39 protein-coding genes, 1 pseudogene and 1 riboswitch are annotated in these 44,945 nt (G+C 77.5%); of the genes and pseudogenes, 20 read left to right on the plus strand and 20 right to left on the minus strand.

Annotated features, from left to right (window positions below):
• From VER05_RS15805 to VER05_RS15815, 3 genes are all read left to right on the plus strand, one after another.
• On the plus strand, nt 1–738 hold a 738-nt coding region (locus tag VER05_RS15805; RefSeq protein ID WP_324846273.1), incomplete at its 5' end, for a M24 family metallopeptidase.
• Between the two features lie 12 nt (nt 739–750).
• Nucleotides 751–2,118: a dipeptidase gene (locus VER05_RS15810; RefSeq protein ID WP_324846274.1), complete on the plus strand. Its 1,368-nt coding sequence runs from the start codon at nt 751–753 to the stop codon at nt 2,116–2,118.
• Between the two features lie 169 nt (nt 2,119–2,287).
• Nucleotides 2,288–4,132, plus strand: coding sequence for an Ig-like domain-containing protein (locus tag VER05_RS15815; protein ID WP_324846275.1), 1,845 nt, complete (start codon nt 2,288–2,290; stop codon nt 4,130–4,132).
• A gap of 13 nt (nt 4,133–4,145) precedes the next feature.
• On the opposite strand, the gene VER05_RS15820 is transcribed toward VER05_RS15815, so the two are convergent.
• Nucleotides 4,146–4,805 (minus strand): response regulator transcription factor, encoded by a 660-nt coding sequence (locus VER05_RS15820; RefSeq protein WP_324846276.1) that lies wholly within the window; start codon nt 4,803–4,805, stop codon nt 4,146–4,148.
• Nucleotides 4,802–6,310, minus strand: coding sequence for a sensor histidine kinase (locus tag VER05_RS15825; RefSeq protein WP_324846277.1), 1,509 nt, complete (start codon nt 6,308–6,310; stop codon nt 4,802–4,804). The genes VER05_RS15820 and VER05_RS15825 overlap by 4 nt, the downstream gene beginning before the upstream one ends.
• Before the next feature lie 193 nt (nt 6,311–6,503).
• Between VER05_RS15825 and VER05_RS15830 the strand changes: the two genes are divergently transcribed.
• The 3 genes from VER05_RS15830 to VER05_RS15840 all read left to right on the plus strand — a co-directional run bounded on the left by VER05_RS15830 (nt 6,504) and on the right by VER05_RS15840 (nt 8,231).
• Complete coding sequence (locus VER05_RS15830; protein WP_324846278.1) at nt 6,504–7,226, plus strand: DUF4352 domain-containing protein; 723 nt, start codon at nt 6,504–6,506, stop codon at nt 7,224–7,226.
• A gap of 87 nt (nt 7,227–7,313) precedes the next feature.
• Complete coding sequence (locus VER05_RS15835; protein ID WP_324846279.1) at nt 7,314–7,991, plus strand: winged helix-turn-helix domain-containing protein; 678 nt, start codon at nt 7,314–7,316, stop codon at nt 7,989–7,991.
• A gap of 3 nt (nt 7,992–7,994) precedes the next feature.
• Nucleotides 7,995–8,231 carry a hypothetical protein gene (locus tag VER05_RS15840; RefSeq protein WP_324846280.1) on the plus strand — a complete coding sequence of 79 codons (237 nt, stop codon included), beginning with the start codon at nt 7,995–7,997 and terminating at the stop codon, nt 8,229–8,231.
• A 138-nt stretch (nt 8,232–8,369) separates the two neighbouring features.
• On the opposite strand, the gene VER05_RS15845 is transcribed toward VER05_RS15840, so the two are convergent.
• The 3 genes from VER05_RS15845 to VER05_RS15855 all read right to left on the minus strand — a co-directional run bounded on the left by VER05_RS15845 (nt 8,370) and on the right by VER05_RS15855 (nt 11,595).
• Nucleotides 8,370–9,062 (minus strand): response regulator transcription factor, encoded by a 693-nt coding sequence (locus VER05_RS15845; protein ID WP_324846281.1) that lies wholly within the window; start codon nt 9,060–9,062, stop codon nt 8,370–8,372.
• Entirely contained in the window at nt 9,050–10,297 is a 1,248-nt protein-coding gene (locus tag VER05_RS15850) for a sensor histidine kinase (RefSeq protein ID WP_324846282.1), read from the minus strand. The genes VER05_RS15845 and VER05_RS15850 overlap by 13 nt, the downstream gene beginning before the upstream one ends.
• Nucleotides 10,298–10,377: 80 nt before the next feature.
• The gene (locus VER05_RS15855; protein WP_324846283.1) at nt 10,378–11,595 is read right to left on the minus strand and encodes a sensor domain-containing phosphodiesterase; all 1,218 of its coding nucleotides are present in this window, start codon (nt 11,593–11,595) and stop codon (nt 10,378–10,380) included.
• A 222-nt stretch (nt 11,596–11,817) separates the two neighbouring features.
• Between VER05_RS15855 and VER05_RS15860 the strand changes: the two genes are divergently transcribed.
• Both VER05_RS15860 and VER05_RS15865 read left to right on the plus strand, forming a co-directional pair.
• Nucleotides 11,818–12,297, plus strand: a complete 480-nt coding sequence (locus VER05_RS15860) for an OsmC family protein (RefSeq protein ID WP_324846284.1) — start codon at nt 11,818–11,820, stop codon at nt 12,295–12,297.
• Nucleotides 12,297–13,037, plus strand: coding sequence for a hypothetical protein (locus VER05_RS15865; protein WP_324846285.1), 741 nt, complete (start codon nt 12,297–12,299; stop codon nt 13,035–13,037). Before VER05_RS15860 ends, VER05_RS15865 begins: the two co-directional genes overlap by 1 nt.
• A gap of 123 nt (nt 13,038–13,160) precedes the next feature.
• On the opposite strand, the gene VER05_RS15870 is transcribed toward VER05_RS15865, so the two are convergent.
• The gene (locus VER05_RS15870; RefSeq protein WP_324846286.1) at nt 13,161–14,153 is read right to left on the minus strand and encodes an aldo/keto reductase; all 993 of its coding nucleotides are present in this window, start codon (nt 14,151–14,153) and stop codon (nt 13,161–13,163) included.
• Nucleotides 14,154–14,344: 191 nt separating this feature from the next.
• Here VER05_RS15870 and VER05_RS15875 point away from each other — a divergent pair, with 191 nt between their 5' ends.
• The 3 genes from VER05_RS15875 (at nt 14,345) to rocD (ending at nt 17,188) form a co-directional block, all read left to right on the plus strand.
• Nucleotides 14,345–14,893, plus strand: a complete 549-nt coding sequence (locus VER05_RS15875) for a hypothetical protein (RefSeq protein ID WP_324846287.1) — start codon at nt 14,345–14,347, stop codon at nt 14,891–14,893.
• Nucleotides 14,894–15,040: 147 nt separating this feature from the next.
• The gene (gene ddaH / locus VER05_RS15880; RefSeq protein ID WP_217617044.1) at nt 15,041–15,871 is read left to right on the plus strand and encodes a dimethylargininase; all 831 of its coding nucleotides are present in this window, start codon (nt 15,041–15,043) and stop codon (nt 15,869–15,871) included.
• A 57-nt stretch (nt 15,872–15,928) separates the two neighbouring features.
• Entirely contained in the window at nt 15,929–17,188 is a 1,260-nt protein-coding gene (gene rocD / locus VER05_RS15885; protein ID WP_324846288.1) for an ornithine--oxo-acid transaminase, read from the plus strand.
• Between the two features lie 117 nt (nt 17,189–17,305).
• Here the strand turns inward: rocD and VER05_RS15890 are convergent, their stop codons facing one another.
• Nucleotides 17,306–18,808: a CAP domain-containing protein gene (locus VER05_RS15890; RefSeq protein WP_324846289.1), complete on the minus strand. Its 1,503-nt coding sequence runs from the start codon at nt 18,806–18,808 to the stop codon at nt 17,306–17,308.
• Nucleotides 18,809–19,253: 445 nt separating this feature from the next.
• Here VER05_RS15890 and VER05_RS15895 point away from each other — a divergent pair, with 445 nt between their 5' ends.
• The gene (locus VER05_RS15895; RefSeq protein ID WP_324846290.1) at nt 19,254–19,730 is read left to right on the plus strand and encodes an Lrp/AsnC family transcriptional regulator; all 477 of its coding nucleotides are present in this window, start codon (nt 19,254–19,256) and stop codon (nt 19,728–19,730) included.
• Between the two features lie 22 nt (nt 19,731–19,752).
• Here the strand turns inward: VER05_RS15895 and VER05_RS15900 are convergent, their stop codons facing one another.
• The 4 genes from VER05_RS15900 to VER05_RS15915 form a co-directional block, all read right to left on the minus strand.
• Nucleotides 19,753–20,724, minus strand: a complete 972-nt coding sequence (locus VER05_RS15900) for a universal stress protein (RefSeq protein WP_324846291.1) — start codon at nt 20,722–20,724, stop codon at nt 19,753–19,755.
• Nucleotides 20,725–20,866: 142 nt separating this feature from the next.
• Nucleotides 20,867–21,376, minus strand: coding sequence for an HNH endonuclease (locus VER05_RS15905; protein ID WP_324846292.1), 510 nt, complete (start codon nt 21,374–21,376; stop codon nt 20,867–20,869).
• A gap of 230 nt (nt 21,377–21,606) precedes the next feature.
• The gene (locus tag VER05_RS15910; RefSeq protein WP_324846293.1) at nt 21,607–22,392 is read right to left on the minus strand and encodes a C40 family peptidase; all 786 of its coding nucleotides are present in this window, start codon (nt 22,390–22,392) and stop codon (nt 21,607–21,609) included.
• Nucleotides 22,393–22,394: 2 nt separating this feature from the next.
• A riboswitch (cyclic di-AMP (ydaO/yuaA leader) is annotated at nt 22,395–22,558 on the minus strand.
• A 227-nt stretch (nt 22,559–22,785) separates the two neighbouring features.
• Complete coding sequence (locus VER05_RS15915) at nt 22,786–23,484, minus strand: metal-dependent transcriptional regulator (protein WP_324846294.1); 699 nt, start codon at nt 23,482–23,484, stop codon at nt 22,786–22,788.
• Nucleotides 23,485–23,572: 88 nt separating this feature from the next.
• Here VER05_RS15915 and serC point away from each other — a divergent pair, with 88 nt between their 5' ends.
• Nucleotides 23,573–24,712 carry a phosphoserine transaminase gene (gene serC / locus VER05_RS15920; protein ID WP_324846295.1) on the plus strand — a complete coding sequence of 380 codons (1,140 nt, stop codon included), beginning with the start codon at nt 23,573–23,575 and terminating at the stop codon, nt 24,710–24,712.
• Between the two features lie 81 nt (nt 24,713–24,793).
• Here serC and VER05_RS15925 read toward each other — a convergent pair whose 3' ends face one another.
• The 4 genes from VER05_RS15925 to VER05_RS15940 all read right to left on the minus strand — a co-directional run bounded on the left by VER05_RS15925 (nt 24,794) and on the right by VER05_RS15940 (nt 29,489).
• A complete protein-coding gene (locus VER05_RS15925) occupies nt 24,794–25,561 on the minus strand; it encodes an LPXTG cell wall anchor domain-containing protein (protein WP_324846296.1) in 768 nt (255 codons plus the stop codon).
• Between the two features lie 267 nt (nt 25,562–25,828).
• Nucleotides 25,829–27,610, minus strand: coding sequence for a DUF4012 domain-containing protein (locus tag VER05_RS15930; RefSeq protein WP_324846297.1), 1,782 nt, complete (start codon nt 27,608–27,610; stop codon nt 25,829–25,831).
• A 93-nt stretch (nt 27,611–27,703) separates the two neighbouring features.
• Entirely contained in the window at nt 27,704–29,026 is a 1,323-nt protein-coding gene (locus tag VER05_RS15935) for an MFS transporter (protein WP_324846298.1), read from the minus strand.
• A 10-nt stretch (nt 29,027–29,036) separates the two neighbouring features.
• On the minus strand, nt 29,037–29,489 hold the full coding sequence (locus tag VER05_RS15940) for a MarR family transcriptional regulator (RefSeq protein WP_324846299.1): 453 nt from the start codon (nt 29,487–29,489) through the stop codon (nt 29,037–29,039).
• A 281-nt stretch (nt 29,490–29,770) separates the two neighbouring features.
• Between VER05_RS15940 and VER05_RS15945 the strand changes: the two genes are divergently transcribed.
• Nucleotides 29,771–30,685 (plus strand): endonuclease domain-containing protein, encoded by a 915-nt coding sequence (locus VER05_RS15945; protein ID WP_324846300.1) that lies wholly within the window; start codon nt 29,771–29,773, stop codon nt 30,683–30,685.
• Nucleotides 30,686–30,799: 114 nt separating this feature from the next.
• On the opposite strand, the gene VER05_RS15950 is transcribed toward VER05_RS15945, so the two are convergent.
• Both VER05_RS15950 and VER05_RS15955 read right to left on the minus strand, forming a co-directional pair.
• Nucleotides 30,800–32,125, minus strand: a complete 1,326-nt coding sequence (locus VER05_RS15950; RefSeq protein WP_324846301.1) for a UDP-glucose/GDP-mannose dehydrogenase family protein — start codon at nt 32,123–32,125, stop codon at nt 30,800–30,802.
• Nucleotides 32,126–32,252: 127 nt separating this feature from the next.
• The gene (locus VER05_RS15955) at nt 32,253–33,737 is read right to left on the minus strand and encodes an NCS2 family permease (RefSeq protein WP_324846302.1); all 1,485 of its coding nucleotides are present in this window, start codon (nt 33,735–33,737) and stop codon (nt 32,253–32,255) included.
• A gap of 186 nt (nt 33,738–33,923) precedes the next feature.
• On the opposite strand from VER05_RS15955, the gene VER05_RS15960 reads away from it, so the two are divergent.
• The 6 genes from VER05_RS15960 (at nt 33,924) to VER05_RS15985 (ending at nt 41,246) form a co-directional block, all read left to right on the plus strand.
• Nucleotides 33,924–35,252 carry a glycosyltransferase family 4 protein gene (locus VER05_RS15960; protein WP_324846303.1) on the plus strand — a complete coding sequence of 443 codons (1,329 nt, stop codon included), beginning with the start codon at nt 33,924–33,926 and terminating at the stop codon, nt 35,250–35,252.
• The gene (locus tag VER05_RS15965) at nt 35,249–37,126 is read left to right on the plus strand and encodes a glycosyltransferase family 4 protein (protein WP_324846304.1); all 1,878 of its coding nucleotides are present in this window, start codon (nt 35,249–35,251) and stop codon (nt 37,124–37,126) included. Before VER05_RS15960 ends, VER05_RS15965 begins: the two co-directional genes overlap by 4 nt.
• On the plus strand, nt 37,123–38,139 hold the full coding sequence (locus VER05_RS15970; RefSeq protein ID WP_324846305.1) for an ABC transporter permease: 1,017 nt from the start codon (nt 37,123–37,125) through the stop codon (nt 38,137–38,139). The genes VER05_RS15965 and VER05_RS15970 overlap by 4 nt, the downstream gene beginning before the upstream one ends.
• A complete protein-coding gene (locus tag VER05_RS15975) occupies nt 38,126–39,013 on the plus strand; it encodes an ABC transporter ATP-binding protein (protein ID WP_324846306.1) in 888 nt (295 codons plus the stop codon). The genes VER05_RS15970 and VER05_RS15975 overlap by 14 nt, the downstream gene beginning before the upstream one ends.
• 80 nt (nt 39,014–39,093) lie before the next feature.
• Nucleotides 39,094–40,224 carry a non-hydrolyzing UDP-N-acetylglucosamine 2-epimerase gene (wecB, locus tag VER05_RS15980; protein WP_324846307.1) on the plus strand — a complete coding sequence of 377 codons (1,131 nt, stop codon included), beginning with the start codon at nt 39,094–39,096 and terminating at the stop codon, nt 40,222–40,224.
• Nucleotides 40,221–41,246, plus strand: a complete 1,026-nt coding sequence (locus tag VER05_RS15985) for a DUF6270 domain-containing protein (protein WP_324846308.1) — start codon at nt 40,221–40,223, stop codon at nt 41,244–41,246. Before wecB ends, VER05_RS15985 begins: the two co-directional genes overlap by 4 nt.
• Here the strand turns inward: VER05_RS15985 and VER05_RS15990 are convergent.
• From VER05_RS15990 to VER05_RS16000, 3 genes and pseudogenes are all read right to left on the minus strand, one after another.
• Nucleotides 41,233–43,455, minus strand: a complete 2,223-nt coding sequence (locus VER05_RS15990; RefSeq protein WP_324846309.1) for a glycosyltransferase — start codon at nt 43,453–43,455, stop codon at nt 41,233–41,235. The genes VER05_RS15985 and VER05_RS15990 overlap by 14 nt on opposite strands.
• A complete protein-coding gene (gene wecC / locus VER05_RS15995) occupies nt 43,452–44,714 on the minus strand; it encodes a UDP-N-acetyl-D-mannosamine dehydrogenase (protein ID WP_324846310.1) in 1,263 nt (420 codons plus the stop codon). The genes VER05_RS15990 and wecC overlap by 4 nt, the downstream gene beginning before the upstream one ends.
• A gap of 33 nt (nt 44,715–44,747) precedes the next feature.
• A pseudogene (locus VER05_RS16000) lies at nt 44,748–44,945 on the minus strand (glycosyltransferase); the annotation flags it as partial.

A 44,945-nucleotide genomic window follows, 5' to 3' on the forward strand; every position in this document is an offset into this window, starting at 1 on the left:
CTGCCCGGCACCGGGTTCCACGCCGTCACCGACCGGCTGCCCATGCTGCGCGCGGTCAAGGACGACGACGAGCTCGCGCGCCTCGCCGCCGCCGGGGCCGCCGCGGACGCCACCTACGAGGAGATCGTGCACGTGCGGTTCGCGGGCCGCCGGGAGACGGACGTCGCCGCCGACCTCGCCGACCTGCTGCGGCAGCACGGGCACGAGCAGGTCGACTTCACGGTCGTCGGCTGCGGGCCCAACGGGGCGAACCCGCACCACGAGGCCGGGTCGCGGGTCATCGAGGAGGGCGACTGCGTGGTGCTGGACTTCGGCGGGCTGCTCGCCGGCTACGGCTCGGACACCAGCCGGACCGTGAGCGTCGGCGAGCCCTCCGCGGAGGTCCGCGAGGTGCACGAGCTGGTGCGGCTCGCGCAACAGGCCGGGGTCGACGCGGTGCGGCCGGGGGTCGCGTGCCAGGAGGTCGACCGGGCGGCGCGCGCCGTGATCGACGACGCCGGGTACGGGGAGCGGTTCATCCACCGCACCGGGCACGGCATCGGGGTCACGACGCACGAGCCGCCGTACCTGGTCGAGGGCGAGGAGCTGCCGCTCGTCCCGGGGATGTGCTTCTCGGTCGAGCCCGGGGTGTACCTGCCGGGCCGGTTCGGGGTGCGGATCGAGGACATCGTGACCGTCACCGCCGACGGGGTGCGGCGGCTGAACACGACGACGCGCGAGCTGCGCGTCGTGGGCTGAGGGGAGCACGTCGTGGACCTGAGCGAGCGGGTGGCCGGGCGGGTCGCCGAGCGGGTGGCCGGGCAGATGCCGCGCGTCCGGGAGGAGCTCGCCGCGCTGGTGGCGATCCCCTCGGTCGCCGACCCGCGGCAGTTCCCGCCCGAGGCGTGCGCGGAGGCGGCGCGGTGGGTGGCGGACGCGTTCCGCGAGGTCGGGTTCGCCGACGTCGCCCTGCACCGCACCGCCGACGGCAGTGACGCGGTGGTCGGCTCGCGGCCCGCGGCGGACCCGGGCGCGCCGACGGTGCTGCTGTACGCGCACTACGACGTGCAGCCGCCGCTGGACGACGCGGCCTGGCGGACGCCGCCGTTCGAGCTGACCGAGGTCGACGGGCGCTGGTACGGCCGTGGCGCCGCGGACTGCAAGGGCAACATCCTCATGCACCTGGCCGCGCTGCGGGCGCTCGGCGACGACGTGCCGGTGAACCTGCGGCTGGTGGTCGAGGGCTCCGAGGAGCAGGGCACGGGCGGGCTCGAGGACTTCGTGCCGAAGAACGCCGACCTGCTGCGCGCCGACGCCGTGCTGGTCTGCGACACCGGGAACGCCGCCGTCGGGGTGCCCGCCGTGACGGTCAGCCTGCGCGGCATGGTCAACGTGGTGGTGCGGGTCGACGCGCTGCCGACCGAGCTGCACTCCGGCATGTTCGGCGGGCCCGCGCCGGACGCGCTGGCGGCGCTGGTCGCGATCCTCGCGTCCCTGCGGTCCGCCGAGGGCGACACCACGGTGCGCGGGCTCGACCACGCGCAGGCCTGGGAGGGCGCGCCCTACGACCCCGACATCTTCCGGGCCGACGCGCAGGTCCGCGAGGGCGAGGCGCTGCTCGGCTCCGGGACCGTCTCGGACATGCTCTGGGCCCGGCCCGCGCTGACCGTGCTCGGGATCGACTGCCCGCCGGTGGTGGGGTCGACGGCGGCGATCGTGCCGCGCACCGCGGCCCGGCTGAACCTGCGCATCCCGCCGGGGACCGCGCCGGCCGACGCCCTGGCGGCGCTCACCGCGCACGTCACCGGCGCGGCGCCGTGGGGCGTCGAGGTGGCGGTCGACGTCGAGGCGACCGGGTCGCCGTTCCGGGCCGCGACCGACGGGCCGGCCTACGGGGCGATGCGGTCGGCGATGACGGAGGCGTTCGGGCGGGAGATGGTGCTGCTCGGGCAGGGCGGGTCGATCCCGCTGTGCACCGTGTTCGCGGAGACCTACCCCGAGGCCGAGATCCTGCTGATGGGGGTCGAGGAGCCGCAGGCGCTGATCCACGCGCCGAACGAGAGCGTCGACCCGGCGGAGATCGAGCGGCTGGCGACGGCGGAGGCGCTGTTCCTGCAGCGGTACGCGGGGCGGGGCTGATCGCGGGACGCGACCGAGGTCCCTGGCGCGGGCCGCCTGCGTCCGATAGGGGGACGCCTCTGCTCACGGGGGCACCGGCGGCAGTACCGTGACCGCACTCCCGCACGCCGCCGCGACCCGCCCGGGTCGGACCCCGCGGCCTGCGACGACCCCGAACGGGACCCGCCGCATGCGCCGCACCCCCGCCGCCGTGACCCTCGCGCTCGCCCTCGCGGCCGCGCCCGTCCTCGCCGCCTCGCCCGCCGCGGCCGCGGCGCCGACCGCCACGATCACGGTCCGGGAGCCGTGGATCGCGATCGGCGGCACGTCGTTGGTGACGTTCACGTTCTCCGAGGCGGTCACGGGCCTCACCGCGGCGGACGTCACGGCGACCGCCGGCGCGCTCTCCGAGCCGATGACCTCGGACGGCGGCCGGGAGTGGACCGCGGTGTTCACCCCCGATCCCGGGATCACGGACTACGCGGCCCGGCTCGTGCTCGACAACGCCGGGGTGGTGGCGTGGGCCGACGGCACCCCGGGGACCGGTACGACCGCGTCGAACACGTTCTCCGTCGACACGGAGCGGCCCACCGCCACCGTCGCCGTCTCCCAGCCGCGGCTCCGCGCCGGGACCACGTCGACCGTCACCCTGGCGTTCTCCGAGGCGGTCATCGGCGTCGACACCGCGGACCTCACGGTCGGCGCCGGCACCGTGTCCGGCCTCTCCAGCTCCGACGGCGGCCTCACCTGGACCGCGACGCTCACCCCCGCCGTCGACACCGAGGCCCCCGGGGCCGTGGTGACGCTCGACCTGACCGGCGTCCAGGACCTCGCGGGCAACGTCGGCGCGGGGAGCGCCGGATCGCCCGCCTACGCGGTCGACACCCTGCGTCCGACCGGGGTCGTCACCGCCGACCGCGCGGTCGTGCGCGCCGGCGAGACCGCCACGGTGACCCTCACGTTCTCCGAGCCCGTGTCCGGGGCGGGCGGGGGCGCCCCGGGGCTGGCGCTCGCCGCGGGCGGCGGCACCCTCACGACGCCGACCTCGGCCGACGGCGGCCGGACCTGGACGGCGACGTTCACCCCCGACCCGGACTCGCGCCGCACCGCCGACCTCGTCCTCGACCTGTCGACGGTCGCCGACGGGGCCGGCAACGTCGGAGCCGGGACCACCGTCCCCGTGTCGCTGCAGGTCAGCACCGTTCGCCCGACCGCGACCGTCGCCGTCTCCGAGCCGGTCCTGACCACCGGCGTCGACGCCGTCCTCACCCTGACGTTCTCCGAGCCGGTCACCGTCGGCCTGTGGCGGGCCCTCAGCACCCCCGGCGCCTCCGTGCCCGGGCTGACCTCGTCCGACGGCGGGGTCACCTGGACCGGCACCCTGACGCCCGCGGCCGGCACCGAGTCCGGCCCCGCGGTGGTCACGCTCGACCTCGCGCAGGTGCGCAACGTCGACGGCAACGCCGGCGTGGGCACCGCCACCTCGGGCACGTACGCCGTGGACACCGTCCGACCGACGGCGACGCTCGCGCTCGCGGCGGCCCGCGTCACCGGTCCGACGACGCTGACGATCACGTTCTCCGAGCCCGTGGCGTCCCTCGCGCTGACCGACCTGGTCGCCGAGGCGGGCACGCTGTCCGGCCTGGCGACCGCCGACGGCGGCCTGACCTGGACCGCGACGTACACGCCGGACGCCGGCGCCCGGGTCGGCGCGGCGACGATCCGCCTGGCGCTGGCGGGGGTCACGGACCTGGCCGGCAACGCCGGGGTCGCGGCGGCGCTGTCGGTGCCGTTCGCGGTCGAGGCGCCCGCGGCGCCCGGGGGCGTGGTGCCCGGGGTCCCGGTCGTCGTCGCGCCGGTCGCGGTGCCCGCCGCTGCTCCCGTCGCCGCCGCGCCGTCGACCCCGTCGGCGACGCTGCCCCGCACGGGGTCCGAGGCCGGGCCGGCCCTGGTCCTCGCGGCGGGGCTGCTGCTCGCGGGCGCCGCCGGGGTCGGTGCGCGGGGCGCCGCACGGGCGCGCCGCGGGCGGGCGTAGCGCGGCGGCAGGCTCAGGACGCGCCCGGCTCCAGGCCCGCGCGGTCCACGATCACCGCGAGCTGCGACCGGTTCGCCACCCCGAGCTTCGCCATCGCCCGGCTGAGGTGCGCCTTCACGGTCGAGCCCGAGCGGTAGGTCAGCTCGCCGATCGCGTCGTTCGACAGGCCGGCGGGCACGTAGGCCGCGACCTCGAGCTCGGCCTCGGTGAGCACCGCGAGCTGGCGCCGGGCCGCGTCGCGCCGGCCGCGGTCCGGGTCGCCGGCGACGTGCCGGGTCAGGCTGCCGGCGGCCGCGTGGTCGAGCGCGCCGTCGCCGGCCGCGACCCGGCGCACGGCGTCCGCGATCGCCCCGGGGTCGGCGTCCTTGGCCAGGAAGCCCGAGGCGCCCGCGCGGACCGCGGCCAGGACCGTGTCGTCGGTGCCGAACGAGGTCAGGGCGATGACGCCCGGCGGCTCCGGCAGGGCGCCGAGCGCGGCGATGGCGTCGAGCCCCGGGACGCGCGGCATGTGCAGGTCCATCAGGACGACGTCCGGCCGGTGGGCCTGCACCGCCGCCACCACCTCGTCGCCGTCGGTGGCGTGACCGACGACGTGGAGGTCCTGCGCGGTGAGGATGCTGGTCAGCAGGGTGCGCACCATGGCGTCGTCGTCGACGACCAGGACCCGGATCACACGGACGAGGGTACGACCTCGCCGCCGCCCGCAGGGCCGTCCCCGCCGTCCGAGGACCAGGGCAGGTGGGCCTCCAGCACGTGCCAGCCCTGCTCGACCCGGACCTCGACCGTGCCGCCGACCAGCGCCGCCCGCTCGCGCATCCCGACCAGGCCGGACCCGGTGCCGTCGACCGCCGGCGGCACGCCCGGCACCAGCGGGTTCAGGACGCGCACGTCGACGCCCGAGCCGGCCGACGCGCGCACCGACACCTCGACCGGGCGCCCCGGGGCGTGCTTGAGCGCGTTCGTCAGCGCCTCCTGCACGATCCGGAACGTCGCGCGGGTCAGCGCCGGCGACGCGTCCCGGGCGTCGCTGACGAACACCGTGCTCGTCACCCACCGCCCCTGCCGGCGGGCGCCGTCGAGCAGGCCCGCCAGGTCGTCCAGCGTCGCACCCGCCGCCCCGGGCGCGAGCGCGTCGTCGCCGGCGCGCAGCGTCGAGATGAGGCCGCGCATCTCCGCGATCGCCTGCTGCGCCGACGACCGCACCTGCTGCGCGGCGGCGCGGACCTGCTGCTCGTCGGCGCCGCGCTGCACCTCGAGCGCCGACGCCTGCAGCGAGATCAGCGAGATGTGATGGGCCACCGTGTCGTGCACCTCGCGCGCGATGAGCTCGCGCTCCTCCTGGCGGGTCATCCGGTCGTGCAGCGTGTCCGCGCGGGCGGCCTGCGCCTCGGTGTCGGCGACCGCGCGCGCGGTCTGCGCCCGGGACGCGCGCACCAGCCCCGCCGCCACCGCGGCGCCGACGCACGACACACCGAGGACGACGAGGGCGACCGGCGACGCCACCAGCACCTCGCCGGTCGCCTGGTCGGTCAGCGACAGGATCATGTGCGGCGGCGGCCGGGACGCGTCCCGCCACAGCGCGACCGCCGTCGCCCCGGCGACCACGACCGTGCACGCCCACGCGATCCGCCGGGACGCGGCGGCGAACACCCACGGCAGCGCGATCAGGGCCGTCACCGAGTCGAGCGGGAGCAGGAGCGTCGCGACGCTGCTCGCCAGCACGATCGGCACCGCCCACCGGCGGCGCGCGACCAGGAAGCCGGCCCCGGTGAGACCGACGACCAGCGCGAGCGCGTCGACGGCCGTGGCGCCGGTGCCGCGGGCGTTCGACGCGAAGGACATCGCCGACAGCGCCGCGAACGCCGCGAGCGCCACCGCGCCCACCGTGCCGGCGGAGGACCACCACGGGCGGCGCACCCGCGGCGGGCGCGGGGGCGGGGCCGGGCGGCCGTACGGCGCGGGACCGCCCCGGCCGACCACGGGCCGGGCCCCGTGCGCGGGGTGCGGGCCGTAGCCGGGGCGGTACGGGGACGGGCCGCCGTGCGGCGGGGCGGCGGCCCGCGGCGGGGCGGCTCCGGAGGGCGGCACCGGGACGACCGGGCCGCGCGCGCCGGGCGGCGGCACCGGGCCCCGCGCCGGCGGCGGCGTCGCCGGACCCGGCGCGGAGGGGAAGGACATGGCGCCAGCGTACGGACGAGCGGACCGCTCCTCGTCGGCCGTTCGGGCAGTCCGGCGCGCCGCGACGTGCCCGATCGGGCACCCCGGTCCTGACCGCACGGCGGACGACCCGGACCCCGGCCGCTCGGCATCGTTCTGGCTCGTCAGGGCGCCACGACCGGCGCCCGCCCCGCCGCACCCCGAGGAGCACGCCATGTCGCAGGTCCCCCCGCCGCCCGCCCAGCCCTACCCGGGCACCCCGCCGGCCGGCGCGTACCCCGGCCCGGTGCCCGGACCGCCCGCACCGCAGCCGACGCGGTCGTGGTTCGCCCGGCACAAGGTGCTCACGACGCTCGGGGCGCTCGTGGTCCTCGTCGTGGTCGTCGGCGTGGCCACCGGGGGCGGCTCGGACGAGCCGGACGCCCCCGAGGCCGCGCCGACCATGGCCGAGGCGCCGGCCGACGGCGCGGGCGGTGCCGCCGGCGAGCAGCCCGCACCGGCCGAGGAGCCCGCGGCGGAGCCCGCCGCCGAGGCCCCCGCCGCCGCCGGCCTCGGCACCCCGGTCCGCGACGGCAAGTTCGAGTTCACCGTCACGTCCGTCGAGCCCGGCGTCGCCCGCGTCGGCAACGACCTGATCGGCACGGAGGCGCAGGGCCAGTACGTGCTGGTGCACCTGACCGTCGCCAACATCGGCACCGAGGCGCAGTACTTCTCGGACGGCGCGCAGAAGGCGTTCGACGCCCAGGGGCGGGAGTTCTCGGCGGACAGCGCGGCCGGGGTCTACCTCGAGGGCAACGACACGCTCCTGAACCAGATCAACCCGGGCAACACCGTCACCGGCACCGTGGTGTTCGACGTGCCGGCCGACGCGGCGCTGACGCGGCTCGAGCTGCACGACTCGCTGTTCTCGGGCGGCGTCGAGGTGGCGGTCGGCTGACCCCCGCCGCCACGCCCGTCGTCACGCGCAACGGTTCTTTCGCAACAGGTCTTGCGAAAGAACCGTTGCGCGTCTAGCGTTGCCCCCATGACCACCGCCGAGCACGACGCCGCAGCCGCCGACGGAGCCGCCCCGGCCCCCGGCACCCGGCCCGACACCCTGCGGGTCACCGACCCGACCCGGGTCCGGGCCCTCGCCCACCCGGTGCGGATGGACCTGCTGTCGTTCCTCGACGACGTCGGCGAGGCCACCGCGACGGACTGTGCCGCGCACCTCGGCCAGACCGTCGCCAACTGCTCGTTCCACCTCCGGACGCTCGCCAAGGCCGGCTACATCGAGCCTGCCGAGCCCCGGGGCCGCGAGCGCCCGTGGCGCGTCGTCGCCCGCGAGCGCAACATCACGCCCGACCCGCTCGACCCGGCGTCCCGGCGCGCGGTCCTCGAGCTGGGCGAGATCTCGGTCCGCCGCGAGGCCGAGCGGTACATCGACCACCTGCGGCACGTCGACCACGACGGCGTCGTCGACCCCGGGCTCATCCCGCTGACCCAGCTCACCACGTCGGCGTTCTGGGCCACCCCGGAGGAGACGGTCGAGCTGATCGAGGGCCTGCACGAGCTCATGAAGCGATTCGACGGCCGCACCGTCGACCCCGCGATCCGACCCGGTGGCGCCCGCATGATGCGGCTGTTCACCGCGATCAACCCCGACATGGCCTTCGAGCCCACCGCCGAGGCCGCCCCGCCCGCACCGCAGCAGGAGGACTGAGCCATGACCACGGTGACCTTCGACGTCAGCTACGGCACCCGCGCGGTGCCGCTCCGCCTCCCGTACCTGTCGGTGCGCCGGCACCGGGCCGCGGCGGCCGCCGTCGCGCGGGCGGTGCCGGGGCCGGGCGCTCGCGACCCGCGGGCCGCCGACCGTGCCCGGTCGACCGCGCGGGCGCTCGCCGACCGCGAGGCCGCGGTGGACCGCGCGCTGGCGGTCCGCGCCGGCATCGGCGTCTGACGCCGCGGGGCGCAGCGTCCGCCGGCGCGGCGTCCCTCCCGCGAGTGGACACCGAACGGGTCGAGCGCCTATCCCGCGGATAGGCACTCGACCCGTTCCTTGTGCACTCGATGCAGCACCGACGCCGGCGCCCCGGGGTCAGCCCAGGCCGGCGTCGTGCACCAGGCGCGCGATCTGCACCCGGTTCGCCACCCCGAGCTTCGCGAACAGGTGCGCCACGTGCGTCTTCACCGTCGCCAGGCCGAGGAACAGCCGCTCCGCGATCTCCTGGTTCGACAGCCCCTCGGCCACGGCGACCGCCACGTCCCGCTCCCGGGGGGTCAGCACCTCGAGCGCCCCGAGCGCGTCCGCCCGCCGCTCGGCGTCCTCGGGCTTCGCCACGGACGCGATGAGCTGGGCGGTGACGGTCGGCGACAGGATCGGCTCCCCCGCCGCCACCCGGTGGATCCCGTCCACGAGCTGCGCCGGCGGCGTGTCCTTCAGGAGGAACCCGGCGGCGCCCTCGCGCAGGGCCCGCAGCACGAGCTCGTCGGCGTCGAACGTCGTCAGCACGATGACCCGGGCGGTCGACCCGGCGGCGGCGAGCGAGCGCAGCGCCGTCAGCCCGTCGACCCGCGGCATCCGGACGTCCATCAGCACGACGTCCGGGCGCAGCCGCTGCACCACGGTCACGGCCTCGGCGCCGTCGGCGCACTCCGCCACCACCTCGAGGCGCGGGTCGCCCCCGAGGATCATCCGCAGGCTCGCGCGGACCAGCGCGTCGTCGTCGACGACCACCACGCGCACGGCCTCGTCGGGGGCGCCGGCGGGGGTCGGGGTCAGCTCGGCCACGGCAGCCACACTCTCACGGCGAACCGCCCGTCCGGCCCGAGCCCGTGCTCGAGCGACCCGCCCAGCAGCTCGGCGCGCTCGGCGGCGCCGATCAGCCCGAGGCCGGCGCCGGGCGCGGGCGACCCGGCGGCCGCCCCGACCGGCACGGCGTTCCGCGCCTCGACCAGCAGCCGCTCCCCGGGGGCGCCGGCCAGCCGCACCCGGACCTCCTGGCCCGGCGCGTGCTTGCGCGCGTTGGTCAGCGCCTCCTGCAGGACCCGGAACGCCGTGCGGGACGCGGTCTCGGGCAGGGCCGCGAGTGCCGACCGGTCGCCGCCGGGCAGCCCGGACAGGTCCAGCCGCGCGGCGGTGCCGGCCTCGTCGGCGTCGGCGAGCAGGGCCGGCAGCTCGGCGAGCGTCGGCTGCGGGGCCTCGCGCTCGGTGGGCACCACCGCGTCGTCGTCGGCCCGGAGCACGCCCAGCACCTCGCGGAGCTCGCCCAGCGCCCGGTGCGCGCTGTCCCGGATCGTCTCGGCGGACGCGGTGATCTGCGCGCGGGTCAGGTCCTCCCGGTAGGCGAGGCCGCCGGCCTGCATGGCGACCAGGGAGATCCGGTGCGCCAGCACGTCGTGCATCTCGCGGGCGATCCGGGTGCGCTCCGCCTGCCGCGCCTCCGCGGCCCGCGACTCCTGGGCCCGCTCGGCGGCCTCCGCGCGCAGCCGCAGGGTCTGCAGCAGCTCCCGGCGGGCGCCGATGTAGAACCCGGTGGCGACGAGCAGCCCGAGGAACAGCAGGCTGAGGCCGATGGCGAGCAGCAGCAGCGGCACCCCCAGGTCCTCCGACGCCGAGGTGCCCTGGTAGGTGAGCTCGTACGCCACCGTGGCGACCGCCCACACCGCACCGGCGACCGCGACCTCGCGCCATCGCCGGCGGGTGGCGAGCGAGACCAGCGCGAGCATGCCGGCGCCGACCGCGAACGACGACACCGAGGTCAGCGCCGCGATGAGGACCGCGGTCAGCAGCGGGCGCCGGCGCCGCAGCGGGAGCAGCCCGACGGCGACGAGCCCGAGCACGAGGTCCAGCAGCACCAGCGCGCCGGCCACGTCCTCGTCGGCGACCGGCGCCCCGGTGACGTCGGAGGCGACGAACAGCCAGATCACCAGGCCGGCGCCGACCGCCACGAGGTAGCGCCAGGTCCGGGACCACGGGCCGAGGCGCGGCGGCGCCAGCGCGGCGGCGGGGTCGGGAGGGGGCATGCGGTCGAGCGTAGGGCGGCCCGCGTCCCCGCCGGATCGGCCGTCGGGCTGGACCGCCTCCACCCCACGGCGGAGGCGGGTCAGCCCCCGCCGCCGCGCAGCGCGTCGGCCAGCGGCGCCGGCCGCCCGAGCAGGTAGCCCTGCCCGTAGTCGACCCCCAGCTCGCGCAGCGTCGCCCGCTCGTGCTCCGTCTCCACGCCCTCGGCGACCAGCCAGGAGTCGATGCCGCGCGCGAAGTCCGCGACCGCCCGGATCAGCGCGCGGCGCACCGGGTCCAGGTCGCAGCCCCGCACCAGCGCGAGGTCGAGCTTGATGGCGGTCGGCCGGAGCTGCAGCACGTGCCGCAGGCTGGCGAACCCCGCCCCGGCGTCGTCGACCGCGACCTGGTGCCCCGCGGCGCGCAGCCGGTTCGTCACCGCGGTCAGCGCCTCGTAGTCGTGCACCGGCGTGTGCTCGGTGACCTCGACGGCGGCGGCCGGGCCGTGCGCGAGCAGCAGGTCGGCCGTGCGCGGGTCCGCGAGCGCCTCGGCCGACAGGTTGATCGACATCCGCACGCCCGGGGGCAGCGCGTCGAGCCGGGCGAGCGCGCACTCGGCGGCCAGCAGCTCCAGCTCGACGGCCTCCCCGGCGGCCGCGGCGGCGGCGAACGCGTGGACGGGCGTGGGGAACCGCGCGGGGTCGAACCGGGACAGCGCCTCGACCGCGACGACCTCGCCGGTGCCCAGGTGCACCACGGGCTGGAACACGGTCCGCACCGCGCGCTCCGCCAGCACCGACCGGATCCACCGCACCCGCTCGGACACGGCGGGCCGGTGCGGCAGCCCGAACGCGCCCATCCGGTCCTCGACCAGCGCCGCCGCGAGCCCGAGCACCCGCAGCGCGTCCTCGTCGAGCAGCGGGTTCGCGCCGCGCGCCAGGCAGCAGAGCATGCCGACGGGCCGGCCGTCCGGGCCGCGCAGCGGTGCGCCGAGGTAGGCGCCGATGCCGAGGTCCGCGGTCGCGGCGAGCTCGCGGGCGACCGGGTGCCGGCGGGCGTCCGGCAGCACGGGCGGGAGCAGCCCGGCCAGCACCCGCACGCAGTAGGTGTCGTCCAGGTCGCGGACGTCGCCGACCGCCATCTGCATCGGCCCGGTCTCGGTGCTGGTGGCGAGGACCACCTCGGCCGAGGTCGTCAGGCCGGAGAGGAACGCGATGTCCATGCCGAGGTGCTCGCGCACGCGGTCGAGGATCTGCTGCACGTCGGGGTCGGCGGGTCCCTGTGCCGTCGGCGCCACGTCCCGGTCCTCGTCCACGCTCATGCGGCCCCCCGCTCGCATCCGCCGGGCCCGCCGCTGGACCCCGCACGACGTCCGCCAGCCTAGTGAGCGCGTCCCGCGCCGCGACCGCTGCCCGGGGGACGCGGCGCGGACCACCCGTCCGGGCGAGCGCCCCCGGGCGCGCCGGCGGGCGCGCGCCGCCGCCGCGTCCGCCCTCGGCTGATCCCCGCTGCCGACGGACGGGCCGCGTGACAGGATCGGCCCATGGAGTCCCCGAACACCGGGCTCGCGCCGGCGACCGACGTGCCCGTCCCCCCTGCCTCCCCCGCCGCCCCGCCGTCCCGGCTCTGGGTCGAGCGCACCGGCACCCGCACCTACACCGGGCGCAACGAGCGCGGCGCCGAGGTCCTGATGGGCCCGGTCGAGGCCGGCGCCGTCTTCACCCCGGGCGAGCTGCTGAAGGTCGCGCTCGCCGGCTGCTCCGGCATGTCCGCCGACACCGCGCTGAGCCACCGGCTCGGCGACGACGTCGAGGTCACGGTCGAGGTCAGCGGGGACAACTACAGGCCCGAGGACCGGTACCCCGCGCTGCAGGAGCGGATGGTCGTCGACCTGTCCGGGCTCGACGAGGCCACCAAGGAGCGGCTGCTGCGCGTGGTGCACCGCGCCGTCGAGCAGCACTGCACCGTCGGCAACACGCTCAAGGCCGGGGCGACCGTCGACCTCGAGATCACGGGCGAGTGATGGCGCTGCGCCGGACCCCCCTGGTCGACGCGGCCCTGGACCGGGCCGTAACGATCCCGTCCGCCACGATCCACGCCCACGTCGACTCGGTCCGGCGCCGCAACCCCGAGGGCACGCCCGCGGAGATCATCGGCCTGCTGGAGCGCGAGTACCTGCTCGTCGTGCAGGGCACCGGCGGCGCGGTCGGCGCGGCCGCGGCGGCGCCCGCCGTCGGCACCGGCGTCGCGATGGCGCTCACCGTCGGCGACGTCGCGACGTTCTTCGGGGCGTCCGCGGCGTTCTCGCTGGCCGTGGCGAGCGTGCACGGGATCGACGTCGAGGACGCCGAGCGCCGCCGCGCGCTGCTGCTCGCCACGATCCTCGGCGAGTCCGGGGCGCGGGCGGTCACCGACGTGGGCGAGCTGACCGGCCTGCGCGGGCTCAACGTCGCCCGGGCGCTGCTGACCCGGATGCCCACCGGGACGATCCGGCGGGTCAACGCCCGGCTCACCCGGCAGCTGTTCCGCAAGCAGCTCGCGCGGCAGGGCGGCCTGGCGCTCGGCCGGATGGTGCCGTTCGGCATCGGCGCGGTCATCGGCATCACCGGCGGCCGGGCCCTGGGGCGCACGGTCATCCAGGGCGCGCGCAAGGCGTTCGGCCCGCCGCCGGACCGCTGGAGCGACAGCGTCCTGGTGGTCGAGGCCACGGAGGGCGCCCCGCGCCTGATCGAGCAGCCACGCAAGCGCCTCGGGCGCCGCTGACCCGCGCCCCCTGCCCCGGGGCCAGGCCCGCCGAGATGGCAACTCTCGGCTGTCGAACGGCGCCCGCGCACAGCCGAGAGTTGCCATCTCGGCGACGGTGCGCGGGTCAGCGGCCCGCGGGGTCTACCAGCGGTCGTGGACGTGGGTCCGGATGCGCTCGTCGTAGATCGCGCGGAACCGGTCCAGCGTCCAGTCGTCCAGGGCCGGGATCCGGGCGGCGTCCGCGTTGGCGCGGGCCTGCTCGGCGTTGCGCGCGCCCGGGATCACCGTCGACACGCCCGGCTGGTCCACGATCCACCGCAGCGCCAGCTGGGCCGTCGTCGCGCCGGCCGGGGTCAGCGCGGCGACCTCGCGGGCCGCGGCGACACCGACCTCGAACGGCACGCCCGAGAACGTCTCGCCGACGTCGAACGCCTCGCCGTGCCGGTTGAACGACCGGTGGTCGGACGCGGCGAACTCGGTGTGCTCGTCGTACTTGCCGGACAGCAGCCCGGACGCGAGCGGCACCCGCGCGATGATGCCGACGCCGGCCTCGGCGGCCGCGGGCAGCACGCGCTCGAGCGGCTTGCGGCGGAACGCGTTGAGGATGATCTGGATCGTCGCGACGTGCGGGCGGGCGATCGCCGCCAGCGCCTCGTCGACGGTCTCGACGGACACGCCGTAGGCGGCGACCCGGCCCTCGTCGACCAGGGTGTCCAGCGCGTCGTACGTCGCGTCCCGGTCGAGCACCGCGCTCGGCGGGCAGTGCAGCTGCACCAGGTCGAGCGTGTCGACGCCCAGGTTCGACCGCGACCGGTCGGTCCACGCCCGGAACGCGTCGAGGGCGTACGCCTCGGCGACGTGCGGGTCGGCGCGCCGGCCCATCTTGGTGGCGACCGTGATCCGCTCGGCGCCGGCGGGGCGCTCCCGCAGGAACCGCCCGATCAGCGTCTCGCTCCGGCCGTCGCCGTAGACGTCCGCGGTGTCGAAGAACGTCACCCCCGCGTCGGCCGCGGCGCCCAGCACCGCCAGCGCGTCGTCCTCGGCCACCTCGCCCCAGTCGGCACCGAGCTGCCAGCAGCCCAGCCCCACCACGGAGACGTCCCGTCCTGTCCTGCCCAGCGTCCTCGTCTGCACGGCCCCGAGGCTACCCCGCGCCTTTCACCCGGGCGCGCCTGGGTGCCTGCACCTAGCAGCGACCGGCGGGGCCGCAGTTCGCCGAGACGCCTGACGATGACAGAGGGGAAGATGACGGGACGCGCCCGGGGTCGACGCGGGGCGAGCGGCCCCACCCCGTCCGCGACGCACCGACCGGGGACGAGGCGACGATGATCACGCGAGACCGGGACCGCACGCTGTGGGCGCGCGCGTCCCGTGTGCTGCCCCTGGACGCCGAGCGCGCCTGGGACCTCGTGGCCGACGCCCGGCACCACACCCGGTGGGTCCCGCTCACCCGCGTCGACCTCGCCCGGCCGACCGAGGACGCCGCGGGCCCCGGCTGGGAGCGCTGGCCCGGCCGCACGTCCCCCGAGGTCGGCGACCAGATCCTCGCGGTGAGCGGCCCGACCGCGCGCCGCGGCGGCCCGGGCCTGGTGGACCGGATGCGGATCGAGCGCTACGAGCGGCCGCTCGGTGCGGTCCCCGGCGTGGCCGTGTTCCAGAAGCTCGGCCCGGTCCTGCTCGGCACGGCGCGGATCGAGGTGGAGTCGGTCGGGTCGTCGGCCCGCGTCACCTGGAGCGAGTCCGTGCACCTGCGCGGGCTGCCGCCGGGTGCGACGCGCTGGCTCGGCGCGCTGCTGCTGGACGCGATGCTGCGGCTCGTGCTGGACCGCGCCGTGCACGAGGCCCAGGACGGCACGCAACGAACCGCCGCCTGAGCGGCTGATCGCGCAACGAACCGGTGGGGCCCGCGCAACGTCGCGCCATGATGCGTCGCGCGGGCGGATCGTAGGCTTGCCCGGACGCGCCCCGACGAGGCGGCCCGACGTCCGACCACGCCGTCCCCGGACACCTCGAGGAGCACCATGCCCGCGACCCCGCAGCAGACCCGCCGCCACTACCTGATGTGCGAGCCGACGTTCTACACGGTCTCCTACGAGATCAACCCGTGGATGGACTCGACGCGGTACACGGACGCGGGGCTCGCGGTGCAGCAGTGGACCGTGCTCAAGGACACCTTCGAGTCCCTCGGCCACACGGTCGAGACGATCGACCCGATCCCGGGCCTGCCGGACATGGTCTACGCCGCCAACGGCGCGACGATCGTCGACGGCCTCGTCTACTCCGCGAAGTTCCGCTACCCGGAGCGTCAGCCCGAGGGCCCGGCGTACGAGAAGTGGTTCGCCGACCACGGCTACGTCACGCACACCGCCGAGCAGGTCAACGAGGGCGAGGGCGACATCCTCGGCGTCGGCGACGTGCTGCTGGCCGGCACCGGCTTCCGCACCGACCGCTCCTCGCACGACGAGCTCGCGCGGGTCACCGGCCGCGAGGTCGTCACGCTGGAGCTGGTCGACGCGCACTACTACCACCTGGACACCGCGCTGGCCGTGCTCGACTCGACCGCCGGCCGCGAGCAGGTCGCCTACTACCCGCCGGCGTTCTCCGACGCGTCGCGCGCCGAGCTCGAGCGCCGCTACCCGGACGCCGTGATCGCCTCCGAGGCCGACGCCGCGTGCCTCGGGCTGAACGCGGTCAGCGACGGCCTGAACGTGGTCGTCGCCCCCGGCGCCACCGCCCTGGCCGCCCAGCTGACCGACCGCGGCTTCCGCCCGATCCCCGTCGACACCAGCGAGCTGCTCAAGGGCGGCGGCGGGGCCAAGTGCTGCACGCTGGAGATCCGCCCCGCACGCTGACCCCTCGGCCGGCCGGGGCGTCCCGGCCGGCACCGCCCCGGCCCGGAAGGTGACCCCATGACCGCCACGATCCCCAGCCGGAACGCCGAGGGCGCCGCCGCGGGCCCGCTCGCGCCGAACTACCACCCGCTGCCCGTCACGCTGACGACCGGCGAGGGCGCCTGGGTCCGGGACACCGACGGCCGCACGTACCTCGACATGCTCGCCGGGTACTCGGCGCTCAACTTCGGGCACCGGCACCCCGCGCTGATCGGGGCGGCGAAGGCGCAGCTGGACCGGCTGACCCTGTCGTCCCGGGCGTTCGACCACGACCTGCTCTACCCGTTCGCCGAGGCGCTGTCCGAGCTGGCGCGGCCGGTCGTGGCGGGGGCCGGGGCCGCAGACGGCGGCGCGCCCGGGCCGCAGCCGATGGTGCTGCCGATGAACACCGGCGCCGAGGCCGTCGAGACCGCGATCAAGGCCGCGCGGAAGTGGGGCTACGACGTCCGCGGCGTGGCGCCCGAGCGCGCGACGATCGTCGTGGCGGCCGGCAACTTCCACGGCCGGACGACGACCATCGTGTCGTTCTCCACCGACCCCGAGGCGCGCGACGGCTTCGCCCCGCACACGCCCGGCTTCCGGGTGGTGCCGTTCGGCGACGCCGAGGCGCTGCGGTCCGCGGTCGACGAGACGACGGTCGCGGTGCTGCTCGAGCCGATCCAGGGCGAGCAGGGCGTCGTGGTGCCGCCGGCGGGGTACTGGCCCGCGGTGCGGTCGATCTGCGACGAGGCGGACGTGCTGCTGATCGCCGACGAGATCCAGTCGGGGCTCGGCCGCACCGGCACGACGTTCGCGCTCGAGCTCTGGGGCGTGCGCGCCGATCTCGTGACGCTGGGCAAGGCGCTCGGCGGCGGCGTGCTGCCGGTGTCCGCCGTGGTCGGGCGCCCGGACGTGCTCGGCGTGCTGACCGCCGGCACCCACGGGTCCACGTTCGGCGGCAACCCGCTCGCGTGCGCGGTCGGGATCGCGGTGGTCGACCTGCTGCTGCCCGGGCTGTTCCAGGAGCGGGCGCGCGCCCTCGGCGCCCACCTGCACGAGCGGCTGGCGACGCTGGTCGACACGGGGCTGCTCGTCGGCAGCCGGGGCGTCGGGCTGTGGGCCGGGCTCGACGTGGACCCGGGCCGGATGACCGGGCGGGAGCTGTGCGAGCGGCTGCTGCGGCTCGGCGTCCTGGCCAAGGACACCCACGGGTCGACGATCCGGCTGGCCCCGCCGCTCGTGGTCGAGGCCGACGACCTGGACCTGGCGCTCGACCGGCTGACGCAGGCGCTGCGCTGAGGCCTCGGGCGCCCGGCGGTGGGTGCGGGACGACCGGGGCCGGCCGCGGGATCGCTCCCCCGGCCGGCCCCGGCGCGTCCCGGCGCGCGCCCCGCTGCTGGAGCGCGCGACCGGCGGTCAGGAGAACCGCATCGCGGTGTAGAGCCGGCCGTTGATCGTCACGGCCCCGATCGACACCGACGACTTGTCCGCCTTGAGGATCCACGCGCGGTGGCCCGGCGAGTTCATGTAGGCCGCGATCATCTGGCTGTCGCTCACGGGCTGCACCCAGCCGACGATGTGGTCGCTGCCGGAGTGCCAGATGCTGCCCGCGGCGGCCATCGCGGCGGCGTGGTCGGCCAGGGACGACGAGCCCGACACCGACAGCGCGGGCAGCCCGTTCGCGGCCCGTGCGGCGTTCAGCGCCGAGCCGAGCCCGCCGACGCCGTAGGACGAGACGCCGGCGGCCCACGCGGCGGCGGCCGGGGCGGCGGCCGCGGGCGCGGCTCCCCCGCCGGCGGCGGGCGCGGCGGCGCGGTTCGACCGGGCACCCGTCGAGGTCCGCGGCGACGCGGAGCGCTGGGCGGCGGCCCGCTGGGCGGCCTCCGCGGCGGCCTGCTCCGCGGCGGCGCGCTCGGCGGCGATCCGGGCGGCCTCCGCGGCCTGCCAGGCGGCCTCGGCGTCGACGGCGGCCTGCTGCGGGGCGGCGACCGCGGCGGCGGCGGTCCGGAGCGCGACGGGGCTGACCCCGGCCCCGGTGCCCTCGGCGGCCCGCTGCGCGGCGTCGGCGGCGGTGGTCAGGGCGGCGAGGGCGGCGTCGCCGGCGTGCGGGGAGGCCGCGGCCGCACTGCGGGCGGCGGTCACGACGGCGCCGGCGTCCCGCACCGCGCCGGCGACGAGCGCGTCGTACCGGGCCGCGGCCACGGCGGCGCGGGCGTCGGCGGCGAACGCCTCGTCCGCGAGCTGCGCCGCGTACTCGGCGGCGACCCGCTCCTGCGCGTGCGCCCAGGCGGTGGCCCGGGCGTCGGCTCGCAGCTGGACGACGACGCCGGCGGCGACCGCGCCGACGAGGGCGGTGCACAGCACGACGACGCCCGCGGCGCGGGCGCGGCCGGTGCGGGGGCGGCGGGGGCGGTCGGGGTCGCGGCGGCCTGCGCCGCGGCGGCCGCGGCGGGGCCGGCGCGGCGACGGGGTCGCGGGGGTGGCGGGGGCGAGCGGCTCGGGGGCCGGGGCGGGCGCGGCGGGGGCGTCGAGCAGGGCCGTGGCGGCGGGCGTGGGCGGTGCGTCGAGCACGGCGGGCGCAGGGGCGTCGAGCACGGCGGCGGGCGCGGGCGAGCCGGGCGCGGCGAGCGCGTCGGGTGCGGCGGGTGCGGCGGGTGCGGCGGGCGCGTCGGGTGCGTCGAGCAGGGCCGTCGCGGCCGGTGCGGACCCCGGCGCCGCAGCGGCCGGCGTCGCGCCCCGCACCGCGCCCGTGCGCTGCGTCGGGATCGTCCCGGGCGCGGCGTCGCGACGCGCGCCCTCGTCGCGCGGCAGCGGCGTCGCGCCGGGTCCGTCCGCCGTCGGCGCGGCGCCGGGTCCGTCAGACGGCGACGTCGTGCTGCTCGGCGTCGTGGGGTCCGGGTGTCGGCCGGTCACCGGCATGCCGGGTCCCTCCTCGCTGCGGTCGCTGGGCCCCCTGTCACCGCACCCATCGACCCGCACCGGGGGCGGCTGAACGCATGGTCGGCGCGTTCACCCCGGGCCCCCGGTGAACCCGCAGGTCAGCCGATCCGGGTCCCCCGCACGGGTGACGCCGCCACCCGGCTGGTCGTCACCCGTCTGCCCCGACGGCCCGCAGCGCGGCCCGCCCGCCGCGCGACCCGCCCGCACCGCCCCGCGCCCCGACGCCCCCTCCGGCGACCCCGACGGTGGAACGCCGTGACGAACACGCCGCCGGCGTGTCCGTCACAACCTTCCACTCGAGATCCCGACCGGCCGACCAGCCCCGCCGACCACCCCCGGCCGACCGGCCCCGACCGGTCACCCCCGACCGAACCGCCCCCGGGCCCGCACCCGCCCACGGCCCCGGGTGCGCGAGGATGGGCCCGTGCCCCCCACGCGTCCCGGCGACCTCGACCCCATCGACGAGGCGATCCTCCGCGAGCTCGCCGTCGACGCCCGCGCGTCCTACGCCGACATCGGGCACGTCGTCGCCCTGTCCGCCCCCGCGGTGAAGCGCCGCGTCGACCGGCTGCGCGAGCGCGGCGTCGTGCGCGGGTTCACCGTGCTGCTCGACCCGGCCGCGCTCGGCTGGGAGACCGAGGCGTTCATCGAGCTGTTCTGCCAGGGCTCGACCAGCCCCGCCACGATGCGCGCGGCGGTGGAGCGCTACCCCGAGGTCGTCGCCGCGAGCACGGTCACCGGCGACGTCGACCTGGTCGTGCAGGTGCGCGCCCGGGACATGCGGCACCTCGAGCAGGTCGTCGAGCGCCTCGCCGCCGAGCCGTTCGTCGCGCGCACGCGGTCGACGATCGTCCTGTCGGCGCTCGTGCGCCGCCCGGACGTCCCGCCGCCGCCGGCCTGACCCGGGCCCGGGGGCCCGCGCCTCAGCCCGCGGCCTGCTCCGCCGACCCGCCGCCCGCGGCGGCCAGCCGCTCCTGGCACCGGTTCGTCACGACCATCACCGGGCACGCCGCGTGGTGCAGCACGGCCTGGCTGGTCGACCCGAGCAGCAGCCCCGTGAACCCGCCGCGACCGCGCGACCCCACGACGATGAGGTCGGTCGCCGTGGAGAACTCGGTCAGCAGCTCGGCGCCGGTGCCGTCCAGCACCACCCGCTTCACGGTGGTGCCCGGCCGGTCGGCCAGCGCGCGGTCCACGACGACGTTCAGCCCCTCGGTGACGTCGGCAAGCACCTGGGTCTGGTCGATCGTCGCGGGCAGCCAGGCCATGACGCCGGACCCGCTGCCGACCGGCACGCCGGCCACCGCGGTGAGCTCGGCGCCCCAGGCCTCGGCCTCGTCGATCGCGTGCCGCAGGGCGAGGTCGGCCTGCGGGCTGCCGTCGACGCCGACGATCATCCGGCGGACCGGGCGCACCACGGGGGTGGACTCGTCGGCCGGGACGACGCCGCCGCGCCGCTGGTCGCGCAGCGGGACCACCACGGTCGGGCAGTAGGCGTGCGCGGGCAGGGTGGAGGACACGGTGCCCAGCAGCCGGTCGGCGAACCCGCCCTTGCCCCGGGTGCCGACGACGGCCAGCGACGCGTCCCGCGACATCTCGACGAGCACGGCCGCGGCGTCGCCGGTCGCGACGGTCGTGACCACCTCGAGCCCGGGCGCCTGCGCGCGCTGGCGCGCCTCGGACAGCACGGCGCGCGCGCCCTGCTGGATGGCGGTGTCGTCGAGGGCGGCGTACCCGCCGTCCAGCGACGCCGCCGTGAACGACGGCAGCGTGTACGAGCACACGACGTGCAGCGTCCGGCCCCGCGTCCGGGCCTCCGCCGCGGCCCAGTCGAGGGCGTGCATGCTCGCCGCCGACCCGTCCACGCCGACCAGGATCTCCGCGTCCCGCTTCATCGCCACGACCTCCCTCGGTGCACACCCCAGTGTGCCCCCGATCATGCCTGCTGCGCACTCGTCGCGGGTCCCGGCGTGGCGAGGACTTGACGGACGCTTGGGGCGGCGCGGGGCGGCGACGCGGGGGGCGCGGCGCGCCGCGTCAGGCGGCGAGGTAGGGCGACCAGGCCGGCTCGTCGACCGCCGCCCCGTGCAGGAACGCCGTCGCACCCCGGGGGGCGGACGGCGTCCAGGCGAGCTCCCAGCCGATCTCATGCAGGAGGTGGTCGGCCTTGCGGTGGTTGCACCGGCGGCAGGCCGCGACGACGTTGCCCCACTCGTGCCGGCCGCCGCGGGAGCGCGGGTGCACGTGGTCGACGGTGTCGGCGTGCGAGCCGCAGTAGGCGCACCGGTGGTCGTCGCGCTGCAGCACCGTCCGGCGGGTCGGCGGCAGCGGGCGGCGCATCGGCACGTGCACGTACCGGGTGAGCGAGAGGACGACCGGCAGCGGCACCACGACGTGCTCGGAGTGCAGCACGCGGCCGTCGGACTCGAGCACGGTGGCCTTGCCGGACATCACGAGCGTGACCGCGCGGGGCAGCGCGACGACGCACAGCGGCTCGAGGCTGGCGTTCAGGAGCAGCGTCCTGGGTGGGGCGGGCAGCAGCAGCACGGCGTCACTCCTGGGTCCTCGGGGACCCGCCTGGCTGGCGGGCCCGCTGGGGGAGGCAAGCAAGAGCAGGGTACGCGCACCTGGCGGGAGTGACCCCATTCTCTGTGCCGCACGTCACGTCCCGGACCCGATGCGACCCGCCGCGACCCGCCCCGCGCACCCCGGGGACGACGCGACCCCCACGGCCGCGCGGGCCGTGGGGGTCGGTCAGGAGATGCTGCGGAGCGGGGTCAGCCGACGCGGATGAACGTCGGGTTGCTCTGCCAGATGCTGCGGAACTGGATCGTCTTGCCCGGGCGGGGCGAGTCGATCTGCTGGTCGCCGCCGGCGTAGATCGAGATGTGGCCGGGGCTCCAGATCAGGTCGCCGGGCTGGGCCTCGGACGCGGAGATCACGGTGCCGGCCGCCTTGATCGCGGACGACGTGCGCGGCAGGGAGATGCCGAGCTGCGCGTAGACGTACGACACGAAGCCGGAGCAGTCGAAGCCGTCCGGGGTGGTGCCGCCGGAGACGTAGGGGACGCCCACGTAGCGGGCGGCGACCTCGAGCACGGCGTTGCCGGCGACCGACTGCGGCACCGCGGCGGCGGCGACCTCGGTCGTGGCGGCGGCGGTCTCGGCGGTGGCGGCGCGGGCGGCCGACCGGGAGACGACCGGCTCGGGCTCGGGCTCCGGCTCGGGCTCCGGGACGACGGCCGTGACGGCCGGGGTCTCGAAGGACCACGCGGCGTCCGCGGGGGCCGTGACGACCGGCGCGGTCTCGAGGACCGTCTTCGCCGAGGCCGTCAGGGCGGCGGTGTCGACCGACGGCAGCGCGGCCTGGTCGCCCGAGGCGGTCGCGGCGTTGGCGGCCGGGACGGCGACCGCGGAGACCATGAGCCCCGTGGTGGCCGCGACGACGGCGGTGCGGCGACCGGCCAGGGCGAGGGTGCCCGTGGCGGCGGTGGCGAGATCGGTCAAGGGGGTGACGGGGCGACGCGCGGAACGGTGTCGAGCGCGCACAGCACTAGCGGTCACGTACAGCCTCTCCTGGCGCCTACGAGGTGAGCTGTCGGGTTCGGGTCGGAGATACCCGGCCGCGATCCGCTCCCGGTCACCCGGTCGCGTCACGCGGCTTCACCCCAAGGACACCGTCTCCGGTGCCCGCATGTGGTTCCCCCGCCCCTGCCGGCGAAGTGTGTACGGAACCTCGGGCGGCGGCAGGGCTCGGCTTACCGTCCAAGGGCTCGAGCGGAGGAGGGTTCCGATGAGCAGGACCGACCGTACCGGACGCCCGAGCCGATTGTCACGTTCCGGTCACGGGCTGTTTCCCCGCCCGCGAGAACGCTCACACGGCCCAGCAGGTCACCGACGCACGAGGGCCCCGCGGGTGGCGTGCGCCACAGCCCGCGGGGCCCTCGGGGACGTCGGTCAGGAGGTGCGGAGGAACACGTGCCGCGCGACCTCCTGCGGCAGGTCCAGGACGGTCTCCGCGCCGGGGGCGCCGACCGTCACGGTGTTCCCGTTCTTCTCGACGGCGATCTCGTTCCCCGGCCGGACGCCGGCCCGGGAGAGCCGCGCGAGCAGCTCGACGTCGGTCTGGATCGGCTCGCCGAGGCGCGCCACGACGCCCTTCGTCGACCCGCCGGCCTCGACCGCCACCGTGACGACCGGGGCGACGCCGTCGAGGAAGCCCACCGGGGTGCGCTCCTCGCCGATCTCGTCGAGCCCGGGGATCGGGTTGCCGTACGGGTCGAAGTGCGGGTGGTCGAGCAGCCCCGCCAGGCGGCGCTCGACGCGCTCGCTCATGACGTGCTCCCAGCGGCACGCCTCCTCGTGCACGTACTCCCAGTCCAGGCCGATGACGTCGGTCAGCAGCCGCTCGGCCAGGCGGTGCTTGCGCATCACCCGCATGGCCTTGCCCTGCCCCGTCTCGGTCAGCTCGAGGTGCCGGTCCCCCGACACGACCAGGAGCCCGTCGCGCTCCATCCGGGCGACGGTCTGCGACACCGTCGGGCCGCTGTGCCCCAGGCGCTCGGCGATGCGGGCGCGCAGCGGGGTGATGCCCTCCTCGGTGAGCTCGTAGATCGTCTTCAGATACATCTCGGTCGTGTCGATCAGGTCACTCACGCCGGTGCCCTCCTGTCGTGCGCGGACGTCCGTCCACAGGCTAGTCGGCTCCGGCCGCGCGCGGACGTGCCTGGGTATCGTGCGAGCCGTGACCGCGACCACGCCGCCCGCCGTGACCATCCCGGACCACCTGCTGCCCGCCGACGGGCGGTTCGGCTCCGGGCCCGCGAAGGTGCGCGACGCGCAGGTGCGCGCGCTGTCGGCCGCCGGCCGCTCCCTGCTGGGCACGTCGCACCGCCAGCCGCCGGTGAAGCACCTCGTCGGCCGGGTGCGCGCCGGGCTCGGGGAGCTGTTCGCGCTGCCCGACGGCTACGAGGTCGCGCTGGGCAACGGCGGGTCCACCGCCTTCTGGGACCTCGCGACGCTCTGCCTGGTCGAGCGCCGGTCCGCGCACGCGGTGTTCGGCGAGTTCGGGTCGAAGTTCGCCGCCGCGGCCGCACGGGCGCCGTTCCTCGACGACCCGGTGCTGACCTCGGTCGCGCCCGGCACGTCGGCCGTCCCGGCGCTCGCCGACGGCGTCGACGCCTACGCGTGGCCGCACAACGAGACGTCGACCGGCGCGGTCGCCCCGGTCCGCCGGGTCCCCGGGTCCGCCGACCAGGGCGCGCTGGTCCTCGTGGACGCCACCTCCGGCGCCGGCGGGCTCGCGGTCGACGTCGCGCAGACCGACGCCTACTACTTCGCGCCGCAGAAGTCGTTCGCCTCCGACGGCGGCCTGTGGCTCGCGGTGCTGTCCCCCGCCGCCGTCGAGCGCGCCGCCCGGGTCGAGTCGTCGGGCCGCTGGGTGCCGGAGTTCCTGTCGCTCACCACGGCCGTGCAGAACTCCCGCGCCGACCAGACGCTCAACACCCCGGCGATCGCGACGCTCGTGATGCTGGCCGAGCAGGTCGACTGGATGCTCGCGAACGGCGGCCTGGCCTGGTGCGCCGAGCGCACCGCCACCTCCGCCGGCCACCTGTACGGCTGGGCCGAGGCGCGGGACTGGGCCTCGCCGTTCGTCGCGGACCCCGGGCAGCGGTCCCCCGTCGTCGGCACGATCGACCTGTCGCCCGAGATCGAGGCGCCGACCGTCGCGAAGATCCTCCGGGCGCACGGGATCGTCGACGTCGAGCCGTACCGCAAGCTCGGGCGCAACCAGCTGCGGGTCGCGATGTTCCCCGCGGTCGAGCCGGACGACGTGCTGGCGCTCACGGCCTGCCTGGACCACGTGGTGGACCGCCTGGTCTGACCCGGGCCGCGGCGCGCGTCGCCGCCCCGGGCGTGGCGGAGGGCGCCGGGGCCGGCCCCGGCGCCCTCCCGTCCGTCCCGCTCAGCCCGCGTGGTGCCGGCGGCGCACCGGGATCGCGACCAGCACCCCGCCGACCAGCAGGAGCAGGCCCGCCGCGAGCAGCAGCGGCGTCGCGTTCGAGCCGGTGACCGCGAGCACCGCGGAGGCCGCCTGCACGCCCGCGGCCTCCTCGGGCGCGGCGAGCACGTCGGACGTCACGACGACGCCGGCGACCTGGGACTGCGGCGGGTTCGCGCACACCGCCGAGGCCGGCGGGTACGACACGACCGTCGTGGCGCTCGGGTTGACCTCGAACGTCACCTCGACCTGCGGGCGGGTGTAGTCGTAGGCGTCGTGCTCGGCCCACGAGCCGTCGGGCAGCTGCGTCCAGCCCGGCCAGTCGACGACCACGCCGTCCACGACCACCGTGCCCGGCCAGTACACCTGCCCGCTCAGCGGCAGCCCCGACTGCACGAGGTCCTCGCCGCCCGGGTGGTGCCAGGTGATCGTCACCGTCTGGTTCGACGTGCCGACCGGCTCGACCGCGTAGGACAGCGCCGGCGCCGACGCGAGGCACACGGCCTGCGCGCGGGCGATGCCGAGCTCGCACCGGGTCGGCGGGGCGTAGCCGTCGGCGGGCGCGTCGGTCGGGTCCGGGTTCTCGCAGTCGCCGAGGGTGACGGCGGGGGCCGGGGCCGCCGGGGCCGCCGCGGCGGGGGTCGCGGGCGCCGCCAGCGCCGGGGAGACCGGGCCGAGGACGGCGGCGGCCGCCGCGACCAGGCCGATCAGGATGCGTCGCCGGTGTGCCATGTGCTCCCCCAAGGACCGGGCGCCCGGCATCGTCGCCGGACTGGGGCCCGATTCGTACAAATCGGACATTTCGGTCATGGTAGGCACGGCCGGGCGGGCGGCGCGCGGGCTGCGGGGGCTGAAGTTCCGCGTCATCACGCGGATGTCGCCCGGTCAGGGGCGGGTCGACCGGCGGGCGGGCCCCTGACCTGCGCGGGCACCCGACGGCCGGGTCGGCGGGCCTCCGGCGGGCCGGCGGGTGAAATCACACCGACGGGCGACCACGGGTCAGCCGGCCGCGCACTCCCCGGTCACGACCCCCGGGCCGGTGAGCGTCGGGGTGGTCCACACGGTCAGCGCCCCGCCCGGCGCCGGCACGGTCACGCTGTACGTCTCGGCGGCCCCCGGCGCGAGCCGCGACGTCAGGACTGCTACGTCCCGTCGCGCCGCGGACGCCTGCTGGCCCCCGACCACGACCCCGTCGCGGGACACCGGCCCGACCCGGCCGTCGCGCGGCGACCAGAACGACACGTTCGTCGCCAGCCAGCCCGCGGGGACGCCCGACCGCCCGTCGCCGAGCACCTGGGCCGGGTAGCCCGCCACGTCCGCCGGCGGCGCGTAGTCGAGCGCCAGGTCCACCCGGGCCGTGGGGTCGGCGGTGCCGCAGCCCTGCATCGTCACGGTCACCGTCGTCGTGAGGTCGAAGTCGAGCTTGCCGGCGGTCGCGTCGTCGAGGAACACCCCGAGCGCCGCGCCGACCCGCCCCGTCGGCGTCGCGGCGTCGCCGGTGAGGAACGCGCCGCCGAGGGGGGTGCGCGCCAGCACGGCCTGCTCCGCGGGGTCGGCGGTCCACAGGGCGACCCGGCGCTGGTCCACCGCGTCGAGCAGGGCCTGGCCGGCCACCCGCGCGGTCGCCGGGTCGGCGGTGGCGTCCCGCAGCACCGCGAACGCGGCCGTCGCCACCTGCGCGTAGAACGCGTCGCCCCACCGCGGGTCGCCGTACGCCAGGTACGCGTCGCGCAGCAGCGCCTGCAGCAGCGTGTCGCCGCCGAGCTCCTCCCCGTCGGCCTGCACCGTGCGCCCCGTCGCGGACAGCAGGTCCGCCACCACGACCGGGTCGGTCGCGATCACGCCGTCCACGACCTGACCCGTCGACTGCTGCCAGAACGCGGCGGCCAGCGCCGCGGCGCGCGGGAAGTCGGGGACGAGCACCGAGTCCTGCACCCAGCGCCCCGGCCGGTCGCCGTACAGCGCCGCCTCCGCGTCGGACAGCGGCAGCGCGGGGGCGGCGAGCTCCGGCAGGTCGACGGTGCTCCGCTGGCCGACCAGGCCGACCGCGCCGTCCGCGACCTGGAGCACCGCGACCGCGCCGACGATGCCGCCCTGCGCGCGCAGCTCCGCCGGGTTGAGAGACAGCAGCAGGTAGGTGCGGGGGCCGTCGGCGCCGAGCAGGTCCGGCAGCACCGCCGCGACCTCTCCGACCGCCGACAGCGAGCCCGAGGCCCCGTCGAGCGCGCGGCGCAGCTGCGCGACCGGGCCGGCGACGGGGCCGACGAGCCGGTCCGGGTCGATCGTCGCCAGGTCCGCGCGCAGGCCGTCGACCACGGTCGCGGCGCGGGCGGCGGCCGGGGCGGCGGCGGCGACCGGGGTCAGGTCGACCCAGCCCGCGGGGACGGCCTCCGCCGGCCGGGCCCCGGCGTGGACCACGGCGCCGAGCGCGGTGAGCAGGTCGGGCGCCGCGTCGTGGGCCAGCCGGTCGGCGGCGGTGGCGACGACGGCCACCGCGCGGAGGTCGTCGCCGACCAGCGGCAGCCGCTCGGCCAGCCGCCAGACCGGGTCGTCCACGGCGTCGGCCGCGCGGGCGGCGGCGTCCTGCGCGCCGGGCAGCCGCGCCTCGAGCGCCGGGACGTCGAGCGCGTCGGCCTCCGCCCGGGCGCCGTCGGCCGTGGCCTGCAGGTCCCGCAGCGCCGTGCCGGCCTGATACACCCGGAACGCCAGCCACCCGCCCAGCAGGAGCGCGCCCGCCAGCAGCGCCGCCACCGCGATGAGCACCCGCCGTCGGACTGCCATCCGTCGATCGTCACATATCGGACAAATCGGGCAAGGGGTCGGGCGCGGGTTCACCCGCTCGGGACGACGTGCGCCCCGGGTGCGGACGCGGTGCTACAGCGCCGCGTCGGCCGCCTCGCGCGCCGCGACCTGGTCGACGCCGCGCCGCGGGGCCGGGACCTCCGGGTGCAGCACCTGGAGGTGCGGCCGGCTGAGGAACCGGTAGCGCACCTGCACCCGCCAGTGCTTCCGCGCCCACAGCCCCGCCGCGACCGACACCATGAGCGCCGTGATCGAGCCGATGCCGATGGACCACCGCGGGCCGAACTGCTCGCCGATCCAGCCCACGATCGGCGACCCGATCGGCGTCGCCCCGAGCATGACGATCATGTAGAGCGACATCACCCGGCCGCGCACGACGGGGTCGGTCGACATCTGGATGGTCGTGTTCGCGGCGGTCATCATCGTCAGTGAGGCGAGCCCGACCGGGATGCACGCGACGGCATAGGACACGTAGGTCGGCATCAGCGCCTGGACGCCCGTCGCCACCCCGAACGCGAACGCCGCGCCGATCACCAGCCGCACCCGGGGCCGCTCGCGCCGGGCCGCCAGCAGCGCGCCGGCGAGCGAGCCGATCGCCAGCACCGAGCCGAGGATCCCGTACTCCCCCGCGCCCTTGCCGAACTCCGCGCGGGCCATGAGCGCGCTGGTCATCTGGAAGTTCAGGCCGAACGTCGACACCACGCCGATGACCGCCATGATCACGAGGATGTCGCTGCGCCCGCGGACGTACCGGACGCCCTCGCGGATCTGGCCCTTCGCCCGCGGGGCGACCGGCATGGTGTGCAGCTCGCCGGTCCGCATGAGCGTGAGCGCGAGGATCGTCGCCGCGAACGACACCCCGTTGATGACGAACACCCAGCCGGTGCCGACCGCGGCGATCGCCAGGCCCGCGACGCCCGGGCCGATGAGCCGGGCCGCGTTGAACGACGTGCTGTTCAGGCCGACCGCGTTGGACAGCCGGTTCGCGGGCACGAGCTCCGCGACGAACGTCTGCCGCACCGGCTGGTCGAGCGCCGCGACCGCCCCGAGCGCCAGCGCGAACAGGTAGACGTGCCACAGCCGCGCGTGCCCGGACAGCACGAGCGCGCCCAGCCCGAACGCGAGCACGCCCTGCGCCCCCTGCGTGATCATGAGCAGCTTCCGCCGGTTGACCCGGTCGGCCAGCACGCCGGCCCACGCGGACAGCAGCAGGGTCGGGGCGAACTGCAGCGCCGTCGTGATGCCGACCGCGAGGCCGGAGTCGTCGGACAGGTCGGTCAGGACGAGCCAGTCCTGCGCGACGCGCTGCATCCAGGTGCCGACGTTCGCGACCAGCGCGCCGGCGAACCACAGCCGGTAGTTGAAGTAGCGGAGCGACGCGAACGTCGAGTTCATGCGGGCGGCCTCATCCCGCCGCGATCCGGCGCAGCAGCACGGCGGCCTGCGCGAGGGTCCGGCGATCGTCGTCGGTCAGGGTGTCGAGCTGGGCGGCGAGCCACGCGTCACGGCGGCGGCGGGTCTCGCGGACCTCGGCCTCCCCCTGCGCGGTCAGGCTCACGACGACCTGCCGCCCGTCGGTCGGGTGCTCGGACTTCTGCACGAACCCGAGCTCCACGAGCGCGTTCACGGTGCGGGTCATGGAGGGCGGCTGGACGTGCTCGGCGTCGGCGAGCGCGCCGGGGCTGAGCGGCCCCTCGCGCAGCAGGATCGCGAGCACGTTGAACTGGGGGTCGGGCAGGTCGGCGGCGCCGCGGCGGGCGCGGATGCGCCGGGTCGACTTGGCGAGCGCGACCCGCAGCTCCCCGGCGAGCTCGGTCACGGCGACGCCCTCGGGCGCGGGTGCGGGAGCGGCAGTCACGATCGTTACCTTACGTCATTACCTTCGCTAACCAAACTGCCCTCTGTCCCGCTGCCGCGCCCGGCGCCGCCCTTACCCCCCGCCTCTACCCCGCCCTTACCCCCCGCCTCTACCCCGCGCGCACAACCCGCCGAGATGGCAACTCTCGGCTGCCGGGAGCCACCGACGCACAGCCGAGAGTTGCCATCTCGGCGGTGGACCTCGGCGCGGGCGGCAGAGGTTGTCCACAGATGGCGGAGTCGGGGGCTGCGCCCGGGGACTCGGAAGAGCAGCGTGGCGGCATGCCCCGCCACGACCGACCGCTCCCAGCCACCCTGCGCCGCGGGCCGTTCACCGTCGCCGACGGCCTCGCGGCCGGTACGCCCGAGGACGCGATGCGCCGCGCCGGCCTGCGCATCCCGACTCCCTCCGTGCGTGCCGCGGGTCCGGCGCCGGCAGCCGGCGACGTCCTGGCCCGGTGCCAGGAGTTCGCGCCGGCGCTGCCGCCGGACGCCGTGTTCTGCCACGGCACCGCGTTCGCCCTGCTCGGGGCCGACCTGCCGTTCGGCATCGACCCGGCCGGCGACCTCCACGTCGAGGTCGGGCCGGGCCGGTCGCTTCCCCGTCGACGCGGTCTGGTCGGGCACCGCCGCTCGGCGGCGGACGTGCCCTACCTCCGCATGCCGCTGGGCGTCCGGGTCGCGCTCCCGGAGGCCGCGTGGCTGCAGCTGGCGACCGCCGTCGCGCCGCGAGAGCTCGTCGTCGCCGCCGAAGCCCTGATGCGCCGCCAAGGCCCGTTGTGCCGACCCGAGCACCTGGACCGCGCCGTCGCCGGGCTCCCTCCCGGCGCCCGCGGCGTGCGCCTGCTGCGCCACGCGCTCGGCCAGGCGCGGGCCGGCACGGACTCGTGCATGGAGTCGCGGCTGCGCTGGACGCTGACGGACTCCGGCCTCCCCTGCCCCTCCGTGAACGTCCTCGTCCACGACGCCGACGGTCAGGTCGTCGCGATGCCCCACCTGTCCTACGAGGAGGAGCGCGTGGCGATCGAGTACGACGGGGACATCCACCGCACCGACCGCCGCACCTGGCTGCGCGACCGGACGAGGCGGGCGGCTCTCGAGTCGCTCGGCTGGCGCGTCATCACCTGCACGGCAGACGACGTGCTCCGCCACCCCGAGCGCCCTGTCATCTGGGTGCGCCGTGCATTGCGCCGGTGACACCCGCCGAGATGGCATCTCTCGGCTGTGTCGGGCGACTTTCGCACAGCCGAGAGATGCCATCTCGGCGAGGTCTCGGGAGAAAGCGGAGCGAGCGGAGCGAGAGCGGAGGGGTTACGGGCGGCCCAGGGCGCGGTAGGTCCAGCCCGCCGCCCGCCAGGCGCGCGGGTCGAGGACGTTCCGGCCGTCCAGGACCGCGCGGCGCGCGACCAGGCCGCCGACGCGCTCCGGGTCCAGGTCCCGGTACTCCCGCCACTCCGTGGCCAGCAGCACGACGTCCGCGCCGGCCACCGCCTCCTCCGCGGTCGCGGCGAACGTCAGGCCCGGCCACGCCCGCCGCGCGTTGTCCACGGCCTGCGGGTCCGTCACCACGACCTGCGCGCCCTGGAGCTGCATCTGCGCCGCCACCGACAGGGCCGGCGAGTCCCGGACGTCGTCCGAGTCCGGCTTGAACGCCGCGCCCAGGACGGCGATCCGCCGGCCGACGATCGAGCCGCCGCACACCTCGCGGGCCAGGTCCACCATCCGCACCCGCCGGCGCATGTTGATCGCGTCGACCTCGCGCAGGAACGACAGCGCCTGGTCGACGCCGAGCTCGCCGGCCCGCGCCATGAACGCCCGGATGTCCTTCGGCAGGCAGCCGCCGCCGAACCCGAGCCCTGCGTTGAGGAACCGTCGCCCGATCCGGTCGTCGTAGCCGATGGCGTCCGCGAGCCGGGTGACGTCCGCGCCGGTCGCCTCGCACAACTCGGCCATCGCGTTGATGAAGCTGATCTTCGTCGCCAGGAAGCTGTTCGCCGCCACCTTCACGAGCTGCGCGGTCGCGTAGTCCGTGACCACGAGCGGGGTGCCGTCCGCGAGCGGCGCGGCGTAGACCTCGTCCAGGATCGTGCGGGCCCGGTCGCCCCCCGGGGTCGGGACGCCGTCGTCGTCGGTGGGCAGGCCGTACACCAGGCGGTCCGGGTGCAGCGTGTCCTGCACCGCGAAGCCCTCGCGCAGGAACTCCGGGTTCCACACGAGCGTCGCGCCGGTGCCGGTCAGCCGCGCGGCCAGCGCCTCCGCGGTCCCGACGGGCACGGTCGACTTCCCGACGACGAGGTCGCCGGGGCGCAGGTGCGGCAGCAGCGCGGCGAACGCCTCCTCGACGTGGCTCAGGTCCGCCCGGAACTCGCCGTGCTGCTGCGGGGTGCCGACGCACAGGAAGTGCACCGCGGCGCCGGCCACCGCCGCCGGGTCCGTGCCGAACGCCAGCCGATCGCCCCCGCCGACCTCGCGGAGCAGCTCGGGCAGCCCCGGCTCGTAGAACGGCGCGGTGCCCGAGGCGAGCAGGTCGACCTTCGCGGCGTCCACGTCGACGCCGACGACGGTGTGCCCGAGCTGGGCCATGCTCGCGGCGTGCACGGCACCCAGGTAGCCGCAGCCGATCACGGAGACGCGCATGGGGGACCCTTCGGCGGTCGTCGGGGGGACGGGACGAACCTAGCCGCGCACCGGGACCCCCGCCCGACGACGGCGCCCGCCCGGACGCGGGGTCCGGGCGGGCGCGGTCAGGGTGCGACGGGGCTGGTCAGACGCCCAGCCAGGACTTGATCGGGCCGATGAGGAAGTAGACGACGAACAGGGCCGCGGCCACCCACATGAGGGGGTGCACCGTGCGGACCTTGCCGAGCGCCAGCTTCAGCACGACGAACGAGATGACGCCCGCGCCGATGCCGACCGTGATCGAGTACGAGAACGGCATCAGGACGATCGTGAGGAACGCCGGGACGGCGACCTCGAAGTTCTTCCAGTCGATGCCGGACACCTGCATGACCATGAGGAAGCCGACGACGACCAGCGCCGGGGTGGCCGCCTCGAACGGCACCATGCCGACCACCGGGGCCAGGAAGGTCGCGAGCAGGAACGCCACGCCGGTGGTCACCGACGCGAGGCCGGTGCGCGCGCCGTCGCCGACGCCCGCCGCGGACTCGACGTAGGACGTGTTCGACGACACCGAGGCGGCGCCGCCGGCGGCCGCGGCGATCGAGTCGACGACCAGGATCGACCGGGTGCGGGGCGGGTTGCCCTCCTCGTCGAGCAGGCCCGCCTCGCCGCCGACGGCGACCATCGTGCCCATCGTGTCGAAGAAGTCGGCGATCATCACCGAGAACACCAGCAGGATCACCGCGACGATCCCGATCTTCTCGATCGAGCCGAACAGCGAGAACTGGCCGAGCAGCGAGAAGTCCGGCGCGGCGACGACGGAGTCCGGCACGGCCGGGACGGCCAGCGACCAGCCGTCCGGGTTGTCCGCGGAGCGCTCGCCGAGGTTGCCGACGGCCTCCACGACGATCGCGAGCACCGTCGAGGTGGCGATCGCGATGAGGATCGCGCCGTGCACCTTGCGGGCCATGAGGATGATCGCGAGGAACAGGCCGACGACGAACACGAGCAGCGGCCAGGAGCCCAGCGAGCCGCCGATGCCCAGCTCGACCGGCGTGGCCTGGCTGAACGGGATCCGCACGAAGCCGGCGTCGAACAGGCCGATGAACGCGATGAACAGGCCGATGCCGACGCTGATCGCGGTCTTGAGCTCCATCGGCACCGCGCGGAACACGGCCTCCCGGAACCCGGTCAGCACGAGCACGAGGATGATCAGGCCCTCGAGCACCACGATGCCCATGGCGTCGGCCCAGGTCATGTCCGGCAGCGAGGCGATCGAGTAGGCGACGACGGCGTTGAGGCCGAGGCCCGCCGCCAGCGCCAGCGGGAAGTTGGCGACGACGCCCATGAGGATCGACATGACGCCCGCGACCAGGGCGGTGGTCGCCGCGATCATCGGGATGTTCGGCTCGGACCCGCCGCCGAGGAAGTTCCCGGAGCCGTCCTGGACGGTCCCGAGGATGAGCGGGTTCAGCACGATGATGTAGCTCATCGTGAAGAAGGTGACGAGACCGCCGCGGATCTCGGTGCCGATCGTCGACCCGCGCTCGGAGATCTTGAAGAACCGGTCGACCGCGTTCTTCGGCGCGGCGGACGCCGGAGCGGTCGCCCGCGGGGAGGTGGTGGACATGGGGGGAAGTATGGCGGACGGGTGACGGTGCGGTCGCGGGTGTCCGGGAAGCGTTCACCGGCTCGAAACACACCGGCGGGTGCGCGCCCGCGCCGCCCCGGCCGGCGGGTAGGTGGCGGCCCGCTCCCCTGAGTGCTCCGGGTGCGCGCTCTGAGTGCCCGCGCGCCGCCGACAGGATGCGGTTCCGTGCGAGCAGCGGACGGGACGACGGCGGGCGCGGGCGCGGAGGCGTCCGCCCGGCGGCCCGGTCGACCCCTGCACGTCGCCCTCGTCACGCACCACTACGCGCCCGAGACCTGCCCGCCGGCCGCGCGCTGGCGGGAGCTGTCGGCCCGGTTCGTCGCCGCCGGGCACCGGGTGACCGTGCTGGCCCCGCCCGCGCACTACCCCGCCGGGCGGACCGGCGACGGCCCGCGGAACCGGCCGTGGGCCCGCGAGGACGGGCCCGCCGGCGAGACGGTGCACCGGGTGCGGTACCGGGAGCACGGGGTCGACGTCCGCAGCAGGCTGCTGGACCAGCTCTGCGCCGCCCTCGACTCGGTGGTCCTGGGCCGGCGCCGGCTGCACGGTCCCGACCGCCCGGACGTCGTGATCGCGACCGCGCCGGGCGGGCCGTCGCTGCTCGCGGCCCTGGCGCTCGCGGGCCCCCGGCGGCCGGTGGTGGTCGAGATGCGCGACGCGTGGCCCGACGTGCTCGAGGTCGAGGCCCTGGAGGACGTGGCCCGCGGCCTCGGCCGGCTGCTGCTGCGCGTCGCGGCCGCGCTCGTCCGGTGGGCGCAGCGCCGGGCCGCGCTCGTGGTGACCACGACGGTCGCGTTCGCCGACGTGCTGCGGGACCGGGGCGTCGCCCGGGTGGCGGTGGTGCGCAACGGCGTGCCCGTGACGCCGGCCCCGGCGCCCGGGCCCCCGCGGGCGGCGCCGGGCACCGACGACGGCGCCGGCGGCGTCGACGGCACCCCCGCCGCCGCCCTGCACGTGCTCTACCTCGGCACCACCGGCCGCAGCCAGGGCCTGTGCACCGCCGTGCGCGCCGTCGCCACCCTGCGGGACCGCGGCGTCGCGGTGCGGCTGCGGCTCGTCGGCTCGGGGTTCGACGACGCGGCGCTGCGCGCGGAGGTCGCCGCGACCGGGGCGCCCGTCGAGCTGGTCGGCCGGGTGCCGCGCGCGGAGGTGGCGGCGCACTACGCCTGGGCGGACACCGTGCTGGTCGCCCTGCGCGACTGGCCGCCGTTCGCCTGGACCGTGCCGTCGAAGCTCTACGAGGCGATGGCGGTCGGCCGGCACGTGTCCGCGGCCGTGGCGGGCGAGGCGGCCGCCGTGGTGCGGGACGCCGGCGCGGGCGACGTCGTGCCGCCCGAGGACGCGGACGCCCTGGTCGCGCTGTGGACCGCGCTCGCCGCGGACCGCGCGCGGCTCGACGTCGGCCCCGGCGGCCGGCGCTGGGTGGCGGAGCACGCCGACCTCGACCGGCTCGCGGCGCACTACCTCGACCTGCTCGCGGAGGTGGCGCCGTGACGGCCGCCCCGCGGGGCCGGGACGCCCGCGTGGTCCGGGGTGCGCCCCGGCCCCGCGCCCGGGACGTGCTGCGCGCGACCGCGGTCGCCGCGGGCGTGGCCACCCGGATGCTGCGGGAGGACCGGGCGCTGCTGGTCGTGCAGGCCTCCCGGCGGCTGCCGCCGACCGCGACGGCCCGGGTGGCCGGGGTGCTGCTGCGCGGCGGCCCGCCGGCCGGGGCGCGCCGCGTGCTCGGGCACTGGGTCGCCGGGCACCGCGAGGAGGCCGCGGCGCTGCTGCCCGCGGCCTGGGCCCGGGCGCGCACCCGGCCCGGGCGGCGGGTGCTCGCGGAGGTGGCGGTGGAGCTCGACCGGGCGGGCGCCGCGGGCGCCAAGGCGGGCGTGGCGCCGGCGCCGGGGTCGGACGCCGCGCCGGGCTCGGGGTCGGGCGCGCCCGCGGGCGTCGTCCTGCCCCGCGGCGCGGCCGCCGCGCGCGCCGCCTGGCGCGACGGCGACGTGCGCGGCGCCCTCGACCACGCCCGCGCCGCCGGCGACGCGCGCCTCGCCCGCCGGCTCGCCGCCGAGGTGGCCACGCTGCAGCCCGGGTTCGCGGTCAGCCCGGCGCCCCGGTCTGCGCCCCGCCGCCGCCTCGCCCCCGCCGCGACCCGCGACCCCGCCGCCCTGCACCTGCTCACCTCGTCCGTCCCGCACACCCCGAGCGGCTACGCCGTCCGCTCGCACGCGGTGCTGCGCGCCCAGGCCGCCGCGGGGGTCCGGGTCGCCGCCGCCACCCGGATCGGCTACCCGGTCTCGGTCGGCCGCCTGACCGCCCGGCGGTGCGACGTGGTCGACGGCGTCCCGTACCGGCGGCTGCTGCCGCTCGCCCCGCCGCGCACCGTCGTCGAGCGCGCCGCCCGCACCGTCGCGGAGCTGCGCCCGCTCGCCGACGCCTTCGGGCCGACCGTGCTGCACACGACCACCCCCTACGGCAACGGGCAGGTGGTCGCCGCCCTCGCCGCGGAGCTCGGGGTCCCGTGGGTGTACGAGGTGCGCGGGCTGCTGGAGCAGACCTGGGTGGCGGGCCGGCCCGACGCCGCCGCGCGGGACCGCGCCGCCGCCAGCGAGCGGTTCGCCCTGCTGCGTGCCCAGGAGGCGGCCGTGGCCGCGGCGGCCGACCACGTCGTCGCCCTCAGCGGCACCCTGCGGGACGACCTGGTCGCCCGCGGCGTCCCCGCCGAGCGCGTGACCGTCGTCCCCAACGGCGTCGACGCGCGGCTGCTCACCCTGCCCGACCCCGGCCCCGCGGCCGCCCGCCGGGCGCTCGGCCTGCCCGCCTACGGCTTCTGGGTGGGCACCGTCAGCAGCGTCGTCGACTACGAGGGCCTGGGCACGCTCGTCGACGCCGTCGCCCTGCTGCGGGCGCGCGGCCTGGACGTCCGCGCGTGCGTCGTCGGCGACGGGGTCGCGCTGCCCGGGCTGCGCCGCCGCGCCGCCGCCGCCGGCGTGGCGGACGCCGTGCTGCTGCGGGGCCGGGTGCCGGCCGCGGCCGCCCCGCGCTGGCACCAGGCGCTGGACGCGTTCGTCGTCCCGCGCCGGGACCTCGCCGTCTGCCGCCGGGTCGCCCCGCTCAAGCCGGTCGAGGCGATGGCGCTCGGGCGGCCGGTCGTCGCGAGCGACCTGCCGGCGCTGGCCGAGGTGCTGCCCGACGGCTCCGGGCTGCTGGTGCCGCCGGACGACGCCGCCGCGCTGGCGGACGCGCTCGCGGGCCTGCGGGCCGACCCCGCCGCCGCGGCCGCGCTGACCCGGGCGGGGCGCGTGGTGGCGGCGGAGCGGACCTGGGCGCGGGTCGGCGCGGCGTACCGGGTGCTGTACGAGCGGCTCGGGGCGGCGGGGTGACCGGGGCGCCCGCGCCGGCGACCGCCGGCACCGCCCGCCCCGGGCCGGGCCCGTCGGACCCGGCCACGCCCCCGGCACCCGCGGCGGCCCCGGCACCCGTGGCGGCCACGGCGCCCCCGCCCGACCCCGACCCGACCGGCCACCCCCGCCGCGGCGCCCGCCCCGTCCGCCGCGAGGTCGTCGACGGCGCCCACCTCGGCCCCGTCGCCGGCCGGCCGCCGCTCGACGCCTACCTGTCCCGGCTCTGGGGCCGCCGGCACTTCGTGCTGTGCGACGCCCGCGCCCGGGTGCGGTCGGGGACCAGCGGCACGCTGCTGGGCCGGGTGTGGCTGGTGCTGCGCCCGGTGCTCGACGCCACCGTGTACCTGGTCGTGTTCGGGCTCGTGCTGCGGTCGAGCCGGGGGATCGAGAACTTCCTCGGCTACCTCGTGGTCGGCACGTTCATGTTCCAGTACACCGTCCGGTGCCTGAACGCGGGGGCCATGTCGCTGCTGCGGCGGCAGGCGCTCGTGCGGGCGTTCGCGTTCCCGCGGGCCGCGCTGCCGCTGGCCGCCGTCGTGCGGGAGACGCTGTCGTACCTGCTGGTCCTGGTGGCCATGGTGGTGCTCGTGGTGCTGCTCCCGCCGGGCCCGGTGCTGTCGTGGCGGTGGCTGCTCGTCCCGCCGGCCCTGGTGCTCCAGGTGCTGCTCTGCGCGGGCCTGGCGCTCGTCGCCTGCCGCGCCACCACCCGGGTCCCGGACCTGCAGCACGTGATCGCGTTCCTGACCCGGCTGTGGTTCTACGCCTCCGCGGTCTTCTTCTCCTACGAGCGGTTCGTCGAGCACCCGCAGGTGCTGGCGCTCGTCGACCTGAACCCGATGTACCGGCTGCTCCAGATCACCCGCGACTGCCTGCTGTACGGCCGGACGCCGCCGGGCGCCGCGTGGCTCGTGCTCGGCGGCTGGTCGGTCGCCCTGCTGGTCGCGGGGCTGCTGTGGTCCTGGCGGGCGGAGGACTGCTGTGGCGACGACTGACCTCGTCCAGGTGGTCGTGGACGACGTGCACGTGCGGTACCGCACGCCCTCCTCCGCCGCCGGGCTGCGCGACCGCGCCCCGCGCTGGCGCCGCGCGCTGGCCCGCGCCGCCGGGTTCGAGCCGACCGAGCAGGTGCGGGCCCTCGCGGGGGTGTCGCTGGTCGCCCGCGCGGGCGAGGCCGTGGGCGTCGTGGGCCTGAACGGCTCGGGGAAGTCGACGCTGCTGCGGGTGGTCGCCGGGCTCGAGGTGCCGCACCGGGGCCGGGTGCGCGCCGCGAGCCGCCCGGTGCTGCTCGGGGTCAACGCGGCGCTGGTGCCGGAGCTCTCCGGCCGGGAGAACGTCCGGCTCGGCTGCCTCGCGATGGGCATGACCCCCGAGGCGGCCGCGGCGGCGTACCCCGAGGTGCTCGAGGTCGCGGGCATCGGCCCGTCGATCCACCGCCCGATGCGGACGTACTCGTCCGGCACGGGCGCCCGGCTCAAGTTCGCCATCGCCGCGGCGGCCGACCCGCGGATCCTCCTGGTGGACGAGGCGCTCGCCACCGGGGACGCCGCCTTCCGCGAGCGCAGCGAGGCCCGCATGGAGCGGCTCCGCCGCAGCGCCGGCTGCGTGTTCCTGGTGAGCCACGCGGCGCAGACCGTCGAGGAGACCTGCACCCGGGCGGTGTGGCTGCACCGCGGCCGGGTCGTGCTCGACGGCCCGGCGCGGGACGTCGCGCGCCGGTACCGCTGGTGGGCCTGGAACCTCGCCCGCGGCGAGGCGGGCACCGCGGAGCGCCTGCTGCGCGAGGCCGTGGCCGCCGGCGCCGACACCCGCGTCGTCCTGTCCCCCGCCGACGCCGCCCACGCCACCCCGCGGCACGCCCGCGCCTGACCGCCCCGACCCGCCGCCGACCGCCCCGCCCCCGCCGCCGACCGCCCTGCCCCGACCCCGACCCCCGGAAGGCCCCCGCCATGCCCGCCCGCGTGATGACCGTCTACGGCACCCGTCCCGAGGCGATCAAGGTCGCCCCCGTCGTCCTCGCCCTGGACGCCTCCCCCGACATGCAGGGCATCACCGTCGTGACCGGCCAGCACCGGGAGATGCTCGACCAGGTCAACGCGCAGTTCGGCATCGCGCCCGACCACGACCTCGGCGTCATGCGGCACGGCCAGTCCCTGTCCGGGCTGTTCGCCCGGGTGCTCGACGGCCTCGACCCGGTCCTCGCCGCCGAGCGCCCGGACGCGGTCGTCGTCCAGGGCGACACCACCACCGCGGCGGCGGCCGCGCTCGCGGCGTTCCACCGGGGCGTGCCCGTCGCGCACCTCGAGGCGGGCCTCCGCTCCGGGGACCTGGCGTCGCCGTTCCCCGAGGAGGGCAACCGGCGGCTCGTGACCCACCTGGCGGCGCTGCACCTCGCGCCGACGGCGACCAGCCGCGCCAACCTGCTGGCGGAGGGCGTGCCGGCGGACCGCGTCGTGGTCACCGGGAACACGGTCGTCGACGCGCTGCTCGCCACCGTCGCCCGGGACGCGCCGTTCCGCGACCGGGCCCTGGAGTCCGCCGCCGGCTGCGGGCGTCGCCTGGTGCTGGTGACCACGCACCGCCGGGAGGCGTGGGGCGAGGCCATGCGCGGCGTCGGCCGCGCGGTGGCCCGGCTGGCGCGCGAGCACGAGGACGTCCTGGTCGTCCTGCCCGCGCACCGGAACCCGGCGGTGCGCGAGGTGCTGCTGCCGGAGGTCGCCGGCGAGCCGAACGTCCTGGTGACGGAGCCGCTGCCGTACCCCGAGTTCGCGCGGCTGCTGGGTCTGGCGCACCTGGTGCTCTCCGACTCGGGCGGCGTGCAGGAGGAGGCGCCGAGCCTCGGCACCCCGGTCCTGGTGCTGCGCGACACGACCGAGCGCCCCGAGGCCGTCGCCGCGGGGACGGTGCGGCTGGTCGGCACCGACGAGGAGGCGATCGTCCGCGAGGCGCGGACGCTGCTGCGCGACCCGGCGGCGCACGCCGCGATGGCGACCGCCGCGAACCCCTACGGCGACGGCACGGCCGCGGCGCGGAGCCTGGACGCCCTGCGCGACCTGCTGCCGGCCGAGGTCGCCACGTGAGGGCCGCCCCGGCGCCCCCAATGCGCACCCTCGTGCTGGGCTCGTGCGTCGCGCGCGACACGTTCGCCCGGCTGCCGCCCGACCGGTTCGCGCTGGTCGACTACGTCGCGCGGCAGTCGCTGCTCGCGGCCGACCGGCCGTCGCCCGCGGCGGCGGCGCTCGCGCCCCGCGTCCTGGTGCCGTCCCGGTTCCGCCGGCGCATGGCGCGCGGCACGCTGGCCGCCGACCTGCACGGCCGGATCGAGGCCGCGCGCGACCGGGTGGACCTGGTCCTGTGGGACCTCGCCGACGAGCGGCTCGGGGTGTACGAGCTGCCCGACGGGGGCCTCGTCACGCGCACCGTGGAGCTCGTCGAGTGCGGGCTGGACGCGGAGATCGCCGCCCGCGCCCGGCACGTGCCGTTCGGCAGCGAGGAGCACCTCGGGCGCTGGGCGTCCGCCGCGGAGCGGGCGCTCGACCGGCTGGTCGCCGCGCGGCTCGCGGACCGCACGGTGCTGCTGGAGGTCCCGTGGGCGGAGCGGTCGGCCGACGGCTCCCCGGCGCCGACGAGCTTCGGCACGTCGGCGCGCACCTTCAACGCGCTGGCCGCCCCGTACTACCGGCTGGTCCGCGAGCGGCTCGCCCCGGTCCGGGTGCTGCGGGCGCCGGTGACCCCGCTGTCCTGCCCGACGAACGTGTGGGGCGAGGCGCCGTTCCACTACGCCGAGCCGGTCTACGCGGCGGTGGCCGGGGCGCTCGTGGCCCGCGCCGACGACCCCGGGGCGGGCCTGCCCGTCCCCCGCCCGCAGGTGGAGGCCGCGGGCCCGCGGCGGGTCGTGGTCACCACGGCCCGCACCTGGGGCGAGGCGTTCGCGCTCCGGGTGACCCGCCGCGGCGAGGTCGTGGCGGAGCGGCCGTACCAGCGGGGCACCCGGTTCGAGGTCGCGCTCGCCGCCCCCGGCCGGTACGGGTTCCGGGTGCACCACCGGCGGGACGACCCGCGCCGCGTCGAGTCGGCCGGGACGATGGTCAGCGTGCGCTGACCGCCGCGGCGCGGCCCGCACCCAGCTCCTCGTACAGCGCCGACACCCGGCCGGCGAGCGTCGCCCAGTCCCGCTCCCGCTCGACCCACGCCCGCCCGGCCGCCCCGAGCCGCCGCACCAGGTCGGGCCGGTCGAGCAGCTCCCGCAGGCGCCGGGCCAGGTCGGCGGCGTCGCCCTTGGCGTGCAGCAGGCCGGTGACGCCGTCGTCCACGATCTCCGCGAGCGCCGCGACGTCGGACGCGACGACCGCCTTGCCCGCCGCCATGGCCTCGAACGGCTTCAGCGGCGACACCAGCTCGCACACCGGCAGCGGCAGCCGCGGGAACGGTGCGACGTCGACCAGCGAGTAGTACCGCTCCACGTCCGCGTGCGGGACCCGGCCGACGAACGTGACCACCCGGCCGAGCACCCCGAGCTCGTCCGCGAGCGCCTCGAACCGCTCCCGCTCCGCGCCGTCGCCGACCAGCAGCACGTGGAAGTCGGAGCGCTCGCGGTCGAGCTCGGCGGCGGCGCGCACCAGCAGGTCGATCCCCTCGTAGTCGAGCATCGACCCGACGTAGCCGATCACCGTGCGCCCGGCCAGGCCGAGCCGCTCCGCGAGGTCGGCGTCGCGCGGCACCGGCACGAACCGGCGGGTGTCCACCCCGTTCGGCACGACGGTGATCCGGTCCTCGGGGACCCCGCGGCCCACCAGCTCCGCGCGCAGCCCCTCGGTGATCGCGATGACCCGGTCCGCGGCGGTCGCGGCGTCGGCCTCCATCCGGGCGATGTAGCGGTACATGCCCGACCCCGCCCAGCCCGGGTTCCGGGACGCCCGGGTGACCTCCCACAGCCCGCGCACCTCGTACACCGACGGCAGGCCGAGCCGGCGCGCGGCCTGCACCGCGGTGAGCCCGTTCCAGTGGTTCGAGGCGGCGTGCACCAGCGCGGGCCGCTCCCGCCGGGCCAGGTCGGCCACCGCGTCGGCGTAGTCGGCGACGTACCGGGTGAGCGGGTTCTTGGGCCAGACGCCGGGCTCGGTGCTGAGCCGCGCGTACGGGACCCCGTCGACCACCTCGCGCGCCGGGACGGACCGGAGCTCGTCGTGCCCGGGCAGGTCGAACGGGAAGCCGGGGCGGGTCACCCCGAGCACGTCCCAGTCGGCGGCGAGCCCGCGCAGCAGGCCGTGCGAGCGGGTCGCGTAGCCCGCCGACGCGTACGGGAGCGAGTTGTGCAGCAGGTAGAGCAGCCGGCGGGGGTGCGGCTCGTACGCGGGCTCGGCGGCCCGGCGCGCGACCGGGAAGCCGCGGCGGGCCAGCTGCGCGTTGCTGGGCTCGGCGCCGGCCTCGGCCGCGCGCACCGCCCGGCGGCACGCGAGCTGGGTGCGCCGGCCCCACGCGTCCGCGGGCCGCGCGCGGCGGTACTCCCCCAGCAGGACGGCGGCGCGCGCGGGGCGCCCCGCGGCGAGCTGCCGGCGGACCGCCCGGCGGAGCGCGTCCACCGGGACCCGGTCGGCGGGCAGCGCGGCGACGAGGTCGACCGCCCGCCGCACCCGGCCGCACGCGAGGTCCACGACGGCCTCCGCGAGCCGGGCCTCGTCCGGCTCGAGCCCGGCGAGCGGGTCGCCCTCGGCCGGCTCGCCGGCGCCGTGCAGCCACAGCCGGGCGGCGGCGCGCGCGACCGGGTCGGGCCCGGCGGCCAGCGCGGCGGCGCCGGCCCGGTGCCGCGCCGGGATGAGCAGGTCGACCGCGCCGCGGTGCGCGGCGGGGTGCGCGGGCAGCGCCGCGGCGAGGTCGTCGAACACGCCCCGGACCAGCGCGTGCCCGCAGTTCCGCACCCGGGCGAGCTCGATGAGCAGCTCGACGGCGCCGACGTGCGCGGGGTGCAGGTCGAGGGCGGTGCGGACGGCGTCGAGGGCGGCGTCGGGCCGGCCGGCCTCCACGGCGCGCTGGGCGTGCAGGAACCACAGGTCGGCGCGGCCCGGCAGCAGCACGAGGGCGCGCCGGAGGGCGTCCTGCGCGCGGTCCCGGCGCCCGGCCGCCCAGTCGGCGCGCGCGGCGGCGAGCAGGGTCTCCGCGTCGGCGCCGCGGACCCGCGCCGGCCCGGGACCGGCCGGCGCCGCACGCGCCGGGCCCGCCGACCCCGCGGCCGCACCCGCGCCCCCCGCCCGGCCCCGGCCCCGGCCCCGCAGCAGCCGCCGCACCCGCGCCCGGACCCCGGCCGGGGTCACCGCCACACCCCGCGCGTGTCCACCACGACCGCGCCGTCCAGCCCGAGCGCCGCCCGGTCCGCGGCGACGAACTCCGCGTGGTCCACCAGCAGCACCACCGCGTCCGCCCCGGCCACCGCGTCCGCGAGCGGCTCGAGCGTGACCCCGGGCCGGGCCGCGAGCTCCGGCGGCAGCGCGGCCACGTGCGGCTCGACGACCGCCACGCGCCCCGCGGGCGACCGCTCGGCCAGCCGGTCCGCCAGCCGGCCGACGACGCACCGGGCGGGCGACTCCCGGAGGTCGTCGATGTCGGCCTTGAACGCCAGGCCGAGCGCGGCCACCCGCGGCGCGGCGACGCCGGCCACCGCCGCGAGCACCCGGTCCACCACGGCGTCGGGCCGCGCGTCGTTGATCTCGCGGGCCGTGCGGATCAGCCGGGCCTCCTCGGGCGCGGCCGCGACGAGGAACCACGGGTCGACGGCGATGCAGTGCCCGCCGACGCCCGGGCCGGGGCGCAGGATGTCGACCCGCGGGTGCCGGTTCGCGATCGCGCGCAGCTCCCAGACGTCGACGCCGAGCCGGTCGCAGATCGCGGCGAGCTCGTTCGCGAACGCGATGCCGACGTCCCGGGACGCGTTCTCGGCGAGCTTCGCGGTCTCCGCGGTGACCGCGTCCGTCAGCACGATCTCCCCGGTGCAGAACCGCGCGTACAGGTCGCGGGCGCGGCGGCCCGCCTCGGGCGTCAGCCCGCCGACCACCCGGGAGTTGGCGACCAGCTCGTGCATGATCCGGCCGGGCAGGACGCGCTCGGGGCAGTGCGCCACGTGCAGGGGCGGTCCGTCCGCCCCGTCCAGGGACAGGTCGGGGCGCGCGGCCAGCAGCCGCTCCGCGAGGTGCCGGGTGGCGCCGGGCGGCGAGGTGGACTCCAGGACCACCAGCGCGCCGCCGCGGAGCCGGGGCGCGATCGCGTCGGCGGCCGCGTCCACGCACGACAGGTCGGCGGTCCGGTCCGGCCGGAACGGCGTGGGCACGGCGATGACGTACGCGTCCGCCTCGGGCACCGTGGTCGCGGCGCGGAGGTCGCCGCCCGCCACCGCCGCCGCGAGCGCCTCGCCGAGGTCGGGCTCGACGAACGGCACCTCGCCCCGGTTCACGGAGCCGACGGTGCCCGGGTCGACGTCGACGCCGACGACCCGGGCGCCGTGCGCGGCGAGCACGACGGCGGTCGGCAGGCCGATGTAGCCGAGGCCGACGACGGCGACGGCGGGGCGGTCGGACATGGGTGGGTCTCCTCGGGGTGGGTCGGGCGCGGGTCAGACGAGCACGTGGGCGGGGTGCAGGCCGGCGACCTCCACGTCGCCGCCCGCGAGCAGCTCGGCGTCGGTGGCGGTCCAGGTGTGGGCCGCGGGGTCGGCGCCGCGCATCTGGAGGAAGTTGAACCGGTCGGCGGAGTAGACCCGGGCCCCAGCGGCGACCGCGGCGGCGAGGAAGCCGGTGTCCTCCCCGCGGGG

Source organism: Cellulomonas sp., from assembly GCF_035634735.1.
Classification (GTDB): Bacteria; Actinomycetota; Actinomycetes; order Actinomycetales; family Cellulomonadaceae; genus Cellulomonas.

Bases quoted from the DNA above. Each gene is read 5' to 3' on its own strand.
- VER05_RS15815 (WP_324846275.1), top strand. From the start codon at position 2,288: ATGCGCCGCACCCCCGCCGCCGTGACCCTCGCGCTCGCCCTCGCGGCC.
- VER05_RS15825 (WP_324846277.1), bottom strand. From the start codon at position 6,310: ATGTCCTTCCCCTCCGCGCCGGGTCCGGCGACGCCGCCGCCGGCGCGG.
- VER05_RS15830 (WP_324846278.1), top strand. From the start codon at position 6,504: ATGTCGCAGGTCCCCCCGCCGCCCGCCCAGCCCTACCCGGGCACCCCG.
- VER05_RS15835 (WP_324846279.1), top strand. From the start codon at position 7,314: ATGACCACCGCCGAGCACGACGCCGCAGCCGCCGACGGAGCCGCCCCG.
- VER05_RS15840 (WP_324846280.1), top strand. From the start codon at position 7,995: ATGACCACGGTGACCTTCGACGTCAGCTACGGCACCCGCGCGGTGCCG.
- VER05_RS15850 (WP_324846282.1), bottom strand. From the start codon at position 10,297: ATGCCCCCTCCCGACCCCGCCGCCGCGCTGGCGCCGCCGCGCCTCGGC.
- VER05_RS15855 (WP_324846283.1), bottom strand. From the start codon at position 11,595: ATGAGCGTGGACGAGGACCGGGACGTGGCGCCGACGGCACAGGGACCC.
- VER05_RS15860 (WP_324846284.1), top strand. From the start codon at position 11,818: ATGGAGTCCCCGAACACCGGGCTCGCGCCGGCGACCGACGTGCCCGTC.
- VER05_RS15865 (WP_324846285.1), top strand. From the start codon at position 12,297: ATGGCGCTGCGCCGGACCCCCCTGGTCGACGCGGCCCTGGACCGGGCC.
- VER05_RS15875 (WP_324846287.1), top strand. From the start codon at position 14,345: ATGATCACGCGAGACCGGGACCGCACGCTGTGGGCGCGCGCGTCCCGT.
- ddaH (WP_217617044.1), top strand. From the start codon at position 15,041: ATGCCCGCGACCCCGCAGCAGACCCGCCGCCACTACCTGATGTGCGAG.
- rocD (WP_324846288.1), top strand. From the start codon at position 15,929: ATGACCGCCACGATCCCCAGCCGGAACGCCGAGGGCGCCGCCGCGGGC.
- VER05_RS15890 (WP_324846289.1), bottom strand. From the start codon at position 18,808: ATGCCGGTGACCGGCCGACACCCGGACCCCACGACGCCGAGCAGCACG.
- VER05_RS15900 (WP_324846291.1), bottom strand. From the start codon at position 20,724: ATGAAGCGGGACGCGGAGATCCTGGTCGGCGTGGACGGGTCGGCGGCG.
- VER05_RS15925 (WP_324846296.1), bottom strand. From the start codon at position 25,561: ATGGCACACCGGCGACGCATCCTGATCGGCCTGGTCGCGGCGGCCGCC.
- VER05_RS15930 (WP_324846297.1), bottom strand. From the start codon at position 27,610: ATGGCAGTCCGACGGCGGGTGCTCATCGCGGTGGCGGCGCTGCTGGCG.
- VER05_RS15935 (WP_324846298.1), bottom strand. From the start codon at position 29,026: ATGAACTCGACGTTCGCGTCGCTCCGCTACTTCAACTACCGGCTGTGG.
- VER05_RS15945 (WP_324846300.1), top strand. From the start codon at position 29,771: ATGCCCCGCCACGACCGACCGCTCCCAGCCACCCTGCGCCGCGGGCCG.
- VER05_RS15950 (WP_324846301.1), bottom strand. From the start codon at position 32,125: ATGCGCGTCTCCGTGATCGGCTGCGGCTACCTGGGTGCCGTGCACGCC.
- VER05_RS15955 (WP_324846302.1), bottom strand. From the start codon at position 33,737: ATGTCCACCACCTCCCCGCGGGCGACCGCTCCGGCGTCCGCCGCGCCG.
- wecB (WP_324846307.1), top strand. From the start codon at position 39,094: ATGCCCGCCCGCGTGATGACCGTCTACGGCACCCGTCCCGAGGCGATC.
- wecC (WP_324846310.1), bottom strand. From the start codon at position 44,714: ATGTCCGACCGCCCCGCCGTCGCCGTCGTCGGCCTCGGCTACATCGGC.